Source organism: Halobacillus sp. A1 (genome assembly GCF_024189295.1).
In the GTDB taxonomy this organism is placed as follows: Bacteria; Bacillota; Bacilli; order Bacillales; family Halobacillaceae; genus Halobacillus_A.
The window spans coordinates 57,672-115,342 of sequence record NZ_JAIZEN010000008.1 but is presented as its reverse complement, the minus strand read 5'-3'; the positions used below and the strand labels follow the sequence as shown (position 1 = coordinate 115,342).

Here is a 57,671-nt window from a genome sequence, read left to right as displayed (position 1 = left end):
CATAATAAAATGAACACAAAAAAATTACCAACTATACGTAAAAGGTAATCACCACTCCTTTATCTTAAGCTCCGGCCAAAGTCTTTTCCACTTGCTTACCTTTTTTTCGTACACATGCTGTGGAATCATCTTCTTGTTCGGGCGTACAATCAGTTGAAATAGATCATCCAGACCATAAGGGGCATATATTTGGTAGATACCGTTGGTCTTTTTGACTCCGATGGCTGAAGCTGTGGCGGGCCATGTATCAATCGCTTCTTCGACGGATTGATAGGGCGGAATTTTCTTCCCGAATTTCTTCTCGTACCATACGTGCACTCGCGCTTCATTCGTAACATCTATAGGATAACCAGCATGCTCCAGCTTCTTATTACAAACAGCTTCTATCCAGTCTTCTCTTTCACCTGTGTGATCGTGCGCATCGTAGTAAACGATATCAATATCCCCAATACCGTAACCAGCTTCCCTTCCGCACAAATAGTTCCAGACACTTTGAGTAATGCAGCCTGCCCCAATGTAGTAATGATCGAATTCACTTTCCGCCACGTCTAGAACTTCCTGAACAAAATCAGTTTGTTCTACTATTTCAGTCAGCTGATCTTCCAGCATAGTTTCATCCTTTCCACACTTTATATTCTAACAAATTGATAAAGGCTTCAACTTGAGGAAGGGCGCGGACTTCTTTTTTAACACAAGCCCACGTTTTTCTTTGAATCGGAACTCCTTCGTCTAATAAAGGGATATGCGGGAGCTTCTTCAACTCCTTTGTTATAAGGCTTTTTGGTAAGACAGTCATTCCTAATCCTGTGACCATCAATTGTTTTGCCGTCTCAAAATGGTCTACTTTCATCGTCCGGCGTACTTTCCAATCCATTTGTTGATACATCCATTCTTCAACCAGCCTCTGATAATCTGCATCCGTTTTGAATTCTATGAATGGACGATACTTCCCTTTTGCAAATTCTTCCGTATCAAATAAATACAAAGGATCATCAAACAGATGGAAACGTTCATAACCCTGCAGTGCCTCTCCTCGTAAAATTGCCAGGTGATAATCCGAGGCCGTTTGTTTAATTTCTGCACTTACTCCTGTCACTAAATCTATGGTTACATCAGGGTAGAGCTTCGTGTATTCCTGTAAAAGACCAGGCAGATAATGCTGGCTGACTAACGAAGAGACACCTAGTGATAATGTACCCGACACTTCGTTCTTACTGCTCCTTATTCGGTTATGTAATTCCTCTTCTTTAGCTATCATCTCTTTAGCATGTTGCAAAACCGCTTCCCCTAAAGGTGTCAGCACAAGCTGCCTTGAAGTACGAACGAAAATATCCATTCCGAAATATTCTTCGATAAATTTCAAGCGCTGGGTAATCGCAGGTTGAGAAATCAACACATGCCTTGCCGTAGACCGTATAGTTTTATAATGTTCAAGCTGAATAAGGAGCCGATAATCTTCGACTTTCACAATCTCACCCCCTGATAACTAATACCTATCAACTACTATTGTAAAACAATATTATTCTTATCGCACGAAGTGACCTATGATAAATGTAACGAAACATGGATGAGGTGAAATTGATGGATCAAGTAAATACACGAAAATTACTGTCCAGCTATTTTTTGTATGAATGCGGAAGATCAATGTATTTCGTAATTATAACGTGGTATTTATTTCAGTGGACACAAGATGCTATGTACACAGGACTTTTTGTCAGCTTCGGTTTTTTACCAGGACTATTCTCTAACATCATCTTCGGGGTCCTCGTCGACCGTTACAACCGAAAAAAATTAGCTGTCATCGCAGGAGCCGTCAGTGTAGCCTCCCTTACCCTTTTAGGCGGAGCCTTCTTTTTAGAATGGATCAGCCCGTGGCTGCTGATTCTAACACACATGGTTCTGCAGACGACAGGATCGCTTTTCCGTCCATCCTTACAGGCGCTTGTGGCCGAAGTGTTCCTTCCAGAAGACCTGCCTAGAATTTTCTCGCTATCAGGGTCAGCCACCATTTCAGGAAGTTTAGCAGGAGCAGCCATGGGTGGGGTTTTTTCAAGTCTAATGTCTGCCCCTGTTTCTATAACTATAGTCGTGATGTTTTACGCTGCTGCTTTTACGGCGGTAGCCAAACTACATTACACTTCTACGATAGAATCACGTAAAACCTGCAGAGAACCCTTTATATCTGAACTGCGATCTGGATTTCGATATTTGAATGATCACAGCTTTCTATATGGGTTATTCATGATGATGATGCTTGGTCAGTTGACGTTCCATATGACACTCGGTTTTTTATCGGTCTACACAAGTGACTATTTAGAAAAAAACGCCTTCGTTTACGGAACGCTTGATGTAACTTTTTCTGTGGGAGGTATCGCTGCAGGGGTCTTAGGAGCATGGTGGTGGAAACGAATGAAAAACAATCTCGCGGTGTTTTCTCTTGCGGTCATGGCGTGCGGTTTGCTATTGGCGGGGATCACTCAGCATGTTGTGATGGCTTTTCTAGGCATTTGTCTCATCGGTATAGGTACTTCCTTCGTCCGATCCCTGCTTCAATCCGTACAACAAATCGCAACGGCAAAGGAATTTCATGGACGGATGGCAAGCTTCCGAATGCTTTGCAACCAGAGTGCAGTGGTCATCACAGGTCCTCTATTCGGGTTCACAGCTTCTTCCATCGGTGCTAATTACGTATTCCTCTTCTTATTGATTCCAGTGTCTTTAGGTATCATATGGTCTGCTTATCAAGCGAAGCATCCGCTGTTCGTAGAAATCACCACTTCTAAAACCGCATAAAAACAAGGTATGCTCCGGGCCGGCATACCTTGTTTTTTCATGTATAGAGGATCGTATGTTATCTCGTTTCTTCTTTCGGTGCCTTATATACCTTCTCTACCTCAACTCCCAGTGTCTTTAAGTAATCGACGATCTGGTCTAGGCTTTTCATAATTTCACCTCAGTTTATACAAGATTATGTTAGTAATGACTGATCTACCATCTTTACGATTGACGAATCGGTATAGTTTCATTTTTCTCTAATCTAACCATACCCCAGATTCCATCGCAATATTCCATTTCAAGCGTATTTTACACAGATTTTTCACATTTATTCTTTAAATGGATGCAAGTCTTCCACTAAATCAATAAATACAGATGCATTCTTGGATATTTCCTTCTCATCAGACGGAGTGACGTAGGAAAAGAAACGAGTCGGCACCTTAATGAATGGAAGTGGGAAAATTAAATCCGAAGCATTCGAATGCTCTGCCACCGTCTTAGATATCAAGGATAGTCCGAGGTTCTGTTTCACTCCTTGTATCACTCCATGATTACTTCCGATTGTGATCATTTTTCGGGGTCTGACGTTATAGCTTTCTAATAATGATTCCAGCACGGCCCGTGTACCGGATCCACCTTCTCTAAAGATCCACGTCTGATCCTGAATTTGCTTGAACGTAATCTCTTCTGTAGAGCGCAGGGGATGATTGATTGGGACGACAACAACCATTTCATCTTCCATGAAGGGATGGGATGATAAATCTTTCTTATTGACCTGACCTTCCACTAGCCCAATATCCAACTCATGTAGTTGTACACCAGTGTTAATCTCTTCTGTATTTTTAATGGTTACGTTCAAATCCACTTCTGGATATAACTGATCGAAGGCTTTTAGAATACCCGGCAAAATATATTCACCTACCGTGTAACTGGCCCCGATGCGTATTTCCCCGCGCAGCTGATGATGGTATTCGGACACTTCGTTTTGAGCTTTTTCTAAAATTCCAAGTATCTGTTTCGCTCTTTGATAAACGATTTCTCCCGTACTGGTCACCTGAAACCTTTTCGGAGAACGATCGATTAGCGTTGTTTCGTAGTGTTCCTCCAGGGTCTTGATATGAAAGCTGACCGTTGGCTGAGATAAGTTCAATTTCTGAGAAGCTTTTGTAAAACTCTCCAACTCAATAACGGCTATATACGTTTTCAATGCGTCTATATCCATGGGCACGCCCCCATCATTTAAATTATTGATCATTAAGATTATAAACTTTTATTTTACTAATGATATGGTCACTCGTATAGTGTTTCATATACAAAATCAGAAAGTAGGATCACTATAATGAACAAAACGCACCGATCGCTACTGCTGGGAATCGCTTTTACTTTCTCAGTAGCCGGGGTTGGATTCTTAATTGCCTTACTGCCTGGGTTCCGACACATCGGTCCGCTTTCAGCTGCGATTATACTAGCCGTAATCTACCGGCATTTCTTCGGGTTTCCAGAACCATTAAGAAAAGGCATACAATTTTCCGCTAAAAACTTACTGCGTCTCGCTATTGTATTATTTGGATTAAAGCTGAATATAAACGTAATTTTACAAGAGGGGGTTCCCTTGATTCTCCGCGACTTGCTCGTCGTTGTTTTCAGTATCGGAGTGATGATGTTATTAGCCAGGTCTTTAAAGGCGGATCGATCACTTTCTTTACTATTAGGCATCGGGACAGGGGTATGCGGGGCGTCAGCAATTGCGGCCGTATCCCCTATTTTAAAATCAAAGGAAGAAGATACAGCATTGAGCGCCGGCATCATCTCTCTTGTAGGCACAGTGTTCGCCATCGTCTATGTCCTACTGCGTCCTTTCCTTCCCATGGAAATGGAGGTATATGGCATGTGGGCCGGGTTAAGTTTACATGAAGTTGCCCATGCTGTGCTTGCAGGCGATCCTGCAGGCGAGGAAGGTTTGGCTATGGCTTTACTCGCGAAGCTGGGTCGTGTAGCACTTCTCGTACCTCTATGCATTCTATTAATCTGGATGATGAAGAAAAAGAATAAAAACACATCGAACCAATCCATTCCCTTTCCATGGTTTTTAGCAGGTTTTTTAATGATGAGTTTACTCGGGAGTTTCGTCCTCGGCGTCTACATCCCGGTTTCAGAAGGAGTAATGGATGCAATCTCCAGCCTTACTTCATTCATTTTGACGATGGCTATGGCTGGTCTGGGACTGAATGTAAGTCTGCGTGATGCGCGCGCTCGGGCGTTCAAGCCCATCATTGCTGTCGTTTTGACTTCTATTTTATTGTCGATCGTCACCTCATTTATCGTATAAGCTATAAACATAGAGGGGGGATGGCTTCATGATCGTGCCATTGAATCACTATGAAACAAGGATTGCAGAACAAATCGTAAGTATTCAGCGTCCCGCTTACCAAATCGAAGCCGATCTGATCGGGAGTGACCGAATTCCTGGACTTTACGATACTGTAGAGGATATCAAAGCTTGCGCTGAGACTTTTATCGGATGGTACGTTGGCGATCATTTGGCCGGCTTTATTTCTTACGTCTGGAATGATGCAACGGTGGATATTCACCGATTAGTCGTTTCCCCTTCACATTTTAGAGAGGGGATAGCGAAAAATTTACTATCTTATATCCTCCATTTCGAAGCTGAACGTATTATCGTCAGCACAGGAGCCAAGAACGTGCCTGCCAGGAAACTGTATGCATCTTTAGGCTTTCGCGAAAGGGAGTATCAGGTGGTCGAAGATGGATTGTCGATCGTCCATTATGAATATTAATAGAACAATCTAATTCAACATAAGTTCAGCACTTAAATAACAGTGTATTTAACAAACAAAAGCGCTTGGTTTTTATTATCCAAGCGCTTTTGTCTGTCTTTTCATAAAAAGTTATTAAGCTATATGGCAGGATACTTTAAGACTCAGTTTCGAGATAACCCAGGGCTCGTCGCTTTAATGAGAGTCTGGTGTGGTTGGGAAGCTACTCGCTTTCCTGTGGGATCTTTGCTGTTCCGTCATCTTATTGAGTGGAAGGTGGTTTTAGGAATGGACTCGCTTTCCGTGGGAGTGCAGTGAGCTTCCTGATATGAACGAAACTGTCAACCCCTCACCCTTTTGACCGTCTTTAAGAAGAGAAGCTTCATCGCTTCTTTTTTAGGGTCTTCTTTCAGCCTATCCTGGTAAGGAGGACAAGTGGTCTTCTTGTCGACCTTACCAGGATAGACTATTCGCGGGCGAAGAAAATAGGCTCCTTTCTTTCGAGTAATGGGTAAGACATAAGTACACGGCACGAAGGCAAAAATCTAGACTGCGGTTAGCATTCTGATATCCGTGGGTTCGCACATTTTATCTTTCCGTATAAAGGCCCTTCCACTAACTCAGGGCGTGCGTTAGTCTATGAAGACATAGCACATGGGAAGCACGTGGATTTGCCTTTCCGGTTTTTCTCTTTGCCTTCGAGCCCTATACTCATTGAAAGGTGAACTTCATGAAACCATGAGGGGGGATCTGGCGGTTGGATTTTCTTATTTCCCTTGAGGAATGTCTTCGATTTCTTGCATAACGGCCCAAATGAATCCAGCTAGTTCTCTAGCTACAGCCGTGACAACCTTCCCTTTTTCCTTCCCTCGTGATAGTAAGCGATAGTACTTTTTGTGAAGTCTATTTTGTGCTTTCCACGAGATCGAACGAATCTCTGGGGGAAGGCCATCTAAGCGTTTCTTTAGGTTTCCTTTAATCGCGGGTTTATAACGATAGCTCCAAGCAGCTTCAATGAGAAGGCGTCTCACATGCCGGTTTCCTGTTTTCGTGATCTTCCCTTGATAACGTACGTCTCCGCTGGACCGTTCGCTAGGAATTAAACCGATATATCCCATGAATTGGCCGGGTTTGGGAAACCGTTTAAAAGAGCCGATTTCAGCTGCGAGACTTACCGCGGTAATTAAAGCGATGCCCCGTAAGGATTGGAGAACTTGAATGATAGGGGCGTGAACACCTTCGGTAGACTGAATTTTTAATTCTTCTTCAAACCGTTTAATACGCTGTTCTAATTCTTGGAGTTGGTGGTAATATTCCTGAAAGGTCAAGGTAGATAGCTTGTTTTTAAAGGTTAAGGCATCCAGCCAAGCACGATATTTCTTCGTCCATTTATTGATGCCGTGGGGAGGTTGAATATTATTTCGAAGCAAGAATTTCGTCAAGTGATGTTTCGCTCTTAGCTCATCTTCTTTGGCATCTTCGCGTGCCCGAACTAGATCACGAAGGGCTTCATCTTCTGGTGTAGGGACATAAACAGAAACCAATTCTCCCGCTCGATATAACTGGGCGAGTCGAATGGAATCTCGCTTGTCCGTCTTGATCCTCTCTCCTGGCTTTTGAGGAATTAAAGACGGGGCGATGACGTCACAATGAATCCCCATAGCTAGAAATTGTCTGTACAAGGGATACCCGGTTGAACCGGCTTCATAGCAAAACCGCAAAAGTTGAATGTCTCCCAGTTTCCTTACTAATTTTCGAATGGCTTCAGGGGTGTGAGGAATCATCCCCCAGTACCTGGGTTTTTCTCGACCTTCATCCGCAATAGCAACAGCAATTTTTTCTTTAGAAACGTCTAAGCCAACGTATTTCAGGGTACTCTTCATAGTAAGCTAGCTCCTTCCGTAATGTAGCACTGATTTGGGGATAGGGTCCTTACCTATTGTTTACCCGATTAACCTACGAATTTACGAGTAGGGAGCTAGTTTTCGTTCATGATAACTCAGGCTGCCGCCTTCCGGGATCTCACCAATCACTCTCTTCCCACAGGAGTCTCATCCATTCCTAAAACCACCTAACTTATATCAAGAGACGGAACTAAGAATTGAGAAGCAAAAAAATCTCTTATACCAACGTTTCCCAACCAAACTCGTGTATTCGAGCTTCGACGCTTAGCGGTTTAACGAGACTTCCTTCACTTCTTTACGATAAGTCAACATCGACTCCCTTCGTTCTTCGTATTTTCTATATCTCCAAAAGCTCAGTCCAGTCCATAAGCCGCTGTCCAAAGCGATTCCGCTTTTACCAAGGGAGTCTCCTAGCTTACCAACCACCCTGTACGAAATGGAATGAACGACCCCTTGACACTGGAAAAGACTTCTGATCTCTCATCTATGCTGCGTATTTCAGCTGTAGAGCTTTGAGGTATGGGAAATGGGGCGACTTGTCGTTGCCACTCGAAAAGAGCTGTACTTCACTCAAGACACTGTCTCAGATGTTTCCGTAATCCTCACAACAGCAAGAAGGTCCGGGAAATGGCGAGACTCCTATGGGAGAACAGTACATGGTGAGATCCCGGAGGGCGTTAGCCCGAGGAAGCTCACCGTACGCCCATGGAAAGCGAGTGATTTCCCGGACCTTCAAGCTCTATTTTTGTGGCGGAAACAGTCCGAACATCTTGAAACCGAGTCTTCCACTAAAGGGAGCTTATATGAATATAAACATTGAAAATTACCAGAAGCTTTAACTTAGAAATTTCCGTTACTAAAAGGAGAGCTTGAACCGGTAAATGAATCGCTTTCCATGGGCTGAAGCCCTGCGAGATCTCACCACGTTCTGTCACCGAAAGGAGTCCCGCTGTAACCGACGCTTTTATTTCGTAGTTCCGTACTGATTCTCAGGTTCTGCATATTTATTGAACCTGCGTTGAAACCAGTAAAACAAATGAGTAACGACAACTTTGATGATAGCGTAGGCCGGGATAGCTACAATGATGCCAAGCACCCCGAATAAATGGCCCGCCGTCAACAACACAAATATGATGGTAACGGGATGGACATGCAGCCGTTTCCCCATAATTTGCGGGGATATGAACTTTCCTTCTAACAGTTGGACGACTGTCCATACTAAAGTAAGCTTCAAGAGCATGAATGGAGAAGTGACAATAGCAATGATCAGCGCTGGAATGATCGCAATCATAGGTCCAAGATACGGCACGACACTTGTGACACTTGCTATAGCCGCAAGCAATAACGCATAGTCAAGTCCGATGATGAGAAAGCCGATATACATCATCACACCTATACAGAAGCTGACGATGATCTGACCTTGTATATAAGCACTGAGCTGGTGATCGATCCCTTTAAATACACTGGAAAGCTCCGGACGAACCTTTGGCGGAAATACTTTTAAAATCATATTCGGGAATTTTTCCCCATCTTTTAAAAGGTAAAATAAAATAAACGGCAGCGTAACTAAGGCAATAATCACATTAGTCACAGTGGATATAAATGTCGTCAAACCTTCTACTGTATTTCCAGCATAAGTTGAAAAATTCTCAGAAACCTGTCCAAGGGTCCCCTCAAGGTCCCGGAACAAATCGTTGTAGTAGCCTGCAAAAATTGAATTCTTCATCCAATTATGGATGGAGTCTGCCAATTCCATTAAATATTGAGGTAATTCCTGAGCCAGACTCATGAACTGTTTTTCCAGGAATGGAATGATCAAAAATACAATCAAGGTAATCACACCAGCTACGAGAGCTAGCGTAATCAATATCCCCCATATCCGCTTAAGACCGAAACGCTCCAATAACCTTATGAAAGGACTCAATAAATAATACACAACCACTGTAAATATGACGGGCAAAGCGGCTGTTTCAATGAAGATGACGATTGGATGGAAAATGAAAGAAACTTGTGTATATACTAAAACATTGATTCCGACGAACAGGATAACTGCCAGTATGTAAAGTAAATTCCTGCCCCCGAAAAAACGTATCATAGGTGTAGATTCCCATCTATCCATATAAATCTCCTCCTTCCCGCATATGGCTTAATCATAATACATTCCGCATTAAATTTCTTTAATATTATCCTATAAAAAAAACGTGCCGGACGAGGCACGTTTTCCTTCCTTACTTTTTTACCTGCGTTTCCGCATGAACTTTCTAATTAATGGATATATCATCGGACCATATTTAATCGCACGTTTAAGCAATCTCCCCATGTTGATAACCTCCTACCCGATTTGGTTTCTTATTGGTTATGTTTCCCTGTTATTGCTAAACTAAAACACTCTTTCTGTTCACCCTACGACCTTATGGTAAAGACGACGGGCTTCGGTCACATCTTTTGTACCATGAATAAGAACTCGTCCATCTTTGAAAAAAACCATACGGTAATCATTCGTTTGAAAAGATATCAAAAATGGATTTTCCTCTACGTTTCCTGCTGGAATTGCCGCTTTCAATTCTTCAAAATTCCTCTCCACTTTTTGACCAGGACGTATTTGAACCGTGTCACGGCCGCAGAGAACTGCCGTTTTCGTTTGATGTTCTAAAGACAAGAAGGGATAGGACGGGTTTTCTCCGCAGGAAGGACAATCTTTATTTTTTGCGCGGCCGACTTTCACTGCAGAATATTGATGGTTCCATAGATCAAAGGTGATCAGTTTATGAAACAGGGCGTCATAGTCACCTACTAACAGCTTTAAAGCTTCTGCCACCTGGTGTGCTGTCACCATATGCACAGCGGGACTGATGATACCCGCCGTGTCACATGTAGCCCCTCCTAAGGGTACAGATTCCAGCAGACAATGCAGGCATGGGGTTTCTCCGGGAACTATTGTGAAACTCATCCCATGACTTCCTACACAGCCGCCATAAATCCAGGGTGTAGCATATTTTTGACAGCAGTCATTAAGCAGCATCCGCGTATCAAAATTATCTGTGGCATCTAACACGACATCCACAGTCGGAATAAGCGATTCCATCTCTTCTCGCTGAGCATCCATTATATGGGCTTCAATCGTCACTTCTGAATTGTAAAGCTGCAGCTTTTTTTTGGCGGCAACCGCTTTGGGCGTGCGGCTTCGAGCATCCTCCTCGTCGAAAAGCTGCTGTCTTTGAAGGTTACTCCATTCCACATAGTCCCGATCCACTATCGTCAGCTTACCGATACCTGATCTGACGAGTTGCTCTGCACTGCTTGTCCCGAGAGCACCTGCTCCAACAATCAACACATGTTTCGACTTTATTTTGTTCTGACCTTTTTCACCAATAGGTGTGAAGAGGTGCTGACGTGAATAGCGATCTTGAGCCATACTTGCTCCTCCGTTCCTTCATGATAGACTTTGAATCATTTTATCATGAAGTTACCGCATGACGCTTCCTCCAGAAATTTTCATAGACTCTCCTATAATATTCGAAGAAGCGTCTGACAATAAAAAGATAATGGCACGAGCCACTTCTCCTGGAGTGCTCAACTGACCGGACGGAATCCCCGCTTCAGCCACCTTTAACTGTTCCTCGTAGCTGCGTCCCTCACGCTCGCCCTTGCTTTTGATCGCTTGCTGGCCCATAGCTGTATCAACATAGCCGGGACACACGGCGTTGACCCGGATGTTATGTTCGACCGCTTCTACAGCAAGAGATTGAGTGAAGCCTGTGACCGCAAATTTAGAGGCACTGTAGGCGATGTTACTATGTGTTCCTCTCAAACCAGACAATGAGGATAAGTTCACGATGGCTCCTCTCGGATTCGATTGTTGTTTCATATGCTTATAAACTTCCTGAGTCAGTAAAACTGTCGAAAAGTAGTTTAATTCCATGATCGATCGAAGATCTTCTTCAGATATCTTGTCTAAAGGACCTCCGCCGATTACTCCAGCAGAATTGACTAGCCCTGTTATTGGTCCCAGTTGTTCAGCCGCTTCAGAAACCAGGCCTTTACGAGATTCCTGATCATTCAAATCAGCAGGGGCAGAGAACACTTTGGCATCGCTGTCCACATGCATGCATGCTTCCTCTAAAGCTTTAAGTTTCTCTTCATCTCTTCCTGTAATCGTGACAGCAGCTCCGGCTTTTACCGCTTCGACTGCTGTTTCGTAACCGATGCCTCCGGTCGCCCCGGTAATAAGTATATGATGCTCTGATAATGCTTCGTTTGAGAATACGTTCATCATGAAGCCTCCTTTTATGGTAAAGATTACACTTTTTTAGAGACTTCAAACTTTTATCCACAAAAAAATCAACGCCCTAACTTATTTTCTGTTAAGACGTTGATTCCAGGGAACAGCTTTCGGCCAATCCCTCGTTATTTGTTTGTTATATTTTCTCATAGCTACCGTCACCACTTCTTAGTCATTATTTCCGCTTGTTTTTACGGAATGGCATGAGAAGTTTGCCGCTTCTTGTGCGCTCCACTTTTGTGGAAGCTGTCTTTTGAGATTCCTTAGCTTCTTCACTATTCTTATAATCTTGATCGAATAGCTCACGAGCTTTGGAATAAAGCATGGTCATTTTGAGTACCTCCCTTACGTTAGTATATTAATATAATTCCCGGATTCATTCGTACTAAAACTAAGGAATTTAAGAAAATTCTACTCCCTATAAGGGGGGTAACGCAATAGTTTTTTTTACAAATTTTTTGACATATTTCGGTGATTTTTTTACCATGGCATAATAAAGAGGATGCAGATGATTAGAAAGTTGCCATGACGGCCTTTATAATAGGATTATGCAATGTATATCTAGGAGGATTTATTATGATAAAAGTAGCGGCTCTTGTCGGAAGTCTTCGTAAAGATTCTTATAACATGAAACTGACTAATTTTATGAAAGAAAGATACAAAGGTCGTTTAGATATCCATGTTGTCCCTATTCGCGATTTAGCTTTTTATGATCAGGATATCGAGAATGAAACTCCCCCTTCTGTGCAGCGCTTTAAAGCAGAAGTCGCTGATGCCGATGCTTTTCTAATCGTAACGCCTGAATTCAATCATTCAATCCCCGGTGTGCTTAAAAATGCATTGGACTGGCTGTCCCGCGGGGAGCGTGAAATGGCGAATAAAGCCACCTTCATAGCAGGTGCCACGATGGGTGTCCTTGGAACCGTACGAGCTCAAATGCAGCTCCGTCAAATCTTGAACTCTCCTGGAATGGGCGCGAATGTGCTGCCTGGTAATGAGATTCTAATCGGAAAGATCCAGGATAAGATGGACACCGATGGACATCTGCACGACAAGCAGACGGTCGACTTTCTTGATAACGTGATCGAACAATTTATTCCTTTTGCAGAAGCACAAAAAGAAGAAGCTTATCACTAAATAATGGAAACATTGAGACTAGCCTTTAATCGTCAGCCGATTGAGGGCTTTATTTATGTTTACCCTCTTTAGTATAGGGAATTTATTCAGCATTAGCATAGCAGCTTACTAAAGAGGTTTATAAAAAGGATGATGAAAACATGCAAAAGAAACTACAGCATTGGAATGAAGTCGTGGAAGGAACGGTCTTTGGCCCCCTTGCTCAATATGCATCTACAGTAGAGTACGATTCGAGAGAGACGACTGAAGACTCCATATTTGTATGTATACCTGGAGAAAACTACGATGGACATCAGTTCATTGAGCAAGCCATTAAGAATGGAGCAAAAACCGTAGCGGGTACGGACGCACATCTACTTTCTACATATTCTTCCACTTTTCCTTCTATTACTTTCATCCATGTAGCCGATGCCCGATTAGCACTCGCACACCTATCTTCTCACGTATTTGGAAATCCATCTGAATCAATATCTACGATCGGTGTCACAGGTACGAATGGTAAAACTACGGTTACTTCTTTCATTTACTCCATTTTGAATGCCCTTTCGCTTCGCACAGGATCTATCGGTACGGCGGGTATTTGGGACGACGCACAGAAAACAAGTTTCAGGCAGACTGTTCCTACTACTCCGGAAGCCCCTGATATTCATAGGGTGCTCGACCATTTTAACCAAAAAGGGATGAAAGCAGCCGTCATAGAATCTACTTCTATCGCCATTGAACAAAAGAGGCTGGCAACTATTGATTTCAATGTAGCTGTCCATACAAATTTAACACCGGAGCATTTAGAGTTCCATGGCAGTATGGAAAATTATAAACAAGCTAAATTAAAGTTGTTTGAACAGGCTGAACGAGCCGTGGTCAACATTGATGATACAGTCATGGCAGGAGATATCCTGGAAATTTTCAACGGACCTCTCTTAACTTACGGAAAAAATGAGCGAGCCGATCTTCGAATGCGGGACATCCATACTACGTTAGATGGAACATCCTTTACCTTCCAAACACACGAAGGACTATTTGAAGTTCATGCACCAGTTTACGGGGAGTATAACGTCAGTAATCTATTGGCTGCCATTGGAGCCTGCAAGCAGGCCGGATACTCTATGGCAGAAATCCTCTCTGTTATATCTATGGTGAAATGCCCGGAAGGACGCTATCAGATTGTAAAAAATGATGCCCCTTACCAAATTGTATTGGATTACGCTCATACACCTGATGCTTTATCAAACATTTTACAAGCCGTTTCATCCATTCCTTACCAAAAACTAATCGTCATGATTACAGGGGTTGGATTAAGAGACCCAAACAAACGCCCATTAATGGCGAAAGCGGTAGAAGGAATGGCTGATGAAATCATAGTGAGTGTCGACCAGCCTGGGTTTGCAGATCGTCAGGAAGTGGTGAATGATGTCCTTAAAGGATTCAGAAACCCGTTAGAACATAACATCCATACTAAATTATACAGAGAAGAAGCCATTCACCATGCTTTTGATTTAGCAGCCCCGGGAGACCTTGTTCTTTTAACAGGTATCGGTTTTGGAGGGTACCAGGTCATAGGGAATGAAAAAGTTCCTTACTCCGAGCTCGAAGTAATCGATGATTATTTCAATAAGTGTCCTTCTTATAAAGATTGCGTAATGTTTTAGAGAATACCTTTCTATATTAAAACACCCAAGCGGACGAAGGTTGTGGAATGACAACTTTCTGCAGTCAGCCTTTTATCATTTGGCTATGTTAAAGTTGGTTGTTGATATTGATAAGTGAGATATTCAACAATATGGCAGGATACTGAAAGACTTGATTTCGAGACATTTGGTGAGTGGGTCAGGGCGGCGGGGAAGCGAGTGATTTCCCGGACCTTCAAGCTCTATTTTTGTGACGGAAACAGGCAGAATGTCTCGAAACTGAATCTTCTGCTATAAGGAAATTAGAGATTATATGAATATCAACAAGGAACTTTAACAAAGCCTATCATTTAGGCACAGGTCCTGCTTCCATCAACAAATCTACTAAATGCATCGCCTCCATTTTCTTTTCAAGTCCAGTTCGTTCAATTCCTACTCTCATTTGAATCAGGCAGCCAGGATTAGTTGTGATGACAGCATCTGGCCTCTTTTCTTTGACATCATCCATCTTCACATCGAGGATTTTCATAGATTCATCATAATTCACTAAATTATAGATCCCTGCCGACCCGCAGCAGAAATCAGGACGTTTTAATGGTCTGAGCTTCAACCCCCTTACTTGATTCAATAGAAGGAGAGGCGGCTCGCTTACGCGTTGCACATGGGTCATGTGGCAGGAAGGCTGATAAGTTATCGTCCGCTCTATAGGCTCAGTGAATTCTAATCCATTCAATTCCACAAGAACTTCAGAAATGTCACGAACCTTCTCGGAAAAATCCTCTGCCCGCTCATGCCAATATGTTCCTCGCTCGAACAAGTGAGGATACTCAGTCATTTTTGCTCCACACCCACCCGCATTGTTGACGATATAATCTATTTCTTCGAGATCAAAAGCCTCCATGTTTCTGACGGCCAGCTCTTCTGCCGTGGCCGATTTACCTGCGTGTGAATGCAGGGCGCCACAACATGTCTGCTGCCTTGGCACTACCACCTCTGCACCAGAAAGCCGCAAGAGCTCGATCGTGTTTTGGTTGGTATCAAAAAAAACACCATCCATGACGCATCCGGTAAAAAAAGCTACTGTCATTCTTAATTTATAATCAGGTCGTATCCGATGTTTACGGAGGGATCTTTCTAATGGACCTGGCTGATCAGGTACGGCTTTCTCGAAACGGCTCACATTCAATGGGCTGGCGGAAGTCAAATACGTTACTTGCGCAAGCTTACGCATTCCTGATTTTTGATAGAGCCATGCCGCATTTCCCAATGTCCCCATCCAGCGAGAAGAGGGAAAGACTCTATCAAACAAGAATTGTTCGGTTTTTCTTTGAAAGCCTGACTTAACTTCTTGCTGCTCAATCGCTTCCTTCGCACCTTCTAAAATCCGGCCATACTGGACATTGGTAGGACAAATCGTTGTACAAGCCATGCAGCCCAGACATTTTTCAATCGGCTCCTTCAAATCAGCTATCGTAATTTTCCCTTCGCCTGCCATTTTCACTAAATGAATCCTTCCTCTAGGAGAATGGGTTTCACGTTTCATAGTTTCATATGTGGGACAGACCGGTAAGCAATAGCCGCATTGGACACAATCAAAGGTTTTATCGTAGTTTACTTGTTTCCTTAATGCTTGCAGATCACTCATTACGCAGCACTAGCCTCTGAACCTGTCCGGGAAAGATTTTACCTGGGTTTAAGATATTGTTCGGGTCCCAGCTTTCTTTCATACGTTTCATCATGTCTAGCCCCACCTTCCCAATTGCAGCTTCCATAAATGGCGCTTTCAGTGTACCAATTCCGTGTTCCCCGCTCAGCGTCCCGCCTAATTTAATAGCCGCTAGCATAATCTCCTCTACCGCTGATTCGACTCTAGCCATTTCCTCCTGGTCTCGTTTATCACATAAAATATTAGGATGAAGGTTTCCGTCTCCGGCATGACCGAACACGAAAATTTCGACCTTGTATTTTTCTTTAATCGCTTGCAGGCTTTCCATCATGTCAGGAATTTTACTTCGGGGAACGGTCGCGTCCTCCGACACTTTCGTAGGTTTAATTTGAGCTATGGCAGGAGACACTTGCTTTCTTGCATGCCAGATCCGCGCAGCTTCTTCAGGATTACCTGGAACAATCGTTTCAGAAGCACCTAAATCTATCATTATTTTTTCAACTATTTCTAGTTCAGCAGCTATTCCTTCAGGGTGACCGTCCAGCTCTATGATGAGAATGGCTTCTGCATCAATTGGCAAACCTGCGGGTTGAAAGTTTTCAACGGCCCGAATGCATGCCTGATCCATAAACTCCATCTTAGAAGGAAGAATGCCTGAAGTGAGCGTTTTCGAAACGGCTTCCCCAGCCGACCTTACGTCTTTAAAAGACACCATCATCGTTTGGACTGCTGGAGGCTTTGGCAGAAGTTTCAGCGTGGCTTCCGTAATGACCGCAAGCGTTCCTTCAGAGCCGACTATCAGCTTTGTCAGGTCAAATCCTGTCACGTTTTTGATGGTTTTTCCGCCTGTCCAGGTAATTTCCCCCTCTGGGGTGACAATTTCCAGTCCTAAAACAAAATCTTTTGTCACCCCGTACTTTAATCCTCTTGGTCCTCCAGAATTCTCTGCAAGGTTTCCACCGATTGTTGCGACATGAGCACTACTCGGGTCAGGAGCATACATCAGCCCATATTCCTCAGCAGCTTGATTGATATTCGCTGGTAATGCACTCGGAGAGACTACCACCGTCAAATCCTCCGGACGCACTTTGATTTGTTCCGGCCACTGGGAAAGGTCAAGTACAACTCCTCCATGAACCGGCAGAGGACCTCCACTTAAACATGTCCCCTTTCCCCTTGGATAGACAGGAAAATGAAATTCATTCGCGGCTTTCAGGACCGATGCCACTTCATACTTATTCTTCACCTGGACGACTGCTTCTGGTAAGTACTCCCCAAAAGAAGCGTCAAAACTATAACTGTGACGATCCGCTAACTCAGTTAATACCTGCTTTGGAGTCAACACTCGCTTTAATTCATCAATCCAGTTTTTCATAGATTTTCCCCTTTCAAACATGTTCTTTATAACTACTTCTGGTATAACACTTAAAATCCTTCAAGCAATTATTGTAAGCGATATCACAGAAGTGTATAATAAATAGAAAATTAAGGAAGTGATGAACCTGTTAACAGAAAGTACAATAACTTCGGCTCACACTCGTCCATACTCAAGTTCTCATATCGGCAGAACTAAAAAGCTGCCTTCTTACCGGATGGATTTACGAAGCTTTTCTGAAAAAGAATACAATAAATTCGTGACGTTAAACACAGTAAAAGATTGGTCACAGTTGAAGTGGGAAGATATCGGACGTCCTTATGAAGTGAAGGCTGACTCTAAAGAGAAAAACGATTGGGAAAGCAGACATCAAAAGGCAATGGACCCGCACACTTCTTGGACGTACTTTAATAAAGCTTTTCACGAATGGTTCATAAAAGACGTGCCTGGCGAACTGGAATCCTCCAAGCACGATTTTTTTAAGGGATTGAAATCCTTCAGACCAGGAGAAGTCAAACACACAATCGGCAGCATGGTGCAATTACAATTATGGAATTACGTTCACCGGATCCAGGATGGCATTTGGGATCCGAGAGGTAAACGAGCTCTCTTTGAAGGAATCGACATTAAAAAGCCAAGGATATTATTCCTCGGGGCTGCAGAAGGGTACGAAGCCATGCAGCTAGGCGCCATGTACCCTGGAGCAGAAATAGTGATGGTAGATTATGATGAATACTGCAAGACGACAAGGTTCGCTGAATTCCCGGAAACCTACCCCTTCTTAGGTGAAAATCCACAAACTGGCCAGTCAAAAGTTTATTATAAAGATGATTTATCTATTGAATACATCGTAAATGATATTAGGAACCTCGACTATGGACAAGAATTTGATCTCGTCCTATCCGTCGGTTTATTGGAGCATTTTCCTGACGAATATAAACACGAGGTTGCCGATTGGCACCGCCGCTTCCTTAAACCTGGCGGGTATGCGATCCTCACGACTCCAAGGAACCAAATTCGCTCAAAAGTATATTACCGCATTATGGCCGATGTCATGAATCATACGTACCGGGAGCTGATGACTGTGGAACAGATGGGCTTGTATATGTATGAAAGCGGGTTTAATATTTTACGGCATGGCTATATCAAAGTACACAACGGGCTCTTATGCCAGCCCAGATAAAAAACAGCCTTTCCCTTGTCAGGAAAGGCTGAGTCAGTTTAAGTTCTTTGATCACAGTACACGTGCATCGCTTTACTTACAAACGCTGCATACCCTTGTTTAACTTTATCGATATTGTTAGTAAACCTTGGATCGTTTACATACATATCAGCCAATCCTCTGAAGATCTCGATAGAGCATGGATAGAAATATTTCGTGATATGCTGTCGTTTAGCATCTATCCACTTCTGAACCTCTTCATCTCCAGGCTCCTGATCCATCAACTGCACCAGATGTTTGTCTATCACTTCGTTTTCCGCGTGGATTTTTTTCCAGTCATCCTTTGAGTAAGCCGAAGTTCTTTTAGCTGACTCTTTATAGGCATCCGTGTCCCCCCATCGCTGCTCCACTTCTTTTGCAAACTTCTTACGGTGTTCTTCAATCTTTTGCATATCAAACGGTTCAAATCTTTCTTTCGGTGTCATTGTTTCTCCCCCTTTATAAGAAGCTATCGATTGATCGACGGATCTGATCACCTTCTCCAATCTCGCCTTCTTCTCTAACAGAATTTTCTTGTGCTGCTGTAAAGCATGCTGCTCGTCAAAGTCGGGACTTTGTAAAATTTCTTTGATTTTTTGTAATGAAAAATCTAATTCCTTAAAAAAGAGAATTTGTTGCAGTATAATGAAATCATTATCATCATAATACCGGTATCCATTCCCCCCTTTTTTCGGAGTCAAGAGACCCATTCGATCATAATGGTGCAGTGTGCGCACACTAACACCTGCTAATTCAGCAGCTTCTTTCACTTTGTACACGGTGATCACCTCCTCTTGATGATAATCTATGACGTAACGTCATAGTCAATAGTATTTCCCGGGGAATATTGTCGTTTTTATAGAGATTTTCACATGTCGAAAGGTATTTCCCAAGTTATGAAGAATATATCATTAACAATTTTTATAAATGAGGGTATATCATATGAATAAATACTGCGACAGCGCGTTCCACCAATTAGAAATAGTGATAGCATCTCTTTCAGAAATTCTTGGCCAGTTAAAAGATGAAGATTTAGATTTCAGGCCTACCAAAGGCAAGTTCTCTATAGGAGAACTTCTTGAGCATTTAGCTACAATTCCTGCGGCAGATGGAAGAGTTGCCGAAGGGGCTGCTGAATCTGATATACAGGCATTTTACGAATCGATCTCCTTAAAAACTACGGAAGAAATATCTGCAACTCTATATGAACATTTTGCTCAACTGAAGTTTCAATATGAAAGCTATACGGAAGAACACTTATTTACTGAGATCACTTCATGGTGGGATGTTACATATACGCGTTTTGAATGGCTTTTAGAAATCATCGCCCATATGTACCACCACAGAGGCCAGCTCCATGCAATGCTCGTTCACACGTACGAGAAAGACCCTGAAATTATGCTGTTTGAATAATTTTTAAACCACTACTTTTGAAGTTGTGGTTTTTTAGTTCTTATCATTTTGATAAGTCATATGAAAGAATCGATTCCGAGTCGTCCTTCTGTTCCGTCGTCATAATAGTGGATGGTAGTTTTAGGAAAGGCTCGATTTTTAAAGCCCCGATCTTCTCATACAAAAGTCCCTAAACGGAGTATTCAAGATAAGGAAACCTTTAACGAAAGAAAAAAGCCTCCTTTAGAGGAGACTTTTACTTGCCATTTTTCTTTTTACCTAAGCTTGTATTAAGGTCTTCTTTATAAGCATAAGAGAAAAGTAACGAAACTAGGATTCCTCCGCCGATCAAGTTACCGATACTGGCAGGAATCAAGTTAAACCAAATATATTCATACCAGGCGTATTTGTCAGAAGCTAAAACTCCCATACTGAAATACCCCATATTGGCAGCACTGTGCTGGAAGTTACCAGCTACAAATAAAATGACCGGCAAAGTCGTACCTAATATTTTCCCTGTAATATCTCTGGCGGCCGTTGTCAGGAAAGCAGCCATGCCGATCAGCCAGTTAGCCAATATACCTGAAACGAGTACTTCGAACCATCCTTTTACTCCATGATCCATAAACTTCATTTTTTTATCTAAATAAGAAGATAGCTCTGAATAAAATTCTGGTGAGAGCGAGCCGGATAATTCGATCAGGACGGCGACCATGACGGCACCGAGAATGTTACCGATATAAGTGGCTCCCCAGAATTTATATATATTGACCTTCATTAAATTTGATTTGTTGAATAGGTAAGAGGGCAGCAGCACATTGATTTCTGTAAACAGGATAGCTCCTGAAATAAAAACCATTGCGTAACCAGCGGCAAATCCAAACCCCGAAAGTAAATGGAAAAGACCCTGGGTTTCTACCCCTTCAGCAATAAGGATGGAAAATATTGCACCGAAAGTCATAAATGAGCCTGCAGTCAGAGCTAAAAGCATCATCCCGCCAAAAGGCTGCCCTAAGTGATCACGGCCTTTCTCTCCAAATTCGTCAACGATTTGTGATGGAATATAAAATTGTCTGCGCGGGCGCTCTGTTTTTTCCTGAATATTATTTTCAGTTTCTTCTTCTTGATATTTTTTCTGATTGTCATTCTCGCTCATTTCATCCCCTCCAATTTTCAACATATTCCCCTTTTTCCGAAACATTAATCCAAACCTTTCATGCATATTCGGTGTAATTATGGAAAAATTACTAAGTACTCAGGGTGACAAGGAGGGATCATATGGGAAGCAGAGACCAGGTGTGTCTTGCTTGTGACGGCCGCGGCCTTTTAATGGATGATGAAGAGTGGCGTTACACGTGTAAAATTTGTGACGGAGACGGCTTTATGCCCCAGCAAACGAGTGTAGCGAATCGACAGCTAGCAGATGTGGATGAAATGAATCGGATTTTGGATTAAAAAAAGTGCTGGCACTAAGTCCAGCACTTTTCTTTCATCTCGGTATGGAAGGCTGAGGAACGCGGGCATGCTCTTTCCCTAACTTAAGAGTAAGCTCTGCTGTCGAAACACCTAGTGCATTCAATCGGAACTCGATGTCTTCATCAGTGATTATACCGTTAGTAAAATGTCCATTATGCACGTATACTCCGCCAGGAACGACATGAGCTCTAAAATAATTTGCCAATGGATTAAGTTGATGATCGATGACTAAATAATGATGGTACGTCCCGCCGGTAGCTACAAATCCTACTGCTTTGCCACGAAGAGCGTCATTTGGAATCAAATCAAAAACGTTTTTCAAGGCGCCCGTCAACGACGCACGATAAACGGGAGTCCCAATAATTAACGCATCAGCTTCTTCAATTAAATCAATAATTTTTTTCGTTTCTCCTTCGTAATCAGCAGGGTTTCTGCCATCACATAGAACTGTATCGAAATCCCCCAGATGGACGACCTCAGTTTCTAATTGAGGATCAGCTTGTGCTGCTGCCTCTACTGCTTTATTCACTGCCGCCCATGTTTTAGAGCTTAGTGTCACACTGCCTGATATACCTAATAATTTCATGTCAAAACACCTTCCGTTTTTAACTTTTCTTCTTTTTCTTTTACTAATGGAATGACTTCTTTTCCAAACCGCGCCAAATCTTCTTCATAATGAAAATGGGCCGTTAAAACAATGGAAACCCCTATTCTCTTCAGTTCAATGATCCGGTCGGCTACTTGTTCAGGGGTGCCGATCAAGCCTGTTTTAAACCCATCATTATATTGGATTAAGTCTTCATAAGAGGAATCTGCCCGCATTCCTTCCTTATTTTCAGTCGATTGCCCTGCTTCTTTTACAGCTTCCTGAAATCCTTCTACTGCATCGTTATCAGCTGCATGTACGATATCTTGCAGTTGTTGGCGAGCTTCTCTTTCTGTATTGCGGACAATCGCAAATCCATGGGCAGCGAATTTCACTTCTCGGCCTTCTTTGGCAGCCAGCTCACTTACTTCTTCGATCTGCTTTTTAAAACCCTCCAGTGTATTTCCGTTCATGAAGTAATAATCAGAAACTCGAGAAGCCATCTCTTTGGCATCATTTGAATTTCCACCCTGGAAAACAGGTAAATCTCCACCCTGAACTGGTTTAGGCTTATGGGGTGCTTCATTTATTTCGTAATAGTCTCCTTTAAAGGAAGCCTGCTCTTTAGTCCAAAGCTCACGAAGCACTCGTATGAACTCTTCAGAGCGCTTGTAACGCTCTGCATGATCGAGCCATGGCTCTCCAAATCCGGTAAATTCCTGCTTGAACCACCCGCTGACAATATTAACAGCTGCCCTCCCATTACTTATCTGATCCAATGTCGATAGCATTTTGGCATAAACAGCAGGGTGCCATAATCCGGGGTGGACCGCTGAAATCAATTTTAATTTTTTAGTGCTTGCCGCTAAGGCAGAGGCAAGTGTAATAGCCTCCAGTTGGTTTTCTGCTCCATAACTTGCAAAAAAACGAGTTTGTAAAAGGGCGAAATCATAGTTGGATTCCTCGGCGATTTTGGCATAACGCTGATTCGATTCGAAATCCCACCCTGTTTTTTGTGGAAGCTTGGACACGACCAGTCCTCCGCTTACATTTGGAACCCAGTACGCAAATTGCAAATCACTCATTGTTCATCGTCTCCTTCTATTTTGTTTTATGGATACAAATCTCCCAATTCTCCTCGCGGTCTGCAGCACATCCGGTTAATCAAATCCGAACTTAAAACAAAAAAAGCCCTTTCTCACTTCACGAAGTAAGAAAGGGCGTTATTTACGAATATAAAATCCGAGCACGTCCTTCTCATCTCCGGAAGCTTACAGCATCCTCTGAATTTGGCACCGGGCTTTCGCTGGTTGCCGAGATTTCGCAGGGTCAGTCCCTCCATCTCTCTTGATAAGAAGTTAAAAAGTATTTAATTAAATGTTAAAGCTTATCTTAAGGGTTAATCCCTACCTTGTCAATCGGTATTCTCAATTTTCTCATAATTCATTCGTTTTATTTTAAAGTTATGTTAAACTTCGTTGTTGATTTTCATAAAAAGTTATTCAGCAATATGGCAGGATAGCGGAAGACTTCATTTCGAGATATTTGGTGACAGGATTGAGGCGGCGGGGATTGGCTCCCACTGAAAGGGAGTGATTTCCCGTAGCTCTTCCCGCTGTTAAACATAACGGAAACAGTCCACACATCTCGAAACTGAGTCGAGTGAGCTTGTATTAAATAGCCTTTTTCTAAAGAAAAAAGCACGAGCCAAATCGGCCCGCACTTCCTGTTCTAATAACTTTCATTCGTTTCTTGTTCAACGACCGGCTGCTTCGGCTTTCTAACCAGGGCTACAATACCCGCGACAAGGTAAGCCACCCCTCCGAACAAGCCTATCCCAAAAGTACCGAAAGTCAAAAGCACACCAGACACAATGAGGATAATCCCAGCTGCTTTTGGTTTCTTATTACCTTTAAGGAAAACAATCGATAAAATCCCTAATACGATAGCTAGTATAGCTGCCGCTATAACGATCCAGGCTCCCGTAGCCACTCCATTGATCAACTGATCCACAGAGATCTGATCAGGGTCTACGTTAGGATCCTGAGCCAGTATACTTTCTAATTCTGCTCTCATTTGGGGATTCAAATTCACGAATAATGCTCCAATTCCTATGGCTATTCCATAAAAGACAGCACCAATGATTGTAAATACTATTTCAACTGTTCGCTTCACACGTCCCACTCCCTTTCTACTAAGAATTTGTTACGTCACGTTTTGTAAAAAACAGCCACGATAATCCAAGAAATACAATCAAGTATACAGCTAGAACACTAACTGAAAAACCGAGGGTAAGGTCAGGGATCATAGGGGTCCCGGTAAAGAACTGATTTAAATTCGTATTGGCGAATAAAATATATTTTGCCCATTCCTTATCCATAAAGAACGCTACAATTGAATTTCCGGAAAGCATGAGAAAGATAGCTACACCGATTGCTAAAGCACTATTTCTGAATACTGCCGAAATCATGAAAGCAAAAGTCGCCATCATGAATAGATTAACAGAACTCAATAAATATTGAGAGGCAGTATGTTGAAAAATAGGGGCTTCCTGCACTTCTCCATCCTTCATGAACAGGAAAGGCTCGCTGAAGTTATTCGTTCCAAATAAAGCTGCCCCAGTCAGGATGGATAAGATATATAGCAGTAACAGCATAGTTGCAGCATAGACTAACACCGACGTATATTTCGCCGCTAGGATCTTTGTACGTGAAATAGGTCGGATCAATAATAACTTTATTGTACCCCATTTAAATTCGTTTGCAATAATACTGGCAGCCACTATGATCGTCAGTAAGCTGATGATGGACACGTTCGTTCGATTTTCCTGCACGAAGTTCCATACGTTATACCCGCTCGGAGCAATGTCATTGTCCAGACGATATTGGTTCTTTGCTAATGTTTCCTCATTCATTGGAGCGAATCCAGAACCTTCTTCCATTTCACTCTCAATTTGCTCATTTTCTGCTTGTAATGCTTCTCGCCACTCATTACCAGCAGGCGCTTCTTGCTGCGTCATTCCTCCATCGACTTTTAGAATAATTCCAAATCCTATCACAAGCACAGCTAATATGATCAGCATCACCCATGTGGAAATTTGCGCATACATTTTCATCTGCTCATTTTTTACTAATTGGATAAAATTACTCAATGGCTCCCTCTCCAATCAAATCCAGGAATTTATCTTCTAAAGTAGATCGTGTGACGGTGACACTATAGACATCAATTTCCCGAGACACTAAACTTGCAATAATTCCTGGTATCTCCTCTCGCGTCACTGTAAAAGTCAACTTACCTTCGTTTAGCAGCACATTTCCTTCAATGACTTCATTCAAAACTATTTGCGCCTCTTCCAAAGGCTCGGCTTCAAGGCTGACTTCTTTCTGATCAGACTGCTGCAGCGCATCGTTGACTGACTGTATAGAGATAAGCTCCCCATTTTTAATAATTCCGATGCGATCACACATCATTTCCATTTCAGATAATATGTGACTGGAAACGATGACTGCCACGCCTTCTTCTGCGGCCAGCCGCCTAATATACGCACGGATTTCCCGGATACCGGAAGGATCAAGACCATTTGTCGGTTCATCCAGTATTAAGATAGAGGGTTTATGTAGTAACGCCTGAGCAATTCCTAATCGCTGCCTCATGCCAAGAGAATACTTCGATACCTTATCGTTCACCCTTTTTTCTAATCCAACGAGTTTGATGACTTCTTCAATCCGTTCTTTTGTCACTCCAGGGACCATCCGTGAATAATGTATGAGATTTTTTCTCCCGCTCATAAACGGATACATTTCAGGATTTTCAACAATTCCTCCTACGTGCTGGACAGCTTTCTTATAATCCTTCTTAACACTATGTCCTTTAATGATTACATCACCGTCTGTCATACTCATCAGACCGACCATCATACGGATTGTAGTGGTCTTTCCAGCTCCATTCGGCCCAAGGAAACCGAATACCTCTCCACTATTGATTTCGAAGTCCAGCCCCTTGATAATTGGTTTATTTTTAATAGTTTTCTTTAAATTTTTCAACTGCATTACAGCTTTCGACATTTTCTAAAGTCCCTCCTTTTTTATCAATTCACCTTATTATCTACGAATCAGCTTCGAATGAGTTTCATTTTCTTTATTAATTCCATTCTTTCAGTATACTCCACAGTTGTTTCATCTTTCTTCCCACCGGATTGTGCTTCTGTTGTTTCTGCCATTCGTTGTAACTGGCCACACCAATCAGCAGGAATCCAGCAACAAGCAGATACACCCACCACGGCATATTTCCCCAGTAAGGTCTCGTCTGATAAATGACATTAAAGATAAGGACTCCCATTCCCACAAAAAAGTATGCTTTTATCCTCAGCTGCATCCCGATAATCATCGATACTAAAGATAATCCGCCAATCATCCAGGCATCCCAAATCGTATGACTGCGTATGGCATCAACTACTAGATAGGCCGCAATAAAAAGCAAAAGAGCAAGCTGTATCCGGTTCATACTCCTGTTATGGTGTTTCCATGTATACTTACGTATGATCGCTAAAACTCCGATCAACGGCAGCACCTGCAGCTCCGCATAAACGAGGTTTGGTATCTGTTGTCTGTAATCGTACACGATCAACAGGTATGCAGCATAAAAACAAAGTATGCCAAGTGTCTCAAACACTTGTGCTTGCTCCCGCAATCTGTTCCGATTGATTAGGAACCATAGTCCAAGCAGGACGGGAGGAACAATTTTCAACCAGATGATACTTTCCCACTGTAAGAAGGTCGTCAGATAAGGAATGTAGATAAAAGCCGTCCAAGAATAGCTATCCATCACTAATGATTGGTCATTTACGGGTATTAATCGTTTGAACCTGCGATGACCTATAGCCAGCAGCAGCGAAAAAGACAGAACAAGAATCAACATAATCCAGCCAGCACTTAATATTCCTCTGTACTGTTCCCAAAGAGCTAAAGAAAGAGCTAGAGGAACGAGGTTGAATACCGACCATTCCCTGCGTTCTATAAATAAACAAATAAGAACAATGTAAAAAAGAATAGGAACCATTTCATAAAGCAGAAGACTTCCATGATGAATCAGACTGATTAAACCTATGATTGAAAAAGGGATAATAAACCAATCAGTCCTCCGCTTCCATACCCACGGCATGAACACCCAGGCAGCCGTAAACATAATGCTTGCGACCAGCCATGCGTATGCAGCAGGAACACCGGGCAGCCAATTGTAGAAACCAGGTACAGTCGCTGTCAAAGCGAACACTGTCGCCATTGCAGCATATAAAAATGTCTTCACCTGCCACTCTTTACGCTGAGTGAGAGTGCTGAAAACATATAACATCAACGGAATGATGAGAAGCAGCGGGAGCAGATTTTTGTGGATCGTTTGATCTAATAGGACAACAGCGGTCAAAGGTATAAGTGCAGCATGAGCCATCCAGAAAAAATAAGGTTTCAACTCAGTCCATTTTTTTGACGCATATTGGCTGATCGTCATAAGCAATACGGGACCAAACATCAGGAAATTGACCGAGCTTGAGAATTCTTCGAGTGGAAAAATAAGGAGCAGTGAACTATACCATGCTAGGACGAGCAAAGCAGGTAAAATCCACAGCTGGCTTATACCTGTATAACGTACGAGCCAAGTGAGTACACCTATGCCTATAAATAGAATCAGTACAAGACCGATATCGGACCCGGCACCTCCATAGAGGATAAGAATCAGCGCAAGGATGAAGCTTGATTGTCCTATATAAAAGGAAGCGCGTGAAAACTCGATTCGTTTCAACTTTCTATAGATTTCGCTGATCCCAAGCAGCGCAGCCCCGCTCAAAGCAAAATGGGGAGACTCCTTGTAGAAGTCCGGTAAGTTTGGTACATATTCATTCATATACAAAAAAAGCATTAGGAAGGACAATAACCAGCTTACAGGGTGGATCCATATAGCCGCTTCCCGTATTTCCTTCGTCCGTGTTTGTCTTGCGATCACAAAGGAAAGGAGGCCCACGACGAATAAAATAACTGCCGCTTCCCCGAATCTATTATTCAATACAGTAAAATATAGACTTACCCCGATCACCGCTGCCGCAGTATAAAAGCTGCTGTCTTTTACCGGTTGAAGCAGCCTATGAACGGCTGACAACCCAGGATAAATGAGAATAAGCACCCCTATAATAAACATAAACATCTCCAGATGCAGAGAGAGCGGATCTCCCAGCAGCCAGATTTGCCACGCAGCAGCAAATACAAAAACAGGGGCTAAATATTGAAAAACCAACTGCTTTACAAGATACGCAAGTGCGCCGTAATTAATGGCCATGATGAGATAAGCAAGAAACAACAAAACGCTGCCATCCTCTGCATGTAACGTGATACCTTCGTAACTAATGTAAAGAAAAGCTAAAAAGGACACTACACCACTCGTATAGAGAAAAGCGGTTCTCATGAAATGGTGCTTTCGACTTGCATACGCGAACCCTACATAGAATAACCCTGCGCACGCGTACACAATGGTGTCGGCGGCAGCCATTCCCGTGTTCTCCACAAGCTGATAAAGACCATAGGCGAGTAAAGCAGAAAATACAAATTGATATTCTTTCGTCTGATATACAAAAACCATAGCCAAATATAAACCTGCCGTCAGGAATAGATTAAAGCTGTAAAAGACTTCACTCTCGAATAAGACGAGCATGAGTAAAGTAGATAAGATAATGTTCGCCTGAACATAGATAGGCAGCTCTTTCGTAAACAGTAGGAAACGGCAATTATGTTTAACCTTCTGATATAAAAAGAGCAGACCAGCATTAAACAACATTACAAGTAAATAAAAAGCATCTACACGAACCTGTAAAGCTCCAAAACCAAATCCCGCGGATAACGATAGAAAAATTAAAGCGATCCAAACGAAGAGTCTGGATTGGTGCTGAAAAGCATTTCTAACATAAAGAGGCAGGGGAATGAGAGCACCAAGCAGCCCAAGTATGTACCTGCCTTCCCCATTGAATGATAGATAGCTTCCCCATAACTCAAAATATCCGATCGCTAATACGGCGATGGGAATCAGTAAACTGCCTAACGTTAAAAAAGCAAAAGCCGTCTGTTCAATTTTCAAATATTTTCTGGATAGAAAGCTTAACCCTAAAAAGAATAAGGAGACAAAGAAAATGGAAAAGACTTTTAAACCAGAGCCCATCTGTTCCCATTGGCTTGTGGCAACTACGAGCCCGCTGATCAGCAGCAGGATGACCCCTAAAATAAGAGACCACGTGATGTTACGCTCTCTCAGTTGTTCTTTGCTCAGCTTTTTCTTCGGTTTCTTCTCCGGTTTTTTCGGCTCAGCCGCCGTATCCTCTTTAAAGATTCGATCCTCTTTTTCCACGAAATCACTGCCTGCCTCATACTCTGCAGCTGCAGCCTGAGCTTCCAAATAGTTATCATGAGCCTTTACCATAGTTCTATACTCATTTTCTGTTATGTAAAAGCCATCTCTAAGGTGACGTAATTCCTCATGAAACACATCTTTTTTCTCATGATTAGATTGATCACTCATATAGTACCCCCACCCCTTATGACCTACTACCTACTTCACGTGTAACACTACATATAATCCGGTTCAAATTCAACCTATATTTTACCAATTACCGGCATAATGGAAGTCATAAGATTATTTTGATAAAATTATAATTAAAATCAGAAGTCAGGGAGGAACTACACATGAAAATTACGTCGATAGAACCGACACCGAGTCCTCACTCCATGAAAATAAATGTGAACGGAGAACTCCCAAGTGGAGAAAGCAGAAATTATAAACAAGGAGACAAACTGGACGAAGCACCTGAGTTTGTCACCGACCTTTTTAAAATAGAAGGGGTGAAAGGCCTTTACCATGTAGCCGATTTTATTGCTTTAGAACGGAAAGCTAAGGTACCATGGGAAGAGATCCTTCCTGCAGTACGTGAAGTGTTTGGATCAGAAGAAGCTGAGGCCCAACCCGAACCTGAAGGAAAATCCAGGGAAAACGAAGCATTTGGTGAAGTGAAAGTGTTTATTCAAATGTTCAAAAACATACCAATGCAGGTGAAACTTGAAGAAGGTGACGAAGAGAAGCGTGTCGGTCTGCCTGAACGTTTCACAGAAGCCGCTATGAAAGCTGCTCCTGCTTCCCCTAATATGATTATGGAACGTAAATGGGTGGAGCAGAGTCCGCGGTACGGAGATGTCAATGACATCGGTGAGCAGGTGAAAGAAGAACTTTCCGCAAGTTATGAGTCATCAAGACTGGATCAGCTTGTTGAACAAGCGTTTGATCAAGAGAATAAAGCACAGGAAAAACCTGGCGCTCCCAAGGTTTCTCTAGAAACGTTGGATGATCCGGATTGGAAAGTGAGATATGCTGCGCTTGATCGTATGGACCCAACCCCTGAGGATTTACCGGTCCTGGATAAAGCGCTAAGCGACGATAAAGCATCGATCCGCCGATTAGCTACGGCGTACCTGGGCATGATTGAAGAGCCGGAGGTTTTGCCATACTTGTACAAAGCCCTCGATGATAAAACGGTCACTGTCCGAAGAACAGCGGGTGATTGTTTGTCCGATCTTGGATTCAAAGAGGCGATGCCTCACGTGATTGAGACGTTAAAAGATCCGAACCGTCTCGTTCGCTGGAGAGCAGCTATGTTTCTTTATGAACTAGGAGATGAAACAGCACTCCCCGCTTTAAAAGAGGCCAGCAATGATCCCGAATTTGAAGTACGCCTGCAAATCAATATGGCAATTGAACGAATTGAAGGCGGCGAAGAAGCCAAAGGTTCCGTCTGGCACCAGATGACCCAGGCAGCCAAACAAAAATAACAGGAGGTTTTATCCATGAACCCATATGAAGCCTATATGAAAGAAGTTTCACAGCCCATGCGTGAAGAATTGACAAAAGCAGGATTCAACGAATTGACGACACCAGAGGAAGTCGATGAATTTATCGGCTCAACAGAAGGTACGGCTTTAGTCGTAGTGAACTCTGTATGCGGATGTGCAGCAGGTTTAGCCCGTCCTTCCGCAAGAGAATCACTGGCTTTCGAGAAAAAACCTGATCAACTCGTTACCGTATTCGCCGGTCAGGATCGTGAAGCGACCAGCCGCATGAGAGATTATTTTGAAGGCTATGAACCTTCTTCTCCATCTATGGCTTTACTGAAGAATGGGCAAGTTGTCCATTTCATACCTCGTGAAGAAATTGAAGATCATGACGTTGAAGAAATCGTAGAAAACTTGACCAATGCTTATCAGCAGTACTGCTGATTCACTCACTAATCCGTTCTCTTAATTAAAGGGAGCGGATTTTTTAGTGTCCAAGCACTCTGTTTCCCTGCTTACTCTTTTAGATCCGCCCTTTCACCCTTTAAACCAAAAGTGAAATCGAAAGTACTTCCCCGACGGAAGCCTCAGCCCCATTTCTCCTTATGAGAAATGAATTTTAATCTTAAATGCAAAGGAACCATTACTTTTTAATCATTTTTTAAAAATTCAGAATTTTACCCTTAATATGATTGCGCTTACATTTGTTTGATGTATACTTGTAATCGAAACGTTTCACTAATTCAAAAGCTATATTAAATCTATGTGTTGATTTTTCAAAATCCTATTCTGGAATACCATCTTCATTGCTGGTGCTAAGAGTGAATGGGGAATTCCCTCTACCCAATCAGACATAGCGAGTTGTTCATCTGCGCCCTCTCCTTCTCTTAAATTAGGGGATGAAAAATCAACAACAGCATTTAACATAGCTCATTTAAAAAAGGAGTGTTATTTTGAAGAAAGCTTTTTACTTTATACTTGTCTTTGCTTTTCTGCTCAGCTCTGCATTTCCATCCACTTCCCTGGCCCACCCTTCTGATAAAGGCAAAAAGGTGGCACTTTCCAAACAGTTAGAAGCCATCTCCAAGAAAACCTATACTTACTTTGAAGATTTTACTGATCAAGATACAGGATTGACCTATGATGCGGTAAGAACAGATGATGGAGAGATTGACCCACAGAAACATACGTCCCCAACTAATATTGGGATGTACTTCATGAGTACAATCGCAGCTGAAGAATCAGGTACCCTTTCTGAAGATGAGGCGATCTCTAAAATACAAACAACCTTAGATACATTAGAAGATATGGAAAAATGGAATGGCCTTTACTATAACTGGTATTACACAGATGACGGCTCTCTTATGACGGATTGGGGCCAATTCATATCCACAGTTGATAACGGTTGGTTATCCGCCGGCCTTATAGTTGCTGGACAAGCTTACCCGCAACTTAACGAGCAAACGAGTGAACTTGTCGATGCTATGGACTACTCTACTCTGTACGATCCAGAAGTCGGACAGATGTACGGAGGCTATGATGCCGAAGTGGAGAGTGTGACCGACCACCACTACGGTGCTCTTTACACGGAACCACGTGTCGCGAGCTACTTGTCCATCGGTAAAGGTGATGTTCCGAAAACTCACTGGTGGGAAATGGAACGTACTATGCCGCCTGAGTGGGACTGGCAGTCTCAAACACCTGAGGGATACACAGAAACTTATGACGGAATTGATGTATTTGAAGGTCATTATACGTACAATGACAAAAAATTCGTTCCAAGCTGGGGCGGCAGTATGTTTGAAGCCCTTATGCCGCAGCTCGTTATGAAAGAGAAAGAACTCGGGCAGGATGCTCTTGGTTTAAACAACCAGCGCCATGTTGATATACAAATTGAATATGCAGAAGAACAAGGGTATGAAGCGTGGGGAATGTCTCCAGCTGCTACGCCGGATGATTATAAAGAGTTTGGTGTGGCTCCACTTGGACATGAAGGTTACGAATCAGACGGTACAGTGACCCCGCACGCTACTTTCTTAGCTCTGGAATATGCGCCGATGGAAGTGTTCGAAAACATCCAAACGTTAAAAAGCTATGATTCCTATGGAAAATATGGTTTTCTGGACTCAGTGAACGTGGAGACAGGTGAAGTGACAGAAGCGTATCTAGCTTTAGATCAAGGGATGTCGATTGTAGCCATTGCGAACTATCTCCACGATGGCGTGATCAGAGATTATTTCCACCAGGATGAAATTGGAGAAAGCCCTGAAGATTTATTAGAACGCGAAGAATTTTCCATTAAATAAAGATTAGCTTGCAGAGAAGTGAAGTTCTCTGCAAGCTTTTTTAACTAACGATACTTTATACCTATTCTATTTCTAACCCACTGGATTATAATAATACCATTCTATAGGATAGCCGGTGATGTTGTTGAAGAAACGTTTCGTCCAGTTGAGTCCCCCTCAATCTTTAATTCTCGTGTTTGCTGTAGCTATCTTTTTTGGAACGCTCTTTTTATTACTGCCCGTGGCAACCGAAGAAGATATCTCTTTTATCGATGCATTATTCACGGCTACATCCGCCATGACTGTAACAGGACTAGTAGTAGTAGATACCGGATCCGTTTTCACCACCTTCGGGGAGAGCGTCATCCTAATATTGATCCAAGTGGGCGGCTTAGGGATTATGACTTTTGCCGTTCTCATTTATATGGTATTAGGTAAAAAAATTGGTATTAAAGAACGGTTACTTATTAAGCAGGCTATGAATCAGACGTCGATAGGCGGGTTGATTTTCTTAATAAAAAGATTGCTGATTTTCTCTCTTTCTGTTGAACTCATTGCTATCGTTTTTCTTTCCCTCAGGTGGGTGCCGGAAATGGGTTGGAGGGATGGCATCTACACTAGTGTCTTTCATGCTGTCTCTGCTTTCAACAATGCGGGATTCTCTATATGGTCTGACAGCTTATCTGGTTACGCAACTGATCCTGTAGTGAATATTGTCATTTCATTTTTGTTCATCATCGGAGGAATTGGTTTCACTGTAGTATTCGACCTTTGGAACAAAAAAGAATTCCAACACCTTTCGTTACACACTAAGATCATGCTTGTCGGTACATTATCAATAAACCTGTTCAGCTTGATCATGATTTTTGTACTTGAATATAACAACCCGGACACGCTGGCTGACCTGTCTTCAGGTGGAAAATGGCTGGCATCCTATTTCCAGGCCGTAACTCCCCGTACCGCTGGTTTCAACTCGATCGATATCGGCCAAATGGAGGAGTCTTCCCTCTTTTATATCATCACCCTCATGTTCATAGGAGGAGGAAGTGCTTCGACCGCAGGAGGAGTAAAGCTGTCCACTGCCCTTATTATCCTGTTAGCAACGTTCGCCGTCTTTAAGGAAAAAGACAATGTGGTACTTTACCATAGGAGCATCAGGCCTTTCCTCGTCATGCGCGCCCTAGCTCTAACCATTGGAAGTATAGGCGTGGTTATCGTATCCGTATTTGTACTGAATTTGACCGAGGATGCTTCTTTTCTGACGATTCTTTTTGAATGTGTATCCGCCTTCGGGACAGTAGGGTTATCGATGGGGTTGACGGGGGACTTAACGTTCATTGGGAAAGTTGTGCTCATAATGACGATGCTCATCGGAAAATTAGGGCCGCTCACCTTTGCTTTTGCTTTCGCGAAGAGTACGCCGGACCCTGTTAAATACCCGCCCGAAGATGTAATGACCGGATGACTTTAAGCCGTCAGTTGACCACTGGCGGTTTTTCTATTTATATTGCTTTGTTAAAGTTCCGTGTTGTATTCATATAAGCTCCTTCGTAGTGGAAGTTTCGAGACATCATGAGAATGGAGGGGCTCCGGGAAACGGATCGCTTTCCGGGGGCGGGCGCTGAGCCTCCTCGAGCTTTGCTCTCCGGGGTATCACCTGTCCCGCCCCTCCCCCAGGAGTCTCACCGTTTCCCTCCACCCCTCTGCCTAATAAGCATCTCGAAACCGCTTCAAGAAAAAGCAAACATTTCTGTTAGTACGCAGATTCTCTGTCCAAGTATCTCAGGTTGCAAAACTTTTCTATAAAGCTCTTAATCCGAAAGAACAGAGGATTGAAAACTGCTTCTTCTTAGTGAAAGCGGTACTTTTTTCGCTTACTTCGTAACTGGAATGAGATGCCGGAGATAAAGAAACAAGAAGAACGGAGGGATTCGATGATTCCTTACCGCTATGTGTTGAATTGAGAAAGGATTGGAATGTCTGAATTTTCTTATCAACCTTGCACAGGAAGGCAAGTATACTAAATTAAAATTGTGGAGTTTTACAATAGAACAATTCAACCGTTGAACTGGGGTGTTATTCTCCCTCTTTAATTAAAAATTTTCTTATTAATTGGATTTCGAGAAGCACATCTATAGTAAGGGGCGGCGGGGAATGGGGAGACTCCTGTGGGAAGAGAGTGCTTGGTGAGATCCCGCAGGACGGGACGTCCGAGGAAGCTCACCGCGCTCCCACGGAAAGCGAGCCATTCCCCGCCGCCCTGATCCTCTCATCAAATATCTCGAAATCAAGTCTTCAAGTATCCTGCCAAATTGTTGGATAACTCACTTATCAATTCAACACCCCCCTTTAACATAACCATTGATATAAATTCAACTTATCATTTGTGATCATTATTCGGTATTCTTCTTATCACACCACCTCACGTATAATGAAAGTACCTCATCAAAATGAAAGCAGGTGCGTATAATGTCTGACTCTATTAAACGTAAGGTTCAGGAAACGTTTTCCAAAAGTAAAGAATCATATTTCACGAGCGCTACACACAACAACCAATCGGATCTGGATTTGATTACTGAGTGGCTGAAACCGAAATCCGAATGGAATGTCCTTGATATCGCTACCGGGGGCGGACATGTAGCCAGACAGCTCAGTCCTGATGTGCACACCGTCTTCGCTACAGATCTTACAAAAGAAATGCTCGCAAACACAGCCAGTCACTTATAGAGCTTTCCAAATATTCATTATGTTGCTGCGGACGCAGAAGAATTGCCTTTTATTGAAGAAACCTTCGATGCCGTAACATGTCGTATCGCCCCTCACCACTTCCCTGAACCTGCTCTGTTTATTAAGGAAGTTGAAAGAGTTCTAAAAACGGGCGGCCTGTTTTTAATGATTGATAATGTAGCTGCGGAAGATAGAGAACTTGACCGCTTTTACAATACTTTTGAAAAAATGCGTGACCCCAGTCACTGTCGAGCTTTACAGATCTCTGAATGGAAGAGGTTATTGAACAAACATAAACTTTCCTTAATCAATGACCTTTCAAGGAAGAAAAAGCTGCCTTTTCCTGAGTGGGCCCGCCGCACCACGGACGAGAAAGGCGTACGGGCTGTACAAGACTATTTTCTGAAAGCCTCTGAATCCAATAAAAAACATTTTAATATACAAAGAGATGGAGACCAGATTACTGAATTCACCATTGATGAATGGATGGTTCTATGCCAAAAATGATCATCACCTGCAGCTTCGTAGACTGCGGGTTTTTTCATGTTTATTTTCATTTCATTTAGGACAGGATGATTCTAGATATATTTGTGAAACACAAACTATGAGGTGACGTAATGGATATTGTAGTCATGTCTCGAGTCTTGTTCGGTTCATCAATGGGTTTTCACATCATTTATGCAACAATTGGTGTCGGCCTCCCCATTATGATCATACTCGCTGAGATCATGTATTGGATCAAGAAGGATAAAGATTATGCTTTAATGGCCAGACGATGGACGAAAGGTTTTGCCATACTGTTAGCTGTGTCGATTGCGTCAGGTACCATTGTAGCCGTGCTGCTATCCTTGCTTTTTCCGAATTTCATGGAAATTGTCGGGCAGGTCATATCCCTTCCCTTTCAGTTAGAAATATTCGCTTTCTTGATTGAAGCCGTTTTTATGTCGATTTATTTGTATGCTGCAGATCGCTTGCCTCAAGGGCTTCGCGTACTCAGTATTTTCTTTGTAGCGATGGGGGCCACCGCCTCTGCAATCCTAATTACCGATGTCCATGCCTGGATGAACACCCCGGCTGGCTTTGAAATGACTGAATCGGGAGCCATTATAAATGTGAATGTAATGGAAGCATTTTTCAACCCAAGCTTCGTCGTGACAGCTATACACGTCACACTGTCAGCTTACATGACCGTCGCGTTTCTTGTGGCCTCTATTGCAGCCATACGATTAATGAAACGTCATATATCAAATGAAGAAAGGGCTTACCATAAGAAAGCTCTTATGATTTCCTTATATTTCGGAGCCGCCATGTCATTAGGCACAGCGATCAACGGACACGAAACCGCACAAATGCTGCACGAACAAAACCCTAGAAAGTTAGCAGCCGCGGAAGGATTGTTTGAAACGACGACATACGCACCCCTATCTGTCGGAGGTTACACCTCTTTAGAAGATGGAAGAGTGAAATATGCCATTGAAATACCGTACGCTCTAAGTTTTCTTGCAGGAGACCGATTCGATACGGAAGTAATCGGTTTGAATGAATTCCCTGAAGAACTATGGCCGCCGCTCTATGTCCACATTTTGTTCAATGTGATGGTCGGCATAGGTACATTATTAATCGCCCTATCTTTTCTAGCTCTTTTTTGGAAGGTTGTATTAAAAAAAGATTTTCCCGGCTGGATGCTTGGCCTGCTCGTTGTGGGCGGGCCGTTATCCGTCATTGCCATAGAAGCTGGCTGGTGCTTCAGCTGCATTGGGCGTCAGCCTTGGACGATTACGGACGTCCTTCCTACAGCCGATGCTGCTACTAAATCAAGCAGCGTCAGCATATTGCTTTTCACTTTTTTGACTTTATATGTCGTTTTATTATTCGTCACCGGGTTTGTGATGAGGTACTACTTCAAAAGAAACCCTGTCGAGAAGGACCTGGCTGCACAATGACATCCGCCCAATACTTATCAGTCTCACTTATAAGTAAGGTGCAGTTTCAGGGATAACAACCTTATCAGAAAGGAGGAAGCTAATTTGGAAGCATCTACGCTCGCTATTACAATTTTATGGAGCCTTTTATTCATCTATGCCATGCTTGGCTCTTTAGATTTCGGCGCAGGGTTCTGGGGGATGATTTACGGAAAAGATGACCGTACCAACGCAGGACAGATCGCGAACCGTTTCCTATCACCTACTTGGGAAGTGACAAACGTATTTTTTGTTATTTTCGTCGTAGCACTTGTCAGTTTTTTCCCGTTCGCTACGACGATGCTAAGCAGTTTGCTGCTCGTTCCTGTAGGGTTGGGTCTGCTGTTATTAACCATTCGTACAACGTTTATGGTCTTCGCCAATCACGCCAACAGATATCAAAATATCTTAAGAATAACTTCAGGTATCACAGGCCTGATCATTCCCGCTCTTTTAGTCAGTATGCTTCCCATTACGCTCGGAGGGTTTGTCGAATTCGTTGATGATTACCCTCAGCTGCTTTACGGAAAATTGCTGGCGCACCCTACCTTGTACATGCACATCGCGTTCGGATTGACTACAGAACTGTTCATCTCGGCTGTCTTTCTTATGGACTATTCTAAGGAAGCAGAGGATTGGTCTGCTTATCATACGTACCGCAAGCATGCTTTATGGCTGGGTCCCATTTCAATAGCTATTGCGATGCTGACAATTGGAACAATGCCTGAAGAAGCTTCCTGGCTCGTAGACAATATAGAAGCCAATCCTGTCTGGTTCGGTTTGTCGGTTGGATTCTTCATTCTGGGATACGCTTCCCTGTATATTAAATCAAAGCATGGACGTAAGGGACTTGCCCGTCTTGCCATGACTTTCATCATTATTCAATATGGAATCGCCATATATGCTTATGGGTTGGCTCATCTCCCTTATTTGATTTATCCTGATTTAACAATAGCAGACAGTTTTACAGACCCATCGATTTTTTATAAATTGTTGGTCGTATATGCGGCTGGTTTTGCAATCCTGGTGCCTGCCTTCATTTTGTTCTGGAGGTTATTCTTAAAAGACCAAAGGTACTTAAAACAACAATAGGAAAGGATGAGGCGAAAAAGCCTTATCCTTTTTTTACTACCTACTTTAAGCTTGTTCTGTCTCCAACTGGACATCAGCAAGTTTACGTGTCTCCAGATTCAGGGTACATAAAACTACTACATTTCGAAGGGGAACTTTTATGACTAAGCTAAGCACACAATATCTTGAAGAAGCTATAGAGGACAGCAGACCATTTGCTGCAAACGGATCAGTCAACACAACCCTGCCCACATTTGATGATACGATGAAAGAATTGCTCGGGGTCACGATTATAACCCCTGATTTCAAAATATACCGCGCGGGTGATTACAATCAATATGTACCTATGCAAAGCACGTCGAAAATCATCGGGCTCATGCTGGCTCTTGAGGACTTTGGAAAAGAACGAGTGTTTCAAACGGTCGGGATGGAACCTATGGGAGATTTTTTCAACTCAATTTCTACTTTGGAAGCTCCAGGTTCCGATAAGCCGTTCAATCCGATGATCAATGCAGGTGCCATTTCCATTGCTTCGCTCATAAAAGGCCAAAGCGTTAAAAATCGATTTGAGCGATATTTAACGTTTTTAAGAGATATCACAGAAAATGACGACCTTCAAATGGATGAAACGGTGTACAAGTCGGAAATCGCTAATGGTGCGAGAAACCGGTCATTAGCTTACTTTATGCAAAGCACTGGCACCATCGTCACCGATGTGGAAGAAGCTCTCGACCTTTATTTCCGCATGAACTCCGTCATGATGTGCGCTGAAGATCTAGCGAGAGTCGGTTTGTTTTTAGCGCGAGGCGGGATTGACCCTGATGGCAATACCCTTATTCCAGCACATCACCTTCGCACAGTAAAAGCGATCATGCTGACGTCCGGAATGTATAATGCTTCAGGACATTACGCTGTTGAAGTTGGCTTTCCATGTAAAAGTGGAGTGTCCGGCACAATCATAGGCTCTGTCCCTGGTGTGATGGGCATAGGCGTCGTAGCTCCAGCAATTGATGATAAAGGAAATAGTACGGCTGGCGGAGCATTAATCAAGAAGCTTTCGAAGGACTTGAACTTAAATATGTTCGGAATAGAAAACACGAAGTAAAAGGAGGGCAGATGAATGGCTTTTGATTACTCGATGGACTTTAAAAACATTGACTTCAGAAAAAACCCTGAGAAATACCGTGTCGGCCGCGGCGAACAAGGGGTGCTTATGGTGGAGCCGTATAAAAGTGAAATCCTGGAACATTGGAGATTCAAAACCCCCAAGATCGCTGAACAATCTTCACAAAAAATTTATGAGATGTTTCTTGATTATAAAAAAGAGGAAGATTTTGTCGGGATGGATATGGCCAGAAAATTTCTTCAGATGGGGTACACCCGCTCTCGCCGATATGCCAATTATAAAGGCGGAAAAAAATATGATAAGCACGGCGAGGTTAACGAAAGGGACATCGATGAAGAAAAAGCGGAATCCGCTGAAATTTTCGAAGAGAAATGGATAAAAGCTCGGGAAGATGAAGAGTACCTCAAAAGAAAAAAGCAACATCAAAAGAAATATGGATAATTTAAAAAACCGCCTGCCCGGGCGGTTTTTAGTTTCATTTTACGAGTGTTTATAGATCACTGTACTATAAACTTGTGATTTAGCCTTAGGATCAATATGTTTTTTTGCCCCATTGACTGCCGTCATAGCTTCAGAAAACCCCGAGCCGATCAGCATCGTTTTGTGAGGATAAACGACAGCGTCACCAGCGGCATATATCCCCTTAATATTTGTACTCATGTCACTCTCTACAGGGATACGTCCTTTATCTGTAGAAAGCCCCCATTGATCATATAAACTCTTATCAATTTTCAACCCTTCATATACGAGAATATCATCCACTGCAATTTCTTGACCATCGTTCAAAGTCATGCCCTTTAATTCCGTTGATGATCCTGTGAGTTCTGTTACTTTCGAGTTTCTGTGGATATATACCGAGGATTGTTCCAGCTTTTCAACATCCTGTTCATAAACTGATTTGAAATCACTGCCATGATTGATGATATGGACTTCTGAAGCCACTTTCTCTAGAGCTAACGCCCAATCAATTCCTACCCTGCTGTCGGATACGACGGCTGTTTTTTTCCCAGCGTACTGATTCAATTGCTGAATCGTATAATGAATGTGTTTGCCCTCATAAGCATCACTGCCTTTCACTTGCAAAGGCTGCATATCAAAAGAACCTAAACCTGAAGCCACAATAATAGTTTTCGAAAAATGCTTCTCACCGTTCGTGGAGGTTAGAGCAAAAGTATCGTTCTGGAGCTTCTCAATCGATTCAATCTTCTCCCCTGTTACAATAGCAGGTTGAATACTCAGCGCTTGTTCCTCTACATTCGCTACCAAGTCTTCACCTGTCACACCAGGAAAACCACCTACGTCATAAAGTTTTTTTTCTGGATAAAAGAAAGAAACTTTACCGCCCAGGTGCGGCTGGTACTCAATCACTTTTGTTTTCATATCACGCATCCCGCAATAAAATGCGGTATAAAGCCCTGTCGTTCCTCCGCCAATGACTGTTACATCGAATGTTTCATTCATACAATTCTCTCCTTACGCTGTTTTCATTAATAAATAGACGAAATAAGGTGTACTAACTATGGTTACGACAATCCCGACCGGAATCTCTGCTGGTGCAATGATATTACTTCCAATAGTATCTGCTGCCAGTAAAATAGCAGCTCCTAGCAATGTGGATACAGGCAGCATCACCTGATGTTTAGGTCCGACAACACGGCGCGCAATATGAGGAGCGACCAGCCCGAGAAATGCGATCCCTCCTGCTGCTGCAACTGACAAGCCGGCAAGGCCGACGGCGATCACAAGCAGGATTAACCTTTCTTTTTCTACAGGAGCTCCAAGCCCCATGGCTAAGTCATCACCCAAATTCAAAACATTAAGAGCCGAGGATTTAAATAAAGCGTAAATGATCAATAAAATGATGCCCGGTACTACAGCAGAAACGAAATGCCAGTTGGCGCTCCATATATCTCCAGAAAGCCACACCATAGCCTGCATGAAATCTTGAGGATTCATTTGTACTTGGAATAAAATCAACCCGGCTCCAAACCCTGCATTTACGCCAATACCAACCAAAATAAGCCGTATCGGCTCCACACCTTTCTTCCATGCCAGCGCATAAATGATAGCGGCCGCTATAAATGCCCCTAATAACGCAGATACTGGCAGGAGATAAATCCCCCATCCGCTCAAGGAACTCATCGAGGATTGAAAAAGGAAAATATACAGCACGACGACCAGTCCTGCTCCCGAATTTATACCTAGAATACCGGGGTCAGCCAAACCATTTTTCGTGACCCCTTGTAAAATAGCTCCCGAAAGACTGAGCGCCATCCCAACGAATATGGCAATTACAATCCCAGGCAGTCTAAAATTGAACAAAACCAGTTCTTCTCTAGCACTGCCTTCACCAATAAATGTTTGAAAAACGTCACCTGGGCTGATTTGGACAGGGCCCATATTCAAGCTAATCAATAAAATCCCTATAATAAGGAACAGCAAACCTGTCATCCAGGCTGTAAAACGATAACGAGCTTGCCCCATCACATATTCCCCCTATTCCCACGCGCTAAATAAAGGAAGAAAGGCACTCCAATAAATGCTGTAATCGCACCCACCGGTGTTTCGTACGGAGCGTTAACTAGACGAGCACCAGTATCAGCCGCTACCAGGAGCCACCCTCCCAGAACGGCAGAGACCGGGATAATCAGGCGATAATCCGCCCCTACCAAAAAACGTGAAATATGAGGAATGACGAGCCCGATAAACCCTACAGTTCCCGCAACCGACACTGCGGCTCCAGATAACAAAAAGACAACAACGACACCAAGAGATTTAACGAGAATCGTATTCTGTCCTAACCCCTTGGAAACATCTTCTCCGAGACTAAGTACAGTCATCGCCTTGGAAATAGCGATGGCGATCACCAATCCAATTCCCCCGGCAACGAGAAGAATCTGGACCGAAGTCCAGTCTGTATTTGCTAATCCGCCAGCATACCAGAAGCTCATCTGCTTAGCCACTTGGAAATGCAAAGAGATTGCCGTCGACAAAGAACTGAGCATTCCGCCAATAGCCACCCCCGCTAAAGCAAGTTTGACAGGCGTGAGTCCTCCACTTGAAAAAGAACCGACCGTAAAAACCAGTAGAACGGCCAGCCCAGCTCCTATAAATGAGGCAAACGTCATCCCTATATTTGATAAAGACGGAAAAAACACCAGCGCCACAATCAAAGCAAAAGCCGCCCCGTGGGTGACCCCCATGACTGAAGGTGAAGCTAAAGGATTTCTCGTTAACCCTTGCATGACTGCCCCGGAAACAGCAAGAAAGCTTCCTACTAAAGCAGCCCCTACCGCTCGGGGCAGACGTAATTCCTGAATCACTTGATGATTTGTTTGTGCTGGATCGAAGGCAACAACCGCCTGCCACACTGTAGACAATTCAATATCTGAAACACCGAAAGCCACTGACGCTCCCAGCGAGAAAACTAGTCCTATACAAGAAAAAATAAATATAAAAGCAGCTCTCCCTATTCGCTTAGGCAGCTGTTCTGTTTTTAGTTCATCTGACTGAGCCACTTTTATTCAACCCTCTCTGAAAGCTTATAAACCATTATATACATTATATATTGAGAATCATTATCATTAATCAAGTATATGGCAGATGATTAAATTGTTCAAGCAAACGGGATAGATATATTATTATATATCGTAAACGCTGATTTTTGATTTCGAGATATTTGGTAAGTGGATCAGGGCGGCGGGGAATGGCTCGCTTTCCGTGGGAGCGCAGTGAGCCTCCCCATTGCCTGCCGCCCCTCACTATAGATGTGCTTCTCGAAATAGCTTAATAGAATCATCTTAATAATCGTGTGAGCTTAAACTCCAGTGCCCTGGTTATAGCATTTTCAGTTATAAAACTCCCTGTATTTTCACGAGTTTCGAGCACCTTTCAATTGTATGGTGGCTTTAGAAAACGGTGAGACTCCTGTGGGATGTACATGAGAGGTGAGATCCCGGAAGGCGAAGCCTGAGGAAGCTCACCACATGCCCACGGAAAGCGATCCGTTTTCTAAAGCCACCATCTCCTCATACAAAAGTCTCAAAACTTAGTCTTCAACAATAGGAAGCTTATATGAATATCAACAAAGAAATTTAACAGTGTAATTTATAAGTAAATCTTGACTCTTTCAGTGAAAATGATTATCATTATCGTCAGAAGGTCCTACTACGAATTAAACAGGAGGAACGTCACGATGAAAAAAAGTATATTATCCATAATCAGTGTTTTGTTTATCCTTGCACTGTTCGCTTGCAGCAGTAACGAGGAAGATGCAGAGGAATCCAATGAATCAGAGGATACCAACGCTTCGGAAGAAAACACGGAAGAAGAACGTACCCTGGAACATGCATCTGGAGAAGTAACAATTCCAGCGAATCCTGAACGCATCCTTGCCCCATACTTAGAAGATTCTTTAGTAGCTCTAGGGGAAGAACCTGTGGCTCAATGGTCTATCGGTGAAGATACACTCGACTATCTGCAGGACGATTTAGAAGGCGTCCCTGCCATTGAATGGGACTTGCCTTTAGAAGAAACTTTGAACCAGGAACCTGACCTCATCATCTTCAACTCCCCTTCTTCTTTGCAAAACGGGACGTATGAAGAATATGAACAGATTGCACCGACCTATGTATATGAAGACGAAGTCAACTCTAACTGGCGTGATCAGCTCACTCAAATGGGTGAAATCTTAAATAAGCAGGACGAAGCTGAAGAAGTTCTATCAAGCTTTGATGAGAAAGTGGAAGAAGTAAAAGCGAATACGGAGGAAGCGGTCGGTGATGAGTCCGTTGCTTTTGTATGGACACTCGGAGAAGAATTCTATTTATTTGAATCAACTCGCTATGGAGCAGAAGTTCTGTATGATGAAGTAGGGTTGACTCAGCCTGAACTCGTCGAAGGGTTGGAACAGGAAGAACAATGGAACCCTATCTCTCTAGAGAAACTCGGCGAGCTTGATGCAGACCACGTCTTTCTCATAGGGGAAGAAACAGAAGCTGGTTTTGAAATCCTTGATGACAGTTCGGTCTGGCAGAGTATTCCTGCCGTTGAAAAAGATCAAGTATATGAAATGAATCAGCCCAGCCACTGGACAATCGATGGCGCTATCGCCCATGAAATGACATTAGATGCAGTAAATGAAGCTTTAACTGAATAAAGAAATGTTAAGAATGCGTAAACTTTTTATTAGTTTACGTATTTTTTATTGTACTTTACTATTCATTATCGTATCATGATATCGAATTTCGAAATAAGGAGGCAGGTATGATGCTCAGGGACTTTTTTCTCGGTTCGATTAAAATCCATATCTTATATCATGCAGACGAGGAACCTATTTACGGAGCTTTTCTTATAGAAGAACTGGCTTCCCACGGGTATGATATCAGTCCGGGTACACTATACCCTGCCTTAAAGTCACTTCACGATAACAAACTGCTTGATAAGTATGAACAAAATGTCAACGGTAAGATTCGCAAGTATTACACCATTACAGAGAAAGGCAGACGTGTACTTGAAGAAGGAAAACAACAAGTTCGCGAGCTTGCTGAAGAAGTATTAGATGACGACTGGAAGAGGAGGAATGAATGTTGAAGAAACATAAAGGATCATTAAAAGAGATCTTATTTGCATCTACTAAACTGGGACTCACTTCGTTTGGCGGGCCTGTCGCTCACCTTGCGTACTTTAAGGACGAATATGTCGATCGTAAAAAATGGCTGGATGATAAGACCTACGCTGACATCATAGCTTTATGCCAGTTCCTGCCTGGCCCTGCCAGCAGTCAGGTGGGCATCGCCATCGGCATGCTGCGGGGAGGACTTTTAGGCGGGATCGTTTCTTTTCTTGGATTTACGGTCCCCTCCATTCTTGTACTGATTTTCTTTGCACTTCTGTACCAGTCCTACGACCTTGGCGATGCGGGCTTCATTCAGAGCCTTAAAGTCGTTGCGGCAGCTGTAGTACTGCATGCATTAATCGGTTTAGGTAAAAAATTAACTCCTGATACGAGCAGAATAGCTATGGCTATTGCTGCTGCCTCTATCATGCTGCTTTTCCCTTCGGCCTGGATGCAAATCGCTATTATATTAGTGGCAGGATTAATAGGCTTGAAATTGTTTTCCCAAATAGCGAACACGAAAGCAGAACCTTTTCCTGTCACGTTTTCCAAAAAAGCTGGAGCGATTTCGCTTACTGTTCTTGCAGGACTTTTAGCTATCCTGCCTATCTTGTCGCGCGCTACCGACAATATGCTGCTCCAACTTTTTGATACGTTCTTTCGGGTTGGATCACTTGTATTTGGCGGAGGACACGTAGTTCTGCCGATGATTGAACGCGAAGTAGTGCCTACTGGATGGATCAATTCAGGAGATTTCCTGGCGGGGTATGGCATGGCTCAAGCTGTACCAGGACCCTTGTTCACGTTCGCAAGTTATTTAGGAACAATGATCGAAGGAATATCAGGAGCTGTTGTAGCAACGATTGCTATCTTTCTTCCATCATTTTTATTTTTGATTGCTGCCCTGCCTTTCTTGAATGAACTGAGAAAGCGTGCCAAATTCCAAGGTTTACTCATGGGTGTGAATGCAAGTGTCGTGGGAATTCTTCTTGCTGCTTTTTATGATCCGGTTTTCACAAGTGCCATCACATCAAATTCTGATTTTGCGCTGGCAGCTGTTTTGTTTGTCAGTCTTCACTTTTTTAAAGTTCCTGCCTGGGCTGTAGTATTATTAGGAATAAGTGCAGGGTTTGTCGTTAATTTGATATAATTGTAATAGATTGTGAGTATAGAAGAACAAATGAATTCTTTCTATACTCACATTTTGTTTATTCTTGCCGATACAATAAATACATACTTCACTTAAATAGTGAAAGGGGTTCGTTATTTTTCAAGCATTATGGTTATGGAGGGATAAATATGTCCAATGAACAGACGAGATACTCCCGGCTCGCTCAAATCACAAAATTAATCAATACGAACTTAGAATTAAGAGAAGTTTTGGAGCATGTAGTCACAGCCATATCGGAAGAAATCGTCCGCTGTGATTCAGTCGGCATATACCTGCCTCAAGAAGATGGCACATACCGTGGATTTGTCGGTAAACCTGAGCTTATCAATGGCATGACATTAGATATGCACGTTGTCGATACAGCACATGACCATCTTGCAAAAGAAGTAATAGAAAAGAAGCAAGCCATTTATATTCCGGACACATCAAAAGATTCCAGACCGGATCCACGAGCTGTTAAAGGATTCGGAATCAAATCTCTACTCGTTCTTCCTATGGATTACGAAGAGGAATTATTCGGTCTTGTATTCTTATTTGATTATGGCATTCCCATGAATCTGACAGATTCCGAGATTGAGTCTATTAAAGCTTACGTTAATATGGCTGCTGTAGCTGTGCGAAACTCTAATGACTTAACTAAAAAAGAATCGCTTATCGCAGATAAACAACTTTTATTGAACGTGACCCGGGATTTATCATTATGCTCTTCCCTTAAGGAAGTCATGGATAAGAGTTTTAAATATCTCGGCGAAGTCCTTAAAAACCCTAATATCGGAGCCCACCTCCTGGATCCTGTAGCCCATCGTCACATCAATCCTACAAGCCTGAGTAAGGATAGTGAATGGTCAGAAGAAGCTTGGAAAAGAACTCACCGCCACCTTGCCGTCGATTTCAAAAAGGATTTAGTCTTTCAAGAAGTTCTTCAAAATAAAAAACCTATATTCATAGGTGACACCCTGAACGACCCACGTCCCAATCACGAAGCCTGCCGGAGATTCGGTATCAAAGGAATGTACATGATCCCTATGATTGCTGCCGGCAGTGTTCTTGGCACAATCGCCATCGTGAATTTAAAAGAGAAAGGCCGCGTTTATCCTAAATCCGCTATGCAATTGGCTGAATCCATTGTAGATGCGACCGCACCCGTCCTATCCTACCTTTTATATATTGAGAAGCAAGAACTGATCATTTCGGAAAGAACATCGGAATTGACAGAAAAGAATAGAGAACTTCAGCAAGTAATTAGTGAAGTGAAGCAGATCGGCAGAGAAAAGGAACTGATTCTTAATTCCGCAGGAGAAGGTATATTTGGCCTTGATTTGACGGGCAAGATCACTTTCTGTAACCCATCCGCAACTAAAATTCTGGGATACGAAGAAGAAAGTGAGCTGATTGGCCAGCCTTGCCATAATATTTTGGAAGGATGTAGAGACGAGCAGACTGGTATGTTCTCCCCCAAACTTCAAAAGGAAGTTGATCAAGACAGAGCAGAGGAATATTTCTTTAAAAAAGATCGCAGCCGCTTCCCTGTGGAATTTGTCATCACTCCTCAAATTGAAAAAAATGAAACGGTCGGGTATGTAGTGACTTTCAAAGACATAACGAGTCGCAAGCAAATGGAAGAGAAAATTAAATATCATGCCTACTATGACAGTGTCACGAACCTGCCTAACCGTGTATTATTCCAGGACAGACTCCATCAGGCTTTGAATTACGCTGAATCGTCCGGAAGATCACTAGGTGTTCTATTTTTAGACGTAGACCGCTTCAAAAAAATCAACGATACATTCGGCCACACCTTCGGAGATCGTGTATTAAAGAAAATAGCTGATCGGCTGATCCACCGTCTCCCTAAAGAAGCTACGGTGTCCAGACAAGGAGGAGACGAGTTTATCATTCTCGTTCCTAACTTGGAAAATAAAACAGGGGTGAAGGACTACGCTCGTGAAGTGCTTTGCGTTTTCTCCGATCCTTTTCACATCAATGGACAAGAAGTGTCCGTGAAAACAAGTATCGGAATCAGCATGTTCCCCGAAAATGGAACGAGCTCTGAACAGCTGATCAAATATGCTGATGTCGCCATGTATAAGGCGAAGAAGCTATCAGGAAATCAATTCCAACTGTATGATCCTAACCTAGAAGACCGTAGCTTGGGAAGTGTAGAGCTTGAAAATGACTTGTACAAAGCTTTACAAAATGATGAGCTGACCGTTGTTTATCAACCAAAGTATGATGCTACGAAAAGTCAAATGTTTGGTGTGGAAGCTCTCCTACGCTGGCATCGACCTCAGAAAGGAATAATGAAGCCAAAGGATTTCATCCCGCTGGCTGAGGAAACAGGATTAATTATTCCCATGGGAGAATGGATTTTAAGGAAAGCTTGTGAACAAGGGAAAGAATGGCATAATCAAGGGCTAGATCACCTTTCCGTTTCCGTGAACTTGTCACCTCAACAATTCAACCAGGAAGACTTAGTGGCCAATGTTAAAACAATACTGGAAGAAACTGACTTGCCAGCTCCTTGTCTAGAGCTTGAGCTGACCGAAAACTTAATTATCCACAACACAGAAAAGACTTTAAGAATCATCCACGACCTCAAGGACTTAGGTGTAAAAATATCCATCGATGATTTTGGAACAGGCTATTCATCCTTAGGATATTTGAAAGACTTCCCAGTCGATACGTTAAAAATCGATAAAACATTCATTGATGAACTTCCTGATAATCCAAATAACGCTGCAATAACCAACACGATCATCACACTCGGGAACAGTCTAAAGCTCAACGTGCTAGCTGAAGGTGTTGAAAAGAAAGAACAGCTCGATTATTTGACGGAACATGGGTGTTACCTTATACAAGGCTATTATTTTAGCCGCCCCTTAAAAGCCGAAGATGTTATTCATCAGATTTACATTCGATAACTATCCAATTTAAAGCGAGGAGATCCGTAATGAAATCAGCTAAAGCGGTAGTGGATTACTTGAAGAGTGGAGATGTTTCTTATATTTTCGGGATTCCTGCTGGTTCAGTCAACGCATTTTTTGATGAATTGTATGAAACCCCTGAAATTACACCGATCGTGACAAAACATGAAGGTGCAGCTTCTTATATGGCAGCAGCCTATGCCAAATATTCCAAAGAGCTAGCCGTATGTATCGGCAGCAGCGGTCCTGGTGGCACAAACCTGGTGACTGGTGCAGCTAATGCGATGCGAGAACATTTACCGATCCTTTTTATAACTGGATCTGTACCTGTAAGTACTGTGGGATTAAACGCTTCTCAAGAGCTTGATGCCCACCCGATCTTTGAACCGGTGACAAAGTATAGTAAACGAGTAGACAATGCCGATAAATTACTTGAAGAAGTCCATAAAGCTGTAGAAATCGCTTTATCCGGAGTCCCCGGCCCTGTCCATATCGCTATGCCGATTGACGTGCAGCTGCAAAATATGGAGCCTGTTCCCCTGCCTCCATTTCCGAAAAGAACACCGATTCTACCTGATCACAAAACTATAGAAGAAGCTGTCCAACAATTAGCTTCCAGTCGAAAAGGCTATATCTTTGCCGGCCAGGGCATTCGCAGTGCAGTGCCCCAGCTCATTGAATTAGCAGAAATACTGAATTGGCCGATCGTCACCTCACCTCAAGCAAAAGGACTTATTCCTGACGATCATCCTTTACGAAAAGGGATCTTCGGTTTTGCAGGTCATGAACAAGCTTCCGACCTTATCAATCAAGGCGATTTCGATACTGTGCTCATTGCAGGTTCCAGCCTGGGAGAAACAGCCACAAACAATTACAATCCAAATATCACTAAAGATAAAACGATGATCCAAATAGATTTTGACCAAGAAGTATTCAATAGAAAATATCCAGTCGATCTGCCTGTGCTCGGAGATATTGATATCGCCCTTTCAGCTATTAATGAAGAACTTCACCTTTTAGGGTATGAGCGCATTCCCCCTCCCCTTGCCCGCAGGGATTTTGAGACTTTAACAGATGAGTTCAGTACGAAGAACGCGCTGCTGCGATTGCAGGATTTACTGCCTGTGGATACACGCTATACAATTGATATAGGAGAATTCATGGCATATGTCATCCACCATATGAACGTTTTAGAAACGGACAGCTTTGATATCAATGTTCATTTTGGAGCTATGGGGAGCGGAATTGGCAGTGGAATCGGAGCCAAACTAGCAGACCCCGACCGGCCGACTGTCAGTATAACCGGGGATGGATGCTTTTTCATGCATGGAATGGAACTACTCACAGCCAAGGAGTATAATATCCCCGTCTTATTTGTTGTGATGAACAACGCTAGATTAGGAATGGTGCATCATGGGCACTCTCTCCAGTATCAAAGAGCCCACGAACGCTTCGCACAGGAGCCTGTCGATATTTCTGCTTTAGCGCTTACTATGGGAATCCCGAGTACCCGCGTAGATAAGATGGAAGATTTGGAACAGGAATCTATCGAAAAGTTACTCTATCAAAATGGACCCGCCATATTGGAGATCGCACTAGTGGATGATCGTGTCCCGCCAATGGGGGACCGGGTGAAGTTTTTATCTTCTTTTGGCAAATGAGTACATGAATTTGCTTCTCGTTTCATAGGTCCAAACGACCTTGTACTTTCTCCTCGTTCCAACTATTATAGAGGAGATTTATATAATAGGAGGAAGATCTTATTGAAAATAAAGCTTTTTATAGTTGTCAGTTTGTTACTATCCACCTTTTTGGCAGGATGTGCCGAAGATAAGGATGAGTCCGCAGATGATCATGATGGCCATACCCATGAAACTACTGAAAATGGAGATATACGTGAAGAAACCTCAAGTCTAGACGTCCAGCCAGCTTTCTTAGAAGAAAAACCCGAGGAAGTCCAGGACATTTACTTTGCTGTTTCTAAAAACAAAGATTTACTGGAACAAATGCCATGCTATTGCGGCTGTGGAGAAACGGCCGGACATCGTGATAATTATGATTGCTTCATTTCTGAAAATCATGAGGATGGATCGCTTGTCTGGGATGATCATGGAACAAAATGCGGAGTTTGTTTAGAGATTGCAGCTCAAGCTATCGTCGATCACCAGGACGGCAAATCTGTGGAAGACATTCGTGAAGATATAGATGAGAAGTATGAAAAAGGGTATGCAGACCCTACACCTACTCCAGAAGTATAACGGTAAGAAATCAACCCACCAGTCTCAACTCGAGACTGGTGGGTTTTTTTACGTTAAACGCAGCTGATTTTTTATAAAAGAGTTATCGAATGATATTCCAGTTATAAGGAAGACTCTACTATTCGACTTCACTGTTCCGTCATTGTGTTGAGTAAAAGGTGGTTTCAGGAAGGGGCTCGCTTTCCGTGGGAGTGCAGTGAGCTTCCTCAGGCTTCGCCTTCCGGGATCTCACCAATCACTCTCTTCCCACAGGAGTCTCGCCCCTTCCTAAAACCACCTAACTATAATATTGAGTGACGGAATTAGAAATGTAAGAATAAAACTCTCATGTGACAAATTTTCTAGCATGGTTAAAATGGCTGTTTAGAAGAAAATAACCGAAGGACTAGACAGTGTTCCGAGCAGCAGGTACTGAACCTTTTCTAAAAAAAGCTCAAAACCCTGTTGCAACTCTTTAGCATCTTAGTACGCCCATGGAAAGCGAGTGATTTCCCGGTCCTTCAACCTCCATTCTTAAGAACAGAAACCGTTTCAAACCTGTTATTTAGGTAAGTTACTGTTAGGCAGGCGATAAAATTCACGAATAAAACTGTAATCTCCAGCCATTCTTCCCACAGGTGCCAGTTTGTAAGGGTCGACTTTGTCCCCTGGAATGAGCAAGTCATCTTTAATATGATAACAAACGACTTTTCCTAAAATGAGGTCACTGGAACCCACTTCGATGATTTTATCCAACTTACACTCAAAACTTATGGGAGCGTTAGCAGCTCGAGGAGCGGTTACTCTCACACTTTCTTCACCCCTGGTCCCTGCTTTAAAAAATTCGTCTTCTTCCCGCCCGTAGGATTTGCTGCTGATATGCATTTGGTTAGCCAACGATTCTGAGACAATGTTGATGACAAAATCACCGGTATCACGAATGTTCACGAGTGTATCTTTTTCTCTTTCCACTCTGCCGATAGAAAAACATAGTGTAATCGGATCCATAGAAGCGACAGTGAAAAAGCTGAAAGGGGCAAGATTTCGAATGCCACCCCTACTCACTGTAGAGACCCAGGCAACCGGCCTTGGCACTACAGCTCCTTTGACCAATTTACTCATATCATGATCCTTGAACCATTCCTCTTCGATTATCATAGAAACTCTCCTTCTGCTCAACTCTATAGTGAAATCATACCCTAAAACCAGTTCCGTAGACACGAGCCGCCTCCAAATTTGTTTAAATTATGAAAATTAGGGAATATTCTGCATAATTAAATAAAGGAGAGGTGATTATACTTTGGATGTATTCGAAACATTAGTAGCGGACATATCTGATTTTCTTTGGACTTATCCCCTTGCTATCATTTTGATTTTGGGAGGTATTTTTCTAACAATCCGTATTAAATTTTTCCAATTTCGCTTTTTTGGGCATGTGCTGCACCAAACCGTAGGTCAAATCTTCAAAAAGACAGAAAAAACCGGTACGATTACCCCTTTTCAAGCTTTCACTTCAGCTTTAGCTTCCACCGCAGGTGCTACTAACATAGTCGGCGTACCTGTAGCGATCTCCCTTGGAGGACCTGGTGCATTATTTTGGATGTGGATGGTTGCTCTTATCGGAATGGCTACTAAATACTCTGAAATCTCATTAGGTTTGAAATATCGTGAGAAAAACGAAAAAAATGAATGGGTCGGAGGGCCGCAATATTACATAAGAAAAGCCCTGGGATGGAAGTGGGTTGCCTCCGCGTTCGCTTTCTTCCTCATGATTGAATTGATTCCAAGTACGATGGTCCAATCCAATTCAATAGCGACACAAACGGAAGGAGCTTTCGGATGGCCCGTTGAAATCACTGGACTGGTCATGTGTGCAGTGATTGCTGTCGTAGTGTTCGGTGGAATTAAACGAATTGGTAAGGTAACGGACAAAATGGTTCCAGCTATGGTACTTACTTATGTAGGTGTGTGTCTGTATATCATCTTCGTCAACATCGATCAAATCCCGAGTGTATTCGGTCTGATTTTCACTCATGCTTTCACTCCTATTTCCGCCGCAGGAGGTTTTGCAGGGGCTGGAATTGCTCAAGCACTCCGCTGGGGGATCGCTCGAGGACTTTATTCTAACGAAGCCGGGCTGGGAACAGCCCCTATCGCTCACTCTGCTGCAAAGACCGATCACCCATCCCGCCAGGCCTTATGGGGAATCTTTTCCGTATTTGTAGACACGATTGTCATTTGCTCTATGTCTGGTCTTGTTGTACTCGTAACTGGAGCCTGGACGGAAGTCGGAACGGCTGATGCTTCGAATATGATCAATGTAGCAATCGCCACGGAATTTGGTGATATTTTGGGCGGTGCATTTATTACCGTCTTCCTAATTTTCTTTGTCATTACGACACTTGGTGTATTAATATTTTACGGAGAAAAACAGGCTGAATTTCTATTCAATTTAAAAGCCGCCCGTTTCATGAGGGTCGTCTATATATTAGCTGTGTTTTTCGGAGCTGTAGGCGGGTTACAATTCGTCTGGCAATTCCTTGATTTACTCCTGGCTTTTGTATTGCTGGCCAATATTATCCCTCTTCTCTTCCTGCACAAGGAAATTGCAGCACTGACAGACGATTACGTCAATCGCGTGTATAAGAAGAAAACTAAAAAGAGAACGGTCACGCTTTTTGTTGAAGATGAAATGGATGACGACGAAAAGCGTCGTGCCGCTCGCTAAATTCATTCTTTTCTTAATGAACTCCTGCTTATACCTACCAGATAAGCAGGGGTTTTATATTTCCTCTTTTCTTCATGGTATACTTCTGATTGGATGACACCTTAGACAAAGTTGGTGAACAAATGTTAGATACACACGCCAGAAAATTTGTGCAGCCCCCGATTAACCATACAGCTCATTGGCTGTTAAAAAAGGGATTCACGGCTGATCAAATAACGATCACTGCTTTATTTATCGGTCTTGGAACCAGCATTCTATATGTCATGGGATTCCCCGTTTTAGCAGTAGTTTTTTTATGGTTATCAGGGTTTCTTGATGCGGTGGACGGAACGATGGCTCGCCATACAAAAACCTCGCCGTTTGGAACGGTTATGGACATTACGTTCGATCGTATCGTAGAAGTCTCTATGATTATTGCAATTGCTTACGTACATCCTGAAGTGATGTGGCCGCTGCTATTACTGAGTGTTTCTATAGTTATCTCAATGACTATTTTTTTAGTAGTCGGTTCGGTATCGGAGAAGTCAGGAGTTAAATCATTCTATTATCAAGCCGGGCTAGCTGAACGTACGGAAGGTTTTGTGCTGTTCAGTATTATGCTGCTTTTTCCAAGCTTAGTGTATTGGTCTACCCTTCTCTTTTTTGCTGTAGAATTATTTACAGGTGCCCAGCGCTTTATGGAAGCCCGCAGAATCCTGAAGTAGGTAAGCCTGTTGAATTATTTTTTATTGCAGAAGATACGCTAATAAAAGTAAAATGATGGTACATTATTTTGAAATGGGGAATATCATGGAACGTTCTGTCGGTTTTTGGAAAAGATTAGGCGCAAGTGTACTGGACGGCCTTATTATCTTTTTCCCTTTATTTATACTATTTGATTTGACGCTGGGCTGGGGTGACAACCATCCTGTCCCAAACATCATTCAATATCTCGTTATGCTGATTCTTCCAGTATTATGGTATGGCTACACCGTTGGAAAGAAATTAATGGGTATCCGGATCGTTAAGGTAGATGGTCAGGATGTAGGTATTGGAACTATGCTTATGAGGTTTTTGCTGGCTAATATACTTTACGGTTTGACACTGGGTATCGGTGTGCTTGTCAGTGCTTTTATGGTGGGAATAAGAGATGATCACAGATCGATACATGATTTTATTGCCGGTACATATGTTACAGAAGCAAAACCTGGAGAACTGTCATGATGTTAAGACTTGAGCTTATAAGAGCTCAAGTCTTTTTTAGTTCCATAGTTTAATACGTGCCTGATGATGTGAAGACTATAGAGTGTAAAGAATATTAATTTTTTTGTGGTCGAAAGAAGATAAACGAAATTATCTTGACTTCAAAATAATTTTAATGTATAGTTACTTACATAAAGTAACTGGTTTTTATTTTATTACTTATTTACAGGAGGAATTATTAATGACAACTCTAACTCTAGACAAAGTGCACAGTGTTATTGATTTTCAAATTAAGCATATGATGGTTTCCAAAGCTAAAGGGGAATTCGAGGATTTTGACGTAGAATTCAATGGAGATCTATCAAATGTAGAATCTGCAAGTGTGAAAGTGACCATCCCAGTCGCTTCTATCAATACAGGTAATGAGGATCGTGACAACCACCTGCGTACGGGAGATTTTTTCGAAGCAGAAAAGTACCCGAATATGGTATTTGAAAGCAAGTCGATTAAAAAACTTTCTGACGAAGAATATGAAGTGACAGGCGATTTTACGATTAAAGATGTCACGAAAGAAGAAACATTTACTGTTGAATACAATGGTACTTCTAAGAGCCCGATGGACGGCAGTACAGTTGCAGGATTTGATGTATCCGGTAAAGTGAACCGTGAAGCTTACGGTATGACGTACAATGCAGCGTTGGAAACCGGCGGAATGCTTCTTGGGAAAGACGTGAAGTTCGAAGGTAACTTCGAGTTTACCGTAGCTGAATAATGACGCTAAAATCGCCGCGGGATTCCGCGGCGATTTTTTTATAATTGTACACTTCCCCCACTTACACGCTTCACTCCTCGAATGGATGAGATATCCTCTACCAGCTTCAATAAAGCTCGATCTTTCTCTTTGGCCTCTATCATACAATCGACATCCTGACCGAGAGATTTCAACTCGTTAAGAAGAGGTTTGATAAACTCTACATCTACAAAATCGGAATGACTGCGATAAGCTGATTCGGACTTTGGAGATGAAAGGTGGATTTTTGGAGGCATCGTCTGCCAGGTTTCAAAGAATCTCGGAAGCAAATGGCTCACCGTTTCGTGCGAATCATGATTCGCCATATAATGGTGATAATCGAACATCATGGGAATACCCTCTTTTTCGCAAACCGTGAGTGTTTCTTCTGTAGTATACGTTTTATCATCATTTTCTAGTGTCATCTGCTTTTTGACAGTATCGGGAAGCTGTTTTAAATTTTCATGGAAGCGGGAAATTGACTTCTCTTTATCACCGTACGCTCCTCCCACATGAATGTTGATAAGCCCTTCTTTCTCCAGTCCCATAGCTTGAAGCAATTTGTAATGGTACTCCATGTCCTTTACAGCGTTTTCCGTCACATGAGGCTTATCACTTGTGAAAAGCGTGAACTGATTAGGATGAAAGCTCGTACGCAAGCCATGCTCTTTAACCAGGCGTCCAATTTTTTCATATTCTTCCTTAAAAGGCGTAATGTAATCAAAATCCACCTCATCGTGTGTAGCTAACGGCACTATAGATGAGGAAAACCGGTAGAGGGGAATTTGATGAGCA

General features: G+C 42.7%; 51 protein-coding genes and 1 riboswitch (1 of these 52 only partly in view). Of the genes, 28 read left to right on the top strand and 23 right to left on the bottom strand.

Going from position 1 to position 57,671, the window contains the following annotated elements:
• Positions 1-48: 48 nt before the first annotated feature.
• Entirely contained in the window at positions 49-609 is a 561-nt protein-coding gene (locus tag LF817_RS10690) for a nucleotidyltransferase family protein (RefSeq protein ID WP_253935797.1), read from the bottom strand.
• A 4-nt stretch (positions 610-613) separates the two neighbouring features.
• A complete protein-coding gene (locus LF817_RS10685; RefSeq protein WP_253935796.1) occupies positions 614-1,468 on the bottom strand; it encodes a LysR family transcriptional regulator in 855 nt (284 codons plus the stop codon).
• Between the two features lie 113 nt (positions 1,469-1,581).
• Between LF817_RS10685 and LF817_RS10680 the strand changes: the two genes are divergently transcribed.
• Positions 1,582-2,793, top strand: coding sequence for an MFS transporter (locus LF817_RS10680; RefSeq protein WP_253935795.1), 1,212 nt, complete (start codon positions 1,582-1,584; stop codon positions 2,791-2,793).
• Positions 2,794-3,103: 310 nt separating this feature from the next.
• Here the strand turns inward: LF817_RS10680 and LF817_RS10675 are convergent, their stop codons facing one another.
• Positions 3,104-3,997 (bottom strand): LysR family transcriptional regulator, encoded by an 894-nt coding sequence (locus LF817_RS10675; RefSeq protein ID WP_253935794.1) that lies wholly within the window; start codon positions 3,995-3,997, stop codon positions 3,104-3,106.
• 117 nt (positions 3,998-4,114) lie between these two features.
• Between LF817_RS10675 and LF817_RS10670 the strand changes: the two genes are divergently transcribed.
• Together LF817_RS10670 and LF817_RS10665 are read left to right on the top strand one after the other, a co-directional pair.
• Positions 4,115-5,104, top strand: coding sequence for a YeiH family protein (locus tag LF817_RS10670; RefSeq protein ID WP_253935793.1), 990 nt, complete (start codon positions 4,115-4,117; stop codon positions 5,102-5,104).
• A 28-nt stretch (positions 5,105-5,132) separates the two neighbouring features.
• Positions 5,133-5,573 (top strand): GNAT family N-acetyltransferase, encoded by a 441-nt coding sequence (locus tag LF817_RS10665; protein WP_253935792.1) that lies wholly within the window; start codon positions 5,133-5,135, stop codon positions 5,571-5,573.
• A gap of 746 nt (positions 5,574-6,319) precedes the next feature.
• Here LF817_RS10665 and LF817_RS10660 read toward each other — a convergent pair.
• From LF817_RS10660 to LF817_RS10640, 5 genes are all read right to left on the bottom strand, one after another.
• Complete coding sequence (locus tag LF817_RS10660) at positions 6,320-7,435, bottom strand: IS110 family RNA-guided transposase (protein WP_253935791.1); 1,116 nt, start codon at positions 7,433-7,435, stop codon at positions 6,320-6,322.
• Positions 7,436-8,420: 985 nt separating this feature from the next.
• Positions 8,421-9,575: an AI-2E family transporter gene (locus LF817_RS10655; protein WP_253935790.1), complete on the bottom strand. Its 1,155-nt coding sequence runs from the start codon at positions 9,573-9,575 to the stop codon at positions 8,421-8,423.
• 279 nt (positions 9,576-9,854) lie between these two features.
• The gene (locus tag LF817_RS10650) at positions 9,855-10,871 is read right to left on the bottom strand and encodes a thiazole biosynthesis adenylyltransferase ThiF (protein WP_253935789.1); all 1,017 of its coding nucleotides are present in this window, start codon (positions 10,869-10,871) and stop codon (positions 9,855-9,857) included.
• Between the two features lie 51 nt (positions 10,872-10,922).
• On the bottom strand, positions 10,923-11,729 hold the full coding sequence (locus LF817_RS10645) for an SDR family NAD(P)-dependent oxidoreductase (protein ID WP_253935788.1): 807 nt from the start codon (positions 11,727-11,729) through the stop codon (positions 10,923-10,925).
• A 184-nt stretch (positions 11,730-11,913) separates the two neighbouring features.
• Positions 11,914-12,069 carry a hypothetical protein gene (locus tag LF817_RS10640; protein WP_253935787.1) on the bottom strand — a complete coding sequence of 52 codons (156 nt, stop codon included), beginning with the start codon at positions 12,067-12,069 and terminating at the stop codon, positions 11,914-11,916.
• 245 nt (positions 12,070-12,314) lie between these two features.
• Here LF817_RS10640 and LF817_RS10635 point away from each other — a divergent pair, with 245 nt between their 5' ends.
• Both LF817_RS10635 and LF817_RS10630 read left to right on the top strand, forming a co-directional pair.
• Positions 12,315-12,875 carry an NADPH-dependent FMN reductase gene (locus LF817_RS10635; RefSeq protein WP_253935786.1) on the top strand — a complete coding sequence of 187 codons (561 nt, stop codon included), beginning with the start codon at positions 12,315-12,317 and terminating at the stop codon, positions 12,873-12,875.
• A gap of 140 nt (positions 12,876-13,015) precedes the next feature.
• Entirely contained in the window at positions 13,016-14,524 is a 1,509-nt protein-coding gene (locus tag LF817_RS10630; protein WP_253935785.1) for a UDP-N-acetylmuramoyl-L-alanyl-D-glutamate--2,6-diaminopimelate ligase, read from the top strand.
• Between the two features lie 325 nt (positions 14,525-14,849).
• Here LF817_RS10630 and LF817_RS10625 read toward each other — a convergent pair whose 3' ends face one another.
• Entirely contained in the window at positions 14,850-16,148 is a 1,299-nt protein-coding gene (locus LF817_RS10625) for a (Fe-S)-binding protein (RefSeq protein ID WP_253935784.1), read from the bottom strand.
• Complete coding sequence (locus LF817_RS10620) at positions 16,141-17,544, bottom strand: FAD-binding oxidoreductase (protein ID WP_253935783.1); 1,404 nt, start codon at positions 17,542-17,544, stop codon at positions 16,141-16,143. Before LF817_RS10620 ends, LF817_RS10625 begins: the two co-directional genes overlap by 8 nt.
• 121 nt (positions 17,545-17,665) lie before the next feature.
• Here LF817_RS10620 and LF817_RS10615 point away from each other — a divergent pair, with 121 nt between their 5' ends.
• Positions 17,666-18,727, top strand: a complete 1,062-nt coding sequence (locus tag LF817_RS10615; protein WP_253935782.1) for a class I SAM-dependent methyltransferase — start codon at positions 17,666-17,668, stop codon at positions 18,725-18,727.
• Positions 18,728-18,765: 38 nt separating this feature from the next.
• On the opposite strand, the gene LF817_RS20405 is transcribed toward LF817_RS10615, so the two are convergent.
• Complete coding sequence (locus tag LF817_RS20405; RefSeq protein ID WP_253935781.1) at positions 18,766-19,524, bottom strand: MerR family transcriptional regulator; 759 nt, start codon at positions 19,522-19,524, stop codon at positions 18,766-18,768.
• A gap of 163 nt (positions 19,525-19,687) precedes the next feature.
• On the opposite strand from LF817_RS20405, the gene LF817_RS10605 reads away from it, so the two are divergent.
• A complete protein-coding gene (locus LF817_RS10605; RefSeq protein ID WP_253935780.1) occupies positions 19,688-20,158 on the top strand; it encodes a DinB family protein in 471 nt (156 codons plus the stop codon).
• A gap of 235 nt (positions 20,159-20,393) precedes the next feature.
• Here the strand turns inward: LF817_RS10605 and LF817_RS10600 are convergent, their stop codons facing one another.
• Positions 20,394-21,293 (bottom strand): formate/nitrite transporter family protein, encoded by a 900-nt coding sequence (locus LF817_RS10600; RefSeq protein WP_253935779.1) that lies wholly within the window; start codon positions 21,291-21,293, stop codon positions 20,394-20,396.
• 122 nt (positions 21,294-21,415) lie between these two features.
• On the opposite strand from LF817_RS10600, the gene LF817_RS10595 reads away from it, so the two are divergent.
• Positions 21,416-21,592: a hypothetical protein gene (locus LF817_RS10595; protein WP_253935778.1), complete on the top strand. Its 177-nt coding sequence runs from the start codon at positions 21,416-21,418 to the stop codon at positions 21,590-21,592.
• A 34-nt stretch (positions 21,593-21,626) separates the two neighbouring features.
• On the opposite strand, the gene LF817_RS10590 is transcribed toward LF817_RS10595, so the two are convergent.
• The 6 genes from LF817_RS10590 to LF817_RS10565 form a co-directional block, all read right to left on the bottom strand.
• Complete coding sequence (locus LF817_RS10590) at positions 21,627-22,199, bottom strand: NADPH-dependent FMN reductase (RefSeq protein WP_253935777.1); 573 nt, start codon at positions 22,197-22,199, stop codon at positions 21,627-21,629.
• Positions 22,196-23,284: a dimethylsulfone monooxygenase SfnG gene (gene sfnG / locus LF817_RS10585; RefSeq protein WP_253935776.1), complete on the bottom strand. Its 1,089-nt coding sequence runs from the start codon at positions 23,282-23,284 to the stop codon at positions 22,196-22,198. Before sfnG ends, LF817_RS10590 begins: the two co-directional genes overlap by 4 nt.
• Positions 23,285-23,453: 169 nt before the next feature.
• A riboswitch (SAM riboswitch) is annotated at positions 23,454-23,556 on the bottom strand.
• 374 nt (positions 23,557-23,930) lie between these two features.
• Positions 23,931-24,374: a DUF4064 domain-containing protein gene (locus LF817_RS10580; protein WP_253935775.1), complete on the bottom strand. Its 444-nt coding sequence runs from the start codon at positions 24,372-24,374 to the stop codon at positions 23,931-23,933.
• A 19-nt stretch (positions 24,375-24,393) separates the two neighbouring features.
• Positions 24,394-25,350, bottom strand: coding sequence for an ABC transporter permease (locus LF817_RS10575; RefSeq protein ID WP_253935774.1), 957 nt, complete (start codon positions 25,348-25,350; stop codon positions 24,394-24,396).
• Entirely contained in the window at positions 25,343-26,263 is a 921-nt protein-coding gene (locus tag LF817_RS10570; protein WP_253935773.1) for an ABC transporter ATP-binding protein, read from the bottom strand. Before LF817_RS10570 ends, LF817_RS10575 begins: the two co-directional genes overlap by 8 nt.
• Before the next feature lie 76 nt (positions 26,264-26,339).
• The gene (locus LF817_RS10565) at positions 26,340-29,756 is read right to left on the bottom strand and encodes an SCO7613 C-terminal domain-containing membrane protein (protein ID WP_253935772.1); all 3,417 of its coding nucleotides are present in this window, start codon (positions 29,754-29,756) and stop codon (positions 26,340-26,342) included.
• A gap of 164 nt (positions 29,757-29,920) precedes the next feature.
• Here LF817_RS10565 and LF817_RS10560 point away from each other — a divergent pair, with 164 nt between their 5' ends.
• The 10 genes from LF817_RS10560 to LF817_RS10515 all read left to right on the top strand — a co-directional run bounded on the left by LF817_RS10560 (position 29,921) and on the right by LF817_RS10515 (position 40,668).
• On the top strand, positions 29,921-31,057 hold the full coding sequence (locus LF817_RS10560) for a conserved virulence factor C family protein (RefSeq protein WP_253935771.1): 1,137 nt from the start codon (positions 29,921-29,923) through the stop codon (positions 31,055-31,057).
• 15 nt (positions 31,058-31,072) lie between these two features.
• Positions 31,073-31,501, top strand: a complete 429-nt coding sequence (locus LF817_RS10555) for a BrxA/BrxB family bacilliredoxin (protein WP_253935770.1) — start codon at positions 31,073-31,075, stop codon at positions 31,499-31,501.
• Between the two features lie 509 nt (positions 31,502-32,010).
• Positions 32,011-33,363, top strand: a complete 1,353-nt coding sequence (locus LF817_RS10550) for a glucoamylase family protein (RefSeq protein WP_253935769.1) — start codon at positions 32,011-32,013, stop codon at positions 33,361-33,363.
• Positions 33,364-33,481: 118 nt separating this feature from the next.
• Positions 33,482-34,807, top strand: coding sequence for a TrkH family potassium uptake protein (locus tag LF817_RS10545; RefSeq protein ID WP_253935768.1), 1,326 nt, complete (start codon positions 33,482-33,484; stop codon positions 34,805-34,807).
• 1,004 nt (positions 34,808-35,811) lie between these two features.
• Positions 35,812-36,069: a class I SAM-dependent methyltransferase gene (locus LF817_RS10540; RefSeq protein WP_253935767.1), complete on the top strand. Its 258-nt coding sequence runs from the start codon at positions 35,812-35,814 to the stop codon at positions 36,067-36,069.
• A gap of 12 nt (positions 36,070-36,081) precedes the next feature.
• Entirely contained in the window at positions 36,082-36,576 is a 495-nt protein-coding gene (locus LF817_RS10535; protein WP_371925039.1) for a class I SAM-dependent methyltransferase, read from the top strand.
• A gap of 110 nt (positions 36,577-36,686) precedes the next feature.
• Positions 36,687-38,012: a cytochrome ubiquinol oxidase subunit I gene (locus LF817_RS10530; protein ID WP_253935765.1), complete on the top strand. Its 1,326-nt coding sequence runs from the start codon at positions 36,687-36,689 to the stop codon at positions 38,010-38,012.
• An 84-nt stretch (positions 38,013-38,096) separates the two neighbouring features.
• Positions 38,097-39,122: a cytochrome d ubiquinol oxidase subunit II gene (locus tag LF817_RS10525; protein ID WP_253935764.1), complete on the top strand. Its 1,026-nt coding sequence runs from the start codon at positions 38,097-38,099 to the stop codon at positions 39,120-39,122.
• A gap of 139 nt (positions 39,123-39,261) precedes the next feature.
• Positions 39,262-40,206, top strand: coding sequence for a glutaminase A (glsA, locus tag LF817_RS10520; RefSeq protein ID WP_253935763.1), 945 nt, complete (start codon positions 39,262-39,264; stop codon positions 40,204-40,206).
• A 15-nt stretch (positions 40,207-40,221) separates the two neighbouring features.
• Complete coding sequence (locus tag LF817_RS10515) at positions 40,222-40,668, top strand: DUF4385 domain-containing protein (RefSeq protein WP_253935762.1); 447 nt, start codon at positions 40,222-40,224, stop codon at positions 40,666-40,668.
• A gap of 39 nt (positions 40,669-40,707) precedes the next feature.
• On the opposite strand, the gene LF817_RS10510 is transcribed toward LF817_RS10515, so the two are convergent.
• The 3 genes from LF817_RS10510 to LF817_RS10500 are packed head-to-tail and all read right to left on the bottom strand — an operon-like array spanning position 40,708 to position 43,712.
• Complete coding sequence (locus LF817_RS10510; protein ID WP_253935761.1) at positions 40,708-41,688, bottom strand: NAD(P)/FAD-dependent oxidoreductase; 981 nt, start codon at positions 41,686-41,688, stop codon at positions 40,708-40,710.
• A 12-nt stretch (positions 41,689-41,700) separates the two neighbouring features.
• Positions 41,701-42,711 (bottom strand): FecCD family ABC transporter permease, encoded by a 1,011-nt coding sequence (locus tag LF817_RS10505; protein WP_253935760.1) that lies wholly within the window; start codon positions 42,709-42,711, stop codon positions 41,701-41,703.
• Positions 42,711-43,712 (bottom strand): FecCD family ABC transporter permease, encoded by a 1,002-nt coding sequence (locus tag LF817_RS10500; RefSeq protein ID WP_256558277.1) that lies wholly within the window; start codon positions 43,710-43,712, stop codon positions 42,711-42,713. Before LF817_RS10500 ends, LF817_RS10505 begins: the two co-directional genes overlap by 1 nt.
• A gap of 710 nt (positions 43,713-44,422) precedes the next feature.
• On the opposite strand from LF817_RS10500, the gene LF817_RS10495 reads away from it, so the two are divergent.
• The 6 genes from LF817_RS10495 to LF817_RS10470 all read left to right on the top strand — a co-directional run bounded on the left by LF817_RS10495 (position 44,423) and on the right by LF817_RS10470 (position 52,197).
• Positions 44,423-45,385, top strand: a complete 963-nt coding sequence (locus LF817_RS10495) for an ABC transporter substrate-binding protein (RefSeq protein ID WP_253935759.1) — start codon at positions 44,423-44,425, stop codon at positions 45,383-45,385.
• A 110-nt stretch (positions 45,386-45,495) separates the two neighbouring features.
• Positions 45,496-45,819, top strand: coding sequence for a PadR family transcriptional regulator (locus LF817_RS10490; protein WP_253935758.1), 324 nt, complete (start codon positions 45,496-45,498; stop codon positions 45,817-45,819).
• Complete coding sequence (gene chrA / locus LF817_RS10485) at positions 45,813-46,994, top strand: chromate efflux transporter (protein WP_253935757.1); 1,182 nt, start codon at positions 45,813-45,815, stop codon at positions 46,992-46,994. The genes LF817_RS10490 and chrA overlap by 7 nt, the downstream gene beginning before the upstream one ends.
• A gap of 149 nt (positions 46,995-47,143) precedes the next feature.
• A complete protein-coding gene (locus LF817_RS10480) occupies positions 47,144-49,936 on the top strand; it encodes a bifunctional diguanylate cyclase/phosphodiesterase (RefSeq protein WP_253935756.1) in 2,793 nt (930 codons plus the stop codon).
• 29 nt (positions 49,937-49,965) lie between these two features.
• Positions 49,966-51,600 (top strand): thiamine pyrophosphate-binding protein, encoded by a 1,635-nt coding sequence (locus LF817_RS10475; RefSeq protein WP_253935755.1) that lies wholly within the window; start codon positions 49,966-49,968, stop codon positions 51,598-51,600.
• Between the two features lie 102 nt (positions 51,601-51,702).
• A complete protein-coding gene (locus LF817_RS10470) occupies positions 51,703-52,197 on the top strand; it encodes a PCYCGC domain-containing protein (RefSeq protein ID WP_253935754.1) in 495 nt (164 codons plus the stop codon).
• Between the two features lie 540 nt (positions 52,198-52,737).
• On the opposite strand, the gene LF817_RS10465 is transcribed toward LF817_RS10470, so the two are convergent.
• Positions 52,738-53,334 (bottom strand): flavin reductase family protein, encoded by a 597-nt coding sequence (locus LF817_RS10465; RefSeq protein WP_253935753.1) that lies wholly within the window; start codon positions 53,332-53,334, stop codon positions 52,738-52,740.
• A 142-nt stretch (positions 53,335-53,476) separates the two neighbouring features.
• Between LF817_RS10465 and LF817_RS10460 the strand changes: the two genes are divergently transcribed.
• The 4 genes from LF817_RS10460 (at position 53,477) to LF817_RS10445 (ending at position 56,858) form a co-directional block, all read left to right on the top strand.
• A complete protein-coding gene (locus LF817_RS10460) occupies positions 53,477-54,904 on the top strand; it encodes an alanine/glycine:cation symporter family protein (protein WP_253935752.1) in 1,428 nt (475 codons plus the stop codon).
• Positions 54,905-55,026: 122 nt separating this feature from the next.
• A complete protein-coding gene (locus LF817_RS10455; RefSeq protein WP_253935751.1) occupies positions 55,027-55,608 on the top strand; it encodes a CDP-alcohol phosphatidyltransferase family protein in 582 nt (193 codons plus the stop codon).
• Positions 55,609-55,693: 85 nt separating this feature from the next.
• Positions 55,694-56,107 (top strand): RDD family protein, encoded by a 414-nt coding sequence (locus LF817_RS10450; RefSeq protein WP_253935750.1) that lies wholly within the window; start codon positions 55,694-55,696, stop codon positions 56,105-56,107.
• Positions 56,108-56,327: 220 nt separating this feature from the next.
• Entirely contained in the window at positions 56,328-56,858 is a 531-nt protein-coding gene (locus LF817_RS10445; RefSeq protein ID WP_253935749.1) for a YceI family protein, read from the top strand.
• A gap of 38 nt (positions 56,859-56,896) precedes the next feature.
• Here the strand turns inward: LF817_RS10445 and uvsE are convergent, their stop codons facing one another.
• Positions 56,897-57,671, bottom strand: the 3' portion of a protein-coding gene (gene uvsE, locus LF817_RS10440) for a UV DNA damage repair endonuclease UvsE (protein WP_253935748.1). The gene runs 176 nt beyond the window's last position; the window shows 775 of its 951 coding nt (coding positions 177-951); its start codon lies beyond the right edge, outside the window; it ends in the stop codon at positions 56,897-56,899.

What these genes read in the sequence shown, in the direction of transcription:
- LF817_RS10620 (WP_253935783.1), bottom strand. Translation starts at nt 17,544, where the DNA reads ATGAAAAACTGGATTGATGAATTAAAGCGAGTGTTGACTCCAAAGCAG.
- LF817_RS10555 (WP_253935770.1), top strand. Translation starts at nt 31,073, where the DNA reads ATGAACCCATATGAAGCCTATATGAAAGAAGTTTCACAGCCCATGCGT.
- glsA (WP_253935763.1), top strand. Translation starts at nt 39,262, where the DNA reads ATGACTAAGCTAAGCACACAATATCTTGAAGAAGCTATAGAGGACAGC.
- LF817_RS10625 (WP_253935784.1), bottom strand. Translation starts at nt 16,148, where the DNA reads ATGAGTGATCTGCAAGCATTAAGGAAACAAGTAAACTACGATAAAACC.
- LF817_RS10600 (WP_253935779.1), bottom strand. Translation starts at nt 21,293, where the DNA reads ATGAGCGAGAATGACAATCAGAAAAAATATCAAGAAGAAGAAACTGAA.
- LF817_RS10545 (WP_253935768.1), top strand. Translation starts at nt 33,482, where the DNA reads ATGTTGTTGAAGAAACGTTTCGTCCAGTTGAGTCCCCCTCAATCTTTA.
- chrA (WP_253935757.1), top strand. Translation starts at nt 45,813, where the DNA reads ATGTTGAAGAAACATAAAGGATCATTAAAAGAGATCTTATTTGCATCT.
- LF817_RS10630 (WP_253935785.1), top strand. Translation starts at nt 13,016, where the DNA reads ATGCAAAAGAAACTACAGCATTGGAATGAAGTCGTGGAAGGAACGGTC.
- LF817_RS10635 (WP_253935786.1), top strand. Translation starts at nt 12,315, where the DNA reads ATGATAAAAGTAGCGGCTCTTGTCGGAAGTCTTCGTAAAGATTCTTAT.
- LF817_RS10560 (WP_253935771.1), top strand. Translation starts at nt 29,921, where the DNA reads ATGAAAATTACGTCGATAGAACCGACACCGAGTCCTCACTCCATGAAA.
- LF817_RS10660 (WP_253935791.1), bottom strand. Translation starts at nt 7,435, where the DNA reads ATGAAGAGTACCCTGAAATACGTTGGCTTAGACGTTTCTAAAGAAAAA.
- LF817_RS10680 (WP_253935795.1), top strand. Translation starts at nt 1,582, where the DNA reads ATGGATCAAGTAAATACACGAAAATTACTGTCCAGCTATTTTTTGTAT.
- LF817_RS10690 (WP_253935797.1), bottom strand. Translation starts at nt 609, where the DNA reads ATGCTGGAAGATCAGCTGACTGAAATAGTAGAACAAACTGATTTTGTT.
- LF817_RS10665 (WP_253935792.1), top strand. Translation starts at nt 5,133, where the DNA reads ATGATCGTGCCATTGAATCACTATGAAACAAGGATTGCAGAACAAATC.
- LF817_RS10455 (WP_253935751.1), top strand. Translation starts at nt 55,027, where the DNA reads ATGTTAGATACACACGCCAGAAAATTTGTGCAGCCCCCGATTAACCAT.
- LF817_RS10515 (WP_253935762.1), top strand. Translation starts at nt 40,222, where the DNA reads ATGGCTTTTGATTACTCGATGGACTTTAAAAACATTGACTTCAGAAAA.
- LF817_RS10570 (WP_253935773.1), bottom strand. Translation starts at nt 26,263, where the DNA reads ATGTCGAAAGCTGTAATGCAGTTGAAAAATTTAAAGAAAACTATTAAA.
- LF817_RS10490 (WP_253935758.1), top strand. Translation starts at nt 45,496, where the DNA reads ATGCTCAGGGACTTTTTTCTCGGTTCGATTAAAATCCATATCTTATAT.
- LF817_RS10655 (WP_253935790.1), bottom strand. Translation starts at nt 9,575, where the DNA reads ATGGATAGATGGGAATCTACACCTATGATACGTTTTTTCGGGGGCAGG.
- LF817_RS10480 (WP_253935756.1), top strand. Translation starts at nt 47,144, where the DNA reads ATGTCCAATGAACAGACGAGATACTCCCGGCTCGCTCAAATCACAAAA.
- LF817_RS10675 (WP_253935794.1), bottom strand. Translation starts at nt 3,997, where the DNA reads ATGGATATAGACGCATTGAAAACGTATATAGCCGTTATTGAGTTGGAG.
- LF817_RS10510 (WP_253935761.1), bottom strand. Translation starts at nt 41,688, where the DNA reads ATGAATGAAACATTCGATGTAACAGTCATTGGCGGAGGAACGACAGGG.
- LF817_RS10450 (WP_253935750.1), top strand. Translation starts at nt 55,694, where the DNA reads ATGGAACGTTCTGTCGGTTTTTGGAAAAGATTAGGCGCAAGTGTACTG.
- LF817_RS10445 (WP_253935749.1), top strand. Translation starts at nt 56,328, where the DNA reads ATGACAACTCTAACTCTAGACAAAGTGCACAGTGTTATTGATTTTCAA.
- LF817_RS10530 (WP_253935765.1), top strand. Translation starts at nt 36,687, where the DNA reads ATGGATATTGTAGTCATGTCTCGAGTCTTGTTCGGTTCATCAATGGGT.
- LF817_RS10495 (WP_253935759.1), top strand. Translation starts at nt 44,423, where the DNA reads ATGAAAAAAAGTATATTATCCATAATCAGTGTTTTGTTTATCCTTGCA.
- LF817_RS10540 (WP_253935767.1), top strand. Translation starts at nt 35,812, where the DNA reads ATGTCTGACTCTATTAAACGTAAGGTTCAGGAAACGTTTTCCAAAAGT.
- sfnG (WP_253935776.1), bottom strand. Translation starts at nt 23,284, where the DNA reads ATGAGTGATTTGCAATTTGCGTACTGGGTTCCAAATGTAAGCGGAGGA.
- LF817_RS10590 (WP_253935777.1), bottom strand. Translation starts at nt 22,199, where the DNA reads ATGAAATTATTAGGTATATCAGGCAGTGTGACACTAAGCTCTAAAACA.
- LF817_RS10615 (WP_253935782.1), top strand. Translation starts at nt 17,666, where the DNA reads ATGAACCTGTTAACAGAAAGTACAATAACTTCGGCTCACACTCGTCCA.
- LF817_RS10465 (WP_253935753.1), bottom strand. Translation starts at nt 53,334, where the DNA reads ATGATAATCGAAGAGGAATGGTTCAAGGATCATGATATGAGTAAATTG.
- LF817_RS10505 (WP_253935760.1), bottom strand. Translation starts at nt 42,711, where the DNA reads ATGGGGCAAGCTCGTTATCGTTTTACAGCCTGGATGACAGGTTTGCTG.
- LF817_RS10670 (WP_253935793.1), top strand. Translation starts at nt 4,115, where the DNA reads ATGAACAAAACGCACCGATCGCTACTGCTGGGAATCGCTTTTACTTTC.
- LF817_RS10475 (WP_253935755.1), top strand. Translation starts at nt 49,966, where the DNA reads ATGAAATCAGCTAAAGCGGTAGTGGATTACTTGAAGAGTGGAGATGTT.
- LF817_RS10605 (WP_253935780.1), top strand. Translation starts at nt 19,688, where the DNA reads ATGAATAAATACTGCGACAGCGCGTTCCACCAATTAGAAATAGTGATA.
- LF817_RS10565 (WP_253935772.1), bottom strand. Translation starts at nt 29,756, where the DNA reads ATGAGTGATCAATCTAATCATGAGAAAAAAGATGTGTTTCATGAGGAA.
- LF817_RS10595 (WP_253935778.1), top strand. Translation starts at nt 21,416, where the DNA reads ATGGGAAGCAGAGACCAGGTGTGTCTTGCTTGTGACGGCCGCGGCCTT.
- LF817_RS10640 (WP_253935787.1), bottom strand. Translation starts at nt 12,069, where the DNA reads ATGACCATGCTTTATTCCAAAGCTCGTGAGCTATTCGATCAAGATTAT.
- LF817_RS10650 (WP_253935789.1), bottom strand. Translation starts at nt 10,871, where the DNA reads ATGGCTCAAGATCGCTATTCACGTCAGCACCTCTTCACACCTATTGGT.
- LF817_RS10645 (WP_253935788.1), bottom strand. Translation starts at nt 11,729, where the DNA reads ATGAACGTATTCTCAAACGAAGCATTATCAGAGCATCATATACTTATT.